This window comes from Azospirillum brasilense (assembly GCF_001315015.1).
GTDB lineage: Bacteria > Pseudomonadota > Alphaproteobacteria > Azospirillales > Azospirillaceae > Azospirillum > Azospirillum brasilense.
The window spans coordinates 569,761-626,518 of record NZ_CP012915.1 but is presented as its reverse complement, the minus strand read 5'-3'; the positions used below and the strand labels follow the sequence as shown (position 1 = coordinate 626,518).

Sequence of the window (56,758 nt, the reverse complement as noted above, 5' to 3'; positions counted from 1 at the left end):
CGTAAAGCTCCTGGAGGGGCTCGCCGCCGCGGAGAAGGCGTTCGAGTCGATCACCTGGAACCGGGTGATGCTGCACGCCCTCGCGAAGCCGGAGCCGCTGGACGACGACGTCATCAGCACCTACGAAGCCGAGGTGGCCAAGGTCGTCAACCTCATGTTCCGCAAATTGAAGACGGTCAATGCGCTGGCCGCGGAAGCCGCCAAGGATCTGGGCGTTCTGACGAAGGCTCACCCGAAGGCCACGGTGGCGAAGAAGGCCTTGGCCTTCGCCAAATCGGTGCCGGCCGTCACGGCCAAGCTCATCAAGACGTTCGAGGAGGCCATCGCCAAGGACCGCAAGGACATCAGCGCCCGATTGGCGAAGGACGAGGCCGCCTATGAAAAGCAACGGAAGGCGGACCAGAAGGCGCAGGCCAAGGACAGCCCATTCGTGAATCCCTTTGAAAAGAAGGGAATTGAAGAAATCCTGAAAAGCAACAAACTGACGCTGCTGTTGCACGCTGTCGCCGAGCAGGGGAAGACCGGCGAGAACATCGAGTTCCTTTCGATCACCCGCAAGGGCGTCGATCAGAAGAACGCTCCCAAGCTCTACAAGGTGTTCATCAACCAGAACAGCGCCAAGGGCCTGAACATCGACGACCATCTGCGAAATGATTTTCTCAACGGGATCGACAGCGGCGCCTACACGGACGCCCTGAAGAGCATCCGGACGCATGTGCTGAAAGTTGTGAACGAGGACACGCTGCCTCGCGCCAGGAAGCTCGACGAGACGGCCTTGCGCAAGCTTGGCTACAAGTGACCGTCAGGCCGCGTCTCGATCGGTGTCGGGCCGCCAGCGGGTCAGGCGCGCCGCCAGCCGGTCGAAGCCGGCGTCCAGCACCACCGCCAGGGCGGCCACGATCACCGCGCCCTGGATGACGTAGGCGGGGTTGGAGCCGTTCAGCCCGACGATGATCGGCAGGCCCAGCGTCTTCGCCCCGACCGTGGAGGCGATGGCCGCCGTGCCGAGATTGACGACCGCCGCCGTCCGCACCCCGGCCAGGATCACCGGGGCGGCCAGCGGCAGTTCCACCCGCCACAGCAGCGCGCCCGGCCCCATGCCCATGCCGCGCGCCGCCTCGCGCACCGGTTCCGGCACCGATTCCAGGCCGGCCACGGTGTTCTCCACGATGGGCAGCAGCCCATAGAGGGTCAGCGCGATCAGCGCCGGGGCCGGGCCGAAGCCGAGGACGGGGACCGAGACGGCCAGCACCGCCACCGGCGGGAAGGTCTGTCCCATCGCCGCCACCGCGTCGAGTATGCCACGGAACTCCCGTCCGAAAGGCCGGGTCACCGCAATTCCGGCCGCCCCGCCGAGCAGCACCGCGATCAGGCTCGCCCCGCCGGCCAGGGCCAAATGGTCGAGCGTCAGGGCGAGGAAGCCGTCCGCCTCGTACAATGGCCGGTCGAGCGCCGGGAAGGCGGCGGCGAACAGCGGCTTCAGCGCCGGCATCCCCAGCACCAGCGCCGCCAGGACGAGCAGCCCCAGCGCCAGCCGGTCCGTCAGTAGGCTCCGCAGGCGACTCACCGCCGGTCCGCCCCGCGCAGCAGGTCGGCGAGATGGAGCGTGCCCATCGGATGCCCCTGCCCGTCCGCCACGGGAAGCCGGTCGGTGCCGCGCGCCACCATCGCGGCCAGCGCTTGGCGCAGCGACGCCTCCGCCGGCAGGGGATCGCCCGGCGCCGTTTCGCCGGGGCGCAGCCGCTCCGTCACCGTCTCCACGGCCAGCCGCTTCAGCCCCCACTCCTCGCGCCCCACCAGATCGCGCACCCGGTCGTCGGCGGGATCGGTCAGGATGTCGAGCGGCGTGCCGCTCTGCAGCAGCCGCCCACGGTCCAACACGGCGATCCGGCTGGCCAGCGCCAGCGCCTCGTCCATGTCGTGGGTGACGAAGACAATGGTGGTCCCGGTCGCCTTGTGGATCGCCGCCATCTCCGCCTGCAAGGCCCCACGGGTGATCGGGTCGAGCGCGCTGAACGGCTCGTCCATCAGCAGGATGTGCGGCTCCGCCGCCAACGCGCGGGCGACGCCGACGCGCTGCTGCTGCCCGCCGGATAGTTCGTGCGGGTAGGCGCCGCGGTAGCGCTCCGGGTCGAGGTTCAGGAGGGCGAGCAGCTCCGTCACCCGGTCGCGCACCCGCGCCCTGGGCCAGCCGAGCAGGTCCGGCACGGCGGCGATGTTGCGCTCCACCGTCCAGTGCGGAAACAGCCCGACGCTCTGGATCACGTAGCCCATGCGGCGGCGCAGCGCCTCCGGCTTCAGGCGGGCGATGTCCTCCCCCTCCACCCGGATCGTCCCGGCGTCGGGGGCGATCAGCCGGTTCATCATCCGCAGAACCGTGGACTTGCCGGAGCCGGACGGTCCGATCAGCACGCGGAACTCACCCGCCGACACGGTCAGCGACAGGTCGTCCACGGCGGTCCAGGCGCCGAACCGCTTGGTCACTCCCTCGAAGGCGATCACGCCGCCACCCTCCCGAGTCTCGACAGCGCCAGCGCCGAGGCCAGCTTGAGCGCCGCGTCGGCGGCGACGGCCAGCAGGATCACCGGCACCGCCCCCAGCAGCACGAGGTCCAGCGCGTTGGCGAACAGACCCTGGAACATGATGGCTCCCAGCCCGCCGGCGCCGATCAGCGCCGCCACCGCGGCCAGCCCAACCGCCTGGACCAGGGTGATGCGCAGCCCGGCCAGGAACACCGGCAGGGCCAGCGGCGCCTCGACCCGCCAGAAAATCTGGCGCGGCGTCATGCCGATGCCGCGCGCCGCCTCCCGCACCGGCTCCGGCACGCCGGCCAGCCCGGCGGCCGTGTTCCGCGCGATGGGCAGCAGCGAATAGAGCGTCAGCGCGATCACCGCCGGCACCGGCCCCACCCCGCCGATTCCCAGCCCCGGAAAGGCGGCGGCCAGCGCCGACAGTGGGGCCAGCAGCAGCCCGAACAGAGCGATGGACGGGATCGTCTGCACCACGTTCAGCACCGGGAAGACCAGCCGCCCCACGGCAGCGGAGCGCTGCGCGGCGATGCCCAGCGGCACGCCGATCAGCAGGGTCGGCACCAGGGCTGCGGCGACCAGAGCGGCGTGGCGCAGCACGGCCCCGGCGAAGACGTCCCGCTGGTTGGCGTATTCCTTCATGATCGAGAGCTGGTCGAGATGCCCGGCGGCGAACTGCCCGCCGATCAGCGCCGCCGCCAGGACCCCCATGGCGACCCGCCCTGCGGGACCCAGCCCCAGCCGCCGCACCCCGTCGAGAACAGCGAGCAGAGCCGCCGCCTCCATCACCCAGAATCCCGCCCCGAACGAGGTCCGCGCCGCCGGGCTGGCCGTCGCGGCGAGCAGGACGGCGTGCTGCCCGGCCAGCCAGACCAGCCCCGCCGCCGCCAGAACGCCACCCCCGACATACAGGGCATTCACCGCCCGGCCCGGCCGCAGGAACGGCACGGCCAGCAGCAGGGCGACCGGCAGCAGCGCCGCCCCGCTCCACCCCGCGCCCGCCACCGTGCTCAGCGCGACGGCCTTTCCCGACAGCAGCCGGTTGGGCGCGAAGCCAAGGAACGGCAAAGCCAGCGCCGCCACCACGGTCATGGCGGCGAGCAGCAGGGCGACGCGGTTGTGGATCGGACGGACGCGGGTCATCCCGTCGGTTCAGGCCGTCAGTTCAGGAAGCCTTTCGACTTCAAATACGTCGTGGCAACCGCCCGCGGATCCTGCCCTTCCACGGAAATCTTGGCGTTCAGCCCGCGCAGGGTCTCGGTGTCCAGCGACTTGAAGACCGGGTCCAGCAGGTCGCGGATCTTCGGGTAAGCGTCCAGCACGCCATCGCGGATGGTCGGGGCCGGGGCGTAGACCATCTGCGCGCTCTTGGTGTCCTTCATGACCACGAGGTCCAGCGCGGCGATGGCGCCGTCCGTGCCGTAGACCATGGCGGTGTTGACGCCGGACGTGCCCTCGGCCGCCGCGCGGATGGTTGCCGCCGTGTCGCCGCCGGCCAAGACCAGGATCTGGTCGGGCTTCAGCGTGAAGCCGTAGGATTTCTGGAAGGAGGGCAGCGCCGCCGGGCTTTCCACGAACTCCGCCGAGGCGGCGAGCTTCGCCGTGCCGCCGCCACCGACCCAGCGGGAGAAATCCTCCATGGTGGCGAGGTTGTTGGGCGCCGCCACGTCGCGGCGCAGCGCGATGGCCCAGGTGTTGTTCGCCGGAGCCGGGGTCAGCCAGACGATGTTGTTCTTGTCCCGGTCGAGCTGCTTCACCGTCTCGTAGCCGGCGGCGGCGTTCTTCCAGGCCGGATCGCTGTCGAGGTTGAAGAAGAAGGCGCCGTTGCCGGTGTATTCCGGATAGACGTCGATCTCCCCGGCCAGCAGGGCGCTGCGCACGATCCGGGTGGGGCCGAGCTGGATCTTGTTCTCCACCGGGATGCCGTTGGCCTCCAGCACCTGCAGGATCATCGTGCCGAGCAGGCCGCTTTCGGCGTCCAGTTTCGATCCGACACGGACCTTGTCCGCCGCCGCAGCACTCCCCGCCGTCAGCAGCGCTCCCAGCGCCAGGGCGGCCACCGCCCGAACCACACGCCGCATCCCCCGCATCCTCCCAACCATCGTCCAATTTGTCCGTCCGCCAGCATGGGGAAGCCGGGCCGCCGCGGCAACCCACCCTTTCCGCCTGTGCGGCCCTCCATTTTGGAGAAGGGGGTCACGCCGTGACGTGGTCCTCCGCGTCGCGAGCCGCCCGCGCCTCGGCGCCGTCCACCCAACCGCCCAGCTCGCGCTCGACGAGGTCGGCCAGGAAGATGACATGGTCGGGATGGTCGTTCAGGCAAGGAATGTAGGTGAAGCGCTCGCCGCCGGCCGCCATGAAGGCGTCCTTCACCTGGAACTGGATCTCCTCCAGCGTCTCCACGCAGTCGGCGGAGAAGCCCGGCGCGATCACCGCGATCTTGGTCTTGCCGGCGCGGGCCAGTTCCTCGACCGTCTTGTCGGTGTAGGGCTTCAGCCATTCCGCCTTGCCGAAGCGCGACTGGAAGCTGTACTGCACCCGTCCCGGCTCCCAGCCCAGCCGCTCGGCCAGCAGGCGCGCGGTCTTCACGCAGAAGCAGTGGTAGGGGTCGCCGCGGTCGAGATAGACCTTGGGCAGGCCGTGGAAGCTCGCCAGCAGGACGTCCGGCGTGTGGTCCAGCGCCGCGATGTGCCGCACCACCGAGCGGGCCAGCGCCTCGATGTAGCCCGGCTCGTCGTGATAGGCGGGGACGGTGCGCACCGCCGGCTGCCAGCGCATGGTCATCAGCTGGCGGAAGGCCTGATCGTTGGCCGTGGCCGTCGTGGTCGCCGAATATTGCGGGTAGAGCGGGAACAGCAGAATGCGGTCGCAGCCCTGGTCCTTCAACCGCTGGATCGCCGGGCCGACCGCCGGCTGGCCGTAGCGCATGGCCCAGTCCACCACCACGCTGTCGCCGTGCCGCGCCGCCAGCGCCGCCGCGACGCCCTCCGCCTGGGCGCGGGTGACGGTCTTCAGCGGGCTTTCGTTGCGCTCCTCGTTCCAGATGCTTTTGTAGGCATGGCCGCTCTTGCCCGGACGCACGGTCAGGATGATGCCGTTCAGCACCGGCCACCACACCGCCTTCGGCACCTCGATCACGCGGGGATCCGACAGGAACTCCTTCAGGTAGCGGCGCATCGACCAGTAGTCGGTCGCCTCCGGCGTTCCGAGATTCATCAGAAGCACACCGACGCGGCGCGCGGGAACCGGCGGATGGTCGGCGGGCTTGGGAATGGGCTGCATGATGTCGGTCACCTCGATGTCGCGGCGGGCAGCATAATAGCCAGCCGAACCCATCGGAAGCAGCCCTTTGTCCCTATGCGGTCGATAGGGCCGGGCTATCCTCCGGCCGTTCGGACAGCGCCTTACGTCCGGTCCGCGAAAACGGATTTCAGATCGACCGCGCCGTCCGACCGCGCGTCGAGGTCGAGTTGCCGCTCCACCTCGTCGAGATGCTCCATCATCAGCCGCATCGCCGCGCCGGGCGGGCCGGACTCCAGCGCCTCGACGAAGCGCCGGTGCTCGGTGGCGGAACAGGAGTGCGAGGACCGCCGCTCGAACGCCGCGATGGCGAGGCTGGAGCGGTCGATCAGGTCGGCCAGGATTCCGGCCAGCGTCGCGTTCCCGGCGAAGTCGGCCAGCAACTGGTGGAACTGGCCCGACAGGCGGATCAGCGCCATGCGGTCGCCGGCGCGGTCGGCCTCCTCCTCCCGCGCCAGATGGGCGCGCAGCTTCGCCGACATCTCGTCCGGCAGGGGGCGGGGGGTGCGCTCGAGCGTCTCGACCACGGCGCGCTCGATCACCCGGCGAGCCTCGAACACCTCGCGCGCCTCCCGCGCGGTGGGCTTGGCGACGAAGGCGCCGCGGTTGGGGATCAGCGTCACCACGCGCCGCTGCGCCAGCAGAAGCAGAACCTTGCGCACCCGCTCGCGGCTGACGCCGAACACCTCGGCCAGGCTTTCCTCCGCCAGCTTGGTGCCGGGCGGCAGCCGGCGGTCGGCGATGGCCTCGCCGATGCTGCGGACGATGCGGGCCTCCGCCCCCTCCCCCCGCCCGCGGACGGCGCGGCGGGGGGCGCTCAGGACAGTCTTCATGATGGCACGGGCGCTGTTCAATTCGTTGCCGCGGATTGTGCACAAAACGGACCAGCGGACAAACGCGGCCGCTGCGCCCTGCCCATGCATCGGGCACAGCCCACCCATGCACAATTTCGCGCCATAGCGCTGAAATCCTGACCAATCGCCGATTTTCGCCGCCGGAAAGCCGCGGGATTCCGCCGTTTGCACGCTGGCATGGAACTTGCGGACATCCCCGACAGCCACGCCGGGCACCACGGATTGTGCACAAAATCGGAGAAGGTCATGACCGCCAGAACGACCGCAGCCGGATCGCCCGCCACCGGGTCAACCGTCGAACTGGTGAAGCTGCGCAAGTTCTACGGCTCCACCGTCGCCGTGGACGGCATCGACCTGCGCATCGCCGCCGGTGCCTATTGCTGCCTGCTCGGCCCCAGCGGCTGCGGCAAGACCTCTACGCTGCGCATGATCGCCGGGCATGAGGACATCTCCGACGGCGACCTGCTGATCGGCGACACGGTGGTGAACGGGGAGCCGCCGGCCCGCCGCGGCACCGCCATGATGTTCCAGAGCTACGCCCTGTTCCCCCACCTGGACTGCACCGACAACGTCGCCTTCAGCCTGAAGATGAAGGGTGTCGGCAAGGAGGAGCGGCGCCGCCGCGCGCGGGAGATGCTGGACCTCGTCCACATGTCCCAATACGCGGACCGGCTGCCCGCCCAGCTCTCCGGCGGCCAGCAGCAGCGCGTCGCTCTGGCCCGCGCGCTGATCACCCGCCCGGGCGTGCTCCTGCTCGACGAGCCGCTGTCGGCGCTCGACCCCTTCCTGCGCATCCGCATGCGCGAGGAGCTGAAGCGCCTGCACACCGAGCTTGGCATCACCTTCGTCCACGTCACCCACAGCCAGACCGAAGCGATGGCGCTCGCCGACCTCGTGGTGGTGATGAACCAGGGCCGGATCGAGCAGGCCGGCCCGCCGCGCGAGGTCTTCAACCAGCCGCGCACCGCCTTCGTCGCCCGCTTCATCGGCGGCCACAATGTGGTGGAGGACGCCGCCGGCCGCCGGGCCGTGCGGGCCGACCGCATCCTGCTCGGCCACCCCGAGGGCTCAGACCATCAGCTGGAAGGCACCGTCCGCGCGCTGGAGTATCACGGCGCGTCGGTCCACCTGACGCTCGACGTGCCGGGGGCCGAGGACTTCGCCGTGGTGCTGGACGAATCCCGCTTCTACGACGCCCCGCTTGCCATCGGCGACCGCGTGACCGCGGGCTGGAAGGCGCGCGACGTCCACCCCCTGGTTGCCTGATTTCCCCGACCAACACCCAAAACCGAATCCCCAAGAACCGACCGACTATACTGGAGGCACAGAGCATGACCGAGACGCGCACCGGCTCGCCCCTTTCCGCCGGGACCACCACGGGCGTCAGCCGCCGCACGCTGCTGAAGGGCACCGCCGCCGCCGCGGGCGTCGCCATCGGGTCGGGGGCGATCACCGGCTTTCCCACCATCTGGGCGCAGAACATCAAGAACGTCACGCTGCGCCAGTTCGGCACCGGCGTGTCGAACCTGAACGCCGTCGCCGACAAGGTGAAGGAGGATCTGGGTTTCACGCTTCAGATGACCGCGCTCGACAGTGATGCGGTGGCCCAGCGCGCGGTGACCCAGCCGAAGTCCTACGACATCGCCGACATCGAATACTGGATCTGCAAGAAGGTCTTCCCGGCCGGCGTGATGCAGCCGATGGACGTCTCCAAGATCAAGAATTTCGACAAGATCGTCCCGATCTTCGTCAACGGCAAGCTGACCCCGGAGAGCGCCGTCGCCCAGGGCACTGCGCCGCACACCGTCGGCTTCGTGGAGGGCAAGGACAGCATCAAGTTCGCCAAGTCGGCCACTCAGTGGATGACGCTGATCCCGACCATCTACAACGCCGACACGCTGGGCATCCGCCCCGATCTGGTCGGCCGCCCGATCAGCAGCTGGAAGGACCTGCTCGATCCGGCCTTCAAGGGCAAGGCGTCGATCCTGAACATCCCCTCCATCGGCATCATGGACGCCGCCATGGTCTGCGAGGCCATGGGCGAGGTGAAGTACGGCGACAAGGGCAACATGACCAAGGAGGAGATCGACAAGACCCTCAAGATCATGACCGACGCCAAGAAGGCCGGCCAGTTCCGCGCCTTCTGGAAGACCTTCGACGAGAGCGTCAATCTGATGTCGTCGGGCGAGGTCATCATCCAGTCGATGTGGTCGCCGGCCGTGGCCGCCGTGCGCGCCAAGGGCATCCAGTGCGTCTACCAGCCGCTGAAGGAAGGCTACCGCGCCTGGGGCGGCGGCCTCGGCATCGCCAAGCATCTGAGCGGGCTGGAGCTTGAGGCGGCCTACGAGTACATCAACTGGTACCTGTCTGGCTGGGTCGGCGCCTATCTGAACCGCCAGGGCTATTACTCCGCCGTGCTCGACACCGCGAAGGAGCACATGTCGCCGGACGAGTGGGCCTTCTGGATGGAGGGCCAGCCGGCCAAGACCGACATCCTCAGCCCCGAAGGCAAGGTGATGGAGAAGGCCGGCGCGGTGCGCGACGGCGGGTCGTTCCAGGACCGCATGGGCCGCGTCGCCTGCTGGAACGCGGTGATGGATGAGGACCGCTACATGGTCCGCAAGTGGAACGAGTTCGTCGCGGCGTAACAACAGGACTTGCGCTGCCCCCTCCCTTCCCGCGGCGCTGCCGCGGGCCCCTTCCCTCCCCCGCTTCGCGGGAGAGGGGGGTTATCCCCTCCCTCGCCGAAGGCGGGGGAGGGTTAGGGAGGGGGCGCCGCAAACTTCCATCACTCCCCCACGGCACCGGACCCCTGCGCCATGACCGTCTCCGCCGTCCCATCCGAAGCGTCCAGCGCGTCCGCGGCTCCGCGGGGCGGCGGGGTGCGCCGTTCTTTGCTGCGCCGGGTCGCCCCCTATCTCCAGGCCGGGCCGCTGGCGCTGACGCTGCTGGTCTTCCTGCTGATCCCCATCCTGACCATCGTCGCGGTCAGCTTCTGGGATTACGACAGCATCCGCATCTACCCGGACTTCGTGCTGACCAACTACGAGGAGCTGCTGACCTCCCCGGTCACCTGGAAGACCTACCTGAACACGGTGAAGTTCGCGGCGCTGACCTGGGTCATCACGCTGCTGATCGGCTTCACGGTCGCCTATTTCCTGGCCTTCCACGTCCAATCCACGACGTGGCAGATGGTGCTGTTCCTGGTCTGCACGATCCCCTTCTGGACCTCCAACATCATCCGCATGATCTCGTGGATTCCCTTCCTCGGGCGCAACGGGCTGCTGAATTCCGGGCTGATCTCCGCCGGGCTGATCGACCAGCCGCTGGAGTTCCTGCTCTTCTCCGACTTCGCGGTGGTGCTGGCCTTCGTGCACCTCTACGCACTGTTCATGGTGGTGCCGATCTTCAATTCGATGATGCGCATCGACCGCGCCCTGGTCGAGGCGGCGCGCGACGGCGGCGCCAGCGCGGCGCAGGTGGTGTGGAACGTCATCCTGCCGCTGGCCAAGCCGGGCATTGCCATCGGCTCCATCTTCGTGGTCACGCTGGTGATGGGCGACTTCATCACCGTGCGCCTGATGAGCGGCGGGCAGAGCGCCTCGATCGGGCTGATGATCGCCAACGAGATTTCGCTGCTCCAGTACCCCGCCGCCGCCGCCAACGCGGTCGTTCTGCTGGCCGTCGTCCTCATCATGGTCGTGGCGATGCTGCGCATCGTCGACATCCGCAAGGAGCTGTAAGCGATGACCGGCACCGGCACCCGGCGCGGCCTGTCCTTCTACCTGCTCGCCGCCTTCTTCGGGCTGTTCGTCCTGTTCCTCTATGGGCCGATCGCCACCATCACCATCCTGTCCTTCCAGGGACCGGAGGGCGGGCTGACCTTCCCGATGAACGGAGTCTCCGTCCACTGGTTCAAGAACCTGTTCGAGCAGCAGGCGGTCGGCGATTTCGGCGGCTCCTTCCGCCGCTCCATCGCGCTGGGGCTGACGGTGATGGTGCTGACGGTGCTGTTCTCGCTGCTCGCCGGCTTCGCCTTCCGCCGCCGCTTCCTGGGCAGCGGGGCGCTGTTCTATCTGGCGGTGGCGAGCCTGATCGTGCCGTCGATCCTGGTCAGCCTGGGCATCGGCCTGCTCTTCAACATCCTGGGGATCGAGCCGACCTGGTACGGCTCGGCGCTCGGCGCGCATCTGACCTGGACGCTGCCCTTCGGCCTGCTGATCGTCTTCGCCATCTTCAACCGCTTCAACCCGGCCTACGAGGAGGCGGCGCGCGACCTCGGCGCCACGCCCTGGCAGACGGTGCGGCATGTGGTGCTGCCGATCCTGCTGCCCAGCCTGATCGGCGTCGGGCTGTTCGGCTTCACCCTGTCCTACGACGAGTTCGCGCGCACGCTGATGACCGCGGGGTCCTTCAACACCCTGCCGCTGGAGATCTACGGCATGACCACCAACGTCACGACGCCGGTGCTCTATGCGCTGGGCACGCTGACGACGCTGTTCTCCTTCACCGTCATCGGCCTGTTCCTCGCCGGGGTGATGATTCTGCGCCGCCGCCGGTTGCGGCGGACCGGCGCGGTCGTTTGAAAAGCAAAGAGCCAACCATGCGCATCCTGGTCGTCAACCCGAACACCACCGCCTCGATGACCGCGAAGGCCGGGGACGCCGCCCGCGCCGTCGCGGCGCCGGGGACGGAGATCGTCGCCGCCAACCCGTCCATGGGCCCCGCCAGCATCGAGGGCTATTACGACGAGGCGCTGGCCGTCCCCGGCCTGCTGGAGGTCATCACCGCCCACGGGCGCACCGCACCGGGCATCGACGGCGTGGTGATCGCCTGCTTCGACGACGTCGGGCTGGACGCCGCGCGCTGCCTGTCCGCCGTCCCGGTGGTCGGCATCTGCGAGGCGGCGATGAAGACCGCCACCCTGCTCGGCGGGCGGTTCAGCGTGGTCACCACCATGCCGCGCTCCGTCCCGGCGCTGGAGCATCTGGCGGAGCGTTACGGCGTGGCTGGGCGCTGCCGGGTGCGCGCCGCCGGCGTGCCGGTGCTGGCGCTGGAGGACCCGGCCTCGGGCGCCGTGGAGCGGGTGCGCGAGACCATCCGCTACGCCATCGCGGAGGATGGGGCGGAGAGCGTCGTCCTGGGCTGCGCCGGCATGGCCGATCTGGCGCGCGCCCTGACCGCCGAAATGGGCGTGCCGGTGGTGGACGGCGTCACCGCCGCGGTGAAGCTGGTGGAGGGGCTGGCCGTGCTGGGCTTGCGCACCGGCAAGACCGGCGGTTACGCTTTCCCCCTGCCCAAACCCTACGCCGGGGACATGGCGCGCTTCGCCCCTGCCCCGCAGCCCTGACCCGGAGGGACGCCATGGAAGGCTACCGCGTGCGCGTGATGAGCCGGGCCGAGCTGGATCTGGCCGTGGACTGGGCGCGGGCGGAGGGCTGGAACCCCGGCCTGCACGACGCCGGAGCCTTCCACGCCGTGGACCCCGAAGGCTTCCTGATCGGGGAGCTGGACGGCGAGCCCGCGGCCTGCCTCTCCGTCGTCCGCTATCCCCGGAACTTCGGCTTCCTCGGCTTCTACATCGTGCGGCCCGAGATGCGCGGGCGCGGCCTCGGCTGGGAGCTCTGGCAAGCCGGGCTGGGGCATCTGGAGGGCTGCACCGTCGGGCTGGACGGGGTGGTGGCGCAGCAGGACAATTACCGCAAGTCCGGCTTCGCGCTGGCCTACCGCAACATCCGCTACGGCGGCGCGCCGCCCGCCGGAACCTCCTCCGCCGCGGCGCTGGTGGACGCGCGGACGGTGCCCTTCGACCGGCTGCTGGACTGGGACCGCGCGCTGTTCCCGGCGCCGCGCGCCGGCTTCCTGTCCAACTGGATCACGCTGCCCGGCGCCTCCGCGTTGGCCGCCGTGGTCGACGGGGCGTTGCGCGGCTTCGGGGTGATCCGCCCCTGCCACAGCGGCAGCAAGATCGGCCCCCTCTATGCCGCCGACCGCAGCGTGGCACGCGATCTGGCATTGGCGCTCGCCGCCACGGCGGGGGCCGGCCCGATTTTTCTCGACGTGCCGGAGGTCAACCGCGACGCCGTCCTGCTGGCGGAGGAGTTGGGCCTGAGCCCGCAGTTCGAAACCGCCCGCATGTATCTCGGCCCCGCCCCAATCATCGACACCGCGCGCCTGTTCGGCGTGACGACCTTCGAGCTGGGCTGACGACGGGCAGAGCGTTACCGTAACAGTCCGTTACCAAACAGGGGGCCGCCGGACACACGCCGGCAACAGGGCGCGCGCAGCATCGGGGCATCGGGATCACGATCCCGGCCTGACGAGAAGAGGGACACCCCCATGTCGCGCACCCTGATCGCCGCCATGACCACCGCGTTGACCGCCGCCACCATGCTGGTCGGCCTGGGCACCCAGGACGCCTACGCCGCCGGTTGGGGACCGGATCATCGCGAACCGCCGCGGATGGAGCGTGACCATCGCGGCCCCGATTTGCACCGCCCCCAAACCCATCGCCCCGACTCTCATCGCCCGCCGCCGCCGGTCCACCGTACGGCACGATACTGGAAACCCGGCGACCGCCTGCCCGCCGCCTACGCGTCGCGGCACTACGTCATCGCCACGCCCACCGCGTATCACCTGCACCGGCCGCCGCGCGGCCATCACTGGGTCCGCGCCGGGTCGGACGCCGTTCTGGTGGCGTCCCGCTCCGGAATCATGGTCCGGATCGTCCCCGGCCTGTTCCGCTGAGACCATCACCTTCCTTCGTGGACGTGACATGGCCGGGCGGTCTACTCTCCCCCGAGTTGCACCGCCAACTCCCACGATGCCCGCTCCTCAAGATGGACGCTCCATGACGGACCGCCGTACCGCCCGGCCCTCGCTCACCGATGCCCTGACCCTGCACAACGACGGCCGCGGCGACGAGGCGGAGCGGGCGTACCGCCAGATCCTGAAGCGCGAGCCGCGGAACCCCGACGCTTGGCACCTGCTGGGCGTGCTGCTGTCCGAGCGGGGCGATCACGACGGCGGCATCGCCAGCATCCGCACCGCCCTGTCCATCCGGGATGCCTTGGAATACCACTTGAATCTCAGTTCCTCTCTGCTCGACGCCGGCCGCACGGACGAGGCGCTGGACGCCCTGATGTCGGCGCTGCGCCTCGGTCCCGACCGGGCGGACATCCATTTCCGGCTGGGCAACCTGTTCCGCCAGCAGCGCCGGCCCAACGAAAGCGTCGCCGCCTACCGTCAGGCCATCGCGCTCCAGCCCGGCTTCGTGGAGGCGTTGAACAACCTCGGCTCCTTGTTCCTGGAGGTCGGACAGACCGACGCCGCCATCGCCGCCTTCACCGACGCCATCCAGGCGGCGCCCTCCAACGCCGAGTCCCACGGCAACCTCGGCTACGCCCTGGACCTGCAGGACCGGCTGGGTGAAGCGGCGGCGGCCTACCGCGTCGCCCTGACCTTCCGTCCCGATTTTGCCCTGGCTTGGTCCAACCTCGGCAACACCCTGAAGGGGCAAGGGCATCTGGACCAAGCCATGGCCGCCTACCGTTCGGCGCTGACGCACCGTCCGAATTTCCCGATGGCGCACAGCAACGTCCTGATGGCCCAGCATTACCTGCCGGAGTGCGGCAACGCCGACTTCCTCGCCGCCGCCCGCGACTGGGCCGGACGAAACGACGGCGGGCTCCCGGCGGCCGCTCCGGTGGTGCGGGACGATGGTCACCGCCCACTGCGCATCGGCTACGTCTCCAGCGACTTCAACAGCCATCCGGTCGGCTACTTCCTGGAAAGCGTCCTGAGGGCGCACGACCGCAAGACGGTCACCGCCTTCGGCTACGCCAACAACGGCCGGACCGACGACGTGACGGAGAGCCTTCGCGCCGCCGCCGACGGATGGCGCCCGATCGTCGGCATGGACGACGCGGCGGTGGCCGAGTTGATCCGGCGGGACGGCATCGACATCCTCGTCGATCTCTCCGGCCATACGGGAAACAACAGGCTCACCCTGTTCGCCCGGCGGCCCGCGCCCGTCCAGGCGAGCTGGCTCGGTTACTTCGGGACGACCGGCCTGTCGGCCATGGATTGGATCATCGCCGACCGCCATGTCCTGCCGCCGGGGGAAGAGCGCTTCTTCACCGAGAAGGTCTGGCGCCTGCCCGGCAGCTACCTGTGCTTCACCCCGCCGGCGGAGGATGTGCCGATCGGGCCGCTTCCCATGCTCGGCGGCGGTCCGGTCACGCTCGGCGCCTTCCACAACCGGGCCAAGATCACCCGGCCGACCGTCGCGCTGTGGGCTCAGGTCCTGACCGCACTGCCGCAAGCCCGCCTGCTGCTGAAATCGCGGGAGTTCGCCGATTACGGGGTGCGGCAGGCTCTGCGCGACCAGTTCGCCGCGCACGGCGTCGCAGCGAACCGCTTGCGCATGGAAGGAAAGACGCCACGGGCGGACTATTTCAACAGCCACAACCGCATTGACCTCGCGTTGTCCCCCACCCCATTCGGTGGCGGCACGACGACGGCTGAAAGCCTGTGGATGGGCGTGCCGGTGGTCACCCTGCGCGGCGACCGCTGGGCGGGACGGATCGGGGGCAGCTTCCTGGAAACGCTCGGCCTCGCCGACCGGCTGGTGGCGGACAGCCCGGATGACTATGTCGCCAAGACCGCCGCGCTGGTCGGCGACCCGGAGTCCCTGGCCGCGCTGCGCGCCGGCCTGCGGGAGCGCATGCGCCGGTCGCCGCTGTGCGACGCACCGGCCTTCGCCCGATCGCTGGAGGAGGCCTATCGGTCGATGTGGCGCGAACCGTAAGGGGGCCGTGGCCGTCCAAAGGAAGTCCTCCCGATACGCCCTGGCACAACGGCTCCGAACATGCGTTGAAAGGACCGACGACGCAGCGGAAGCGAGGCCGAGACGGCGATGATGAAGGATCCAAAACAGATTGCGCGGGTTGCCCTGCAATCGGCCCGCGTCAACGTCGAGGTCTACGAGGCCTGCGGCCTGATCGACACCCCGTCGGCCCACGGCCTGCGCTACAAGATCGCCGTGCAGGCCAGCGATGTGAACGGCGACGAGTGCCGCTTCCCTTCCTGCGCTTGCCCCTGGCCGGATTGCTCGCGCCAAGCGGAGGCGGGAGCGGAAGGCGATCAGCCCAGCGGGCCGACCGTCTCCACGTAACGCTCCATGGCGGCGACGCCCTCTTCGGTCAGTTCGATGAAGACGCGGCGCCCGTCCTTGTCGTCGGCGATGCGACGGACCAGCCCGCGGTCGTGCAGGTCGGTGATGCGGCGCAGCGCCGTGGTCTGCGCCACGCCGGATGCGATGCACAGCGACGACACGGAAATCCGCCGCCCCTGAAGATGGTTGATCATCAGGTCCAGCAGCATGTCCCAGCAGGGATCCTCGAACAGGCCCTTGGGGAAAAACTTCTCGCGGGCGGCGCGCTTGCGCCGGATCGCCGTCAGAATGCCCAGGCTGTCCGGCGCGCCGCCTTCGGCCGCCGCTTCGCAATCGGGGTGAACCGCGGTTGCGATTGCAGCAGGAGCGGTTGCTGGTGCCGCGGCCGCGCGATGGGCCGCGACGAAGGGCATCACGCGGGCCGCCGCAGCCTCTCCGCGCAAGGCGCGCACCGTCTCGACCAACGCCAACCCATGGCGGTAGGCCTGCTCCAGCGCGTCGTCATGGCTGCCCATCGACACCGGCGACCGATGCGGGGCCGACGAGGCGATCCCCTCCCCGCCGTTGAGGACGCGGGCGAGCGCGCGTTCGATCTGCGCCTCATCCTCCGGGTCGGTGACCACGTCGGCAGCTTCCAGCCGCAGGGCGCGCACCACATCGTCCGCCTCGGGGTTGCGGGCGAAGAGGATGCAGGCGAGGCCGCGATGGGTGCGGTGCAGCCGCTCCATCAGCGCCAGCCCGTCGAACCAGGGCGACCCACCATCCACGAACACGACGCCGACGCTGCGGTCCACGTCGAGCAGGCCCAGCGCCGAGATCACGTCGCGCGTGTCCTGCACCTGGTGACCGAGCCGCAGGGCACAGTCACGAATGCCGACGATAGCCGCGCTGTCGTTGCCGATGATCAGAATGGAAGGTGCCGCCGTGTAACTCGGTGCTGGGCAACCCGCCGCCGTTTGACCAGCCAGCGCGATACGCTCCGCCGAACGCGAAACCAGGGACCGTTGCATGCCGCTCTCACCCGCATCAGATCGCGCGCCGGTTGGCCGGCGGCGGTGTCAGGTCCGGCGCGGCGACCCGATGCGACGGAACGCTCCGCCATCTCCAGGTACCCGCTTGGAACCGTCAATCATTCGTTGGGTGATGTATAGCATTACCCCGTTCGAACGCGTATCAACGGCCGTTGATACTTTTTGAACAGAGTAACGTGCGGTTTATTATTGCATATTAATCATTATCGTCAAGATTCGTCAGATTCCAATGCATATCCGACCCCACGGACGGTAACGATCGGCGAGGCCGCGCCGTCATCCAGCCGCATCTTGCGACGCAGCCGGGTGATCAACGTATCGACCGTATGCTCGCTGATGGAGCGCGGGTCGCGGTTGCTGATCACGTCCAGCAGATATTCGCGGCTGACCGGGTTGGGCCGCATGGCCGCCAATGCCGCCAGGATATTGAACTCCCCCGTCGTCAAAGCGAGATAGGAACCGTCGGGACGGAACAGCGCACGGCGCACCAGATCCAGCCGCCAACCCCGGAAGGCAAGCGGCGCGTCGGGCGCTGGAACCGCGGCGCTTTCGGCGGGCACGGACGGACTCGCGGATGCCCCCGAGCGGCGCAGCAGATTGCGGATGCGGATCAGCAATTCCAGCAGGTCGACCGGCTTGGTCACATAGTCGCCGCCGTGGGACAGGCCGGCGATGCGGTCGGTCGGGCTGTCGCGACCGGTCACGAAGATCAGCGGAACGGTTTCCCCCAGCCTCAGCCGCTCGGCAAGGGCCAGCCCGTCGCAATCCGGCAGGTTGATGTCGAGCAGCACAAGGTCCGGCCGATCCTGCGCGATGCGCTCCGTCAGTTCCGCCCCGTTTGCGGCCCGCAGCACCCGCAACCCCTGGTGCTCCAAATAAGTGGCAATCAAATCCTGCGTTTCGGGAGAATCCTCGACCACCAGCACGGTCCGCCCGACCAGCTCCGATCCGACGCTCATGCCGCCCTGCCCACCGATGCCGCTCCCGTCGCATCAACTCTCGTCACCGTCATGTCAGTCCCGCCTCCCCCTTTTCGATGGCGCGTAGAGCGGCGTGAAGCCGGTCCCGCAGCGCCGCCGTGTCCCCTTGCATGGAAGCGGCCCCCCCGCTCCCGCTTTCGACGGCCTGCGCCGTCCGCTCCAGCGCCCGCGCCGCGGCGCTCACCTCTGGAAATCCATAGGTGCCGCCGCTGCCCTTCATGCGGTGGGCCGCGTCGACGACCCGCCGGGGCGGCGAGTCCTCATCATCGAGAACCGCCAGCACATCCCGGCAGGCTTGGGCAAAGCGATCCATCAACCGCGCGCGGTCGGCGCTGGAGAGCCCGCCCGTGACCGGTCTCCCGGTGAGCGGCGCCCCCTGAACCGCAAAGGACGGAGCGGGCGCGCACGAGCCGGACGGCGCGTGGCGGGCGAGCGCGTCCTGAAGCGCGTCGGGGTCCACCGGCTTCGCCACCACCTCGTCCACGCCGGCCTCCAGATAGTCCGCCCGGTCCTCCGGCGAGCTGTTGGCGGTCACCGCGATCACCGGCACCAGCGCCCGTTCGGCGTCGGGCAACGCGCGGATGCGCCGCGTCACCTCCACCCCATCGATGCCCGGCAACCGCATGTCGAGCAGCACGACATCCACAGTCCTGGCCGCCAGAACCGCCAAGGCCTCCTCCCCGCTCTCCACATAGACGGCGCGGTGGCCGCCGGGCGCCAGATACTCCCGAAGGATGGCTTGGTTCTCCGGCGCGTCCTCCACCACCAGGATGTCCAGGCTTCCCGGCACCGGCATGGGAGCGGCGCGGTCCGGCGACGGATCGGCCACCGGCAGTGGACGTGTCGCCAGCGAGACCGTGAAGAGGGAGCCGCCGCCCGGTCTGCCTTCCAGGCAAACGTCGCCGCCCATCAGCCGGACAAGCCCGTTCACGATGGCGAGACCCAGGCCGGCGCCGTCGCGGCGGTTGCCCTCCAGGCGGGTTCCTTCCAGCCGATGAAAGGGTTCGAAGATGATGCCCTGCGCCGCCCGCGGCACACCGGGACCGCTGTCCGCCACGGTCAGGCATAGGACGACCGTCCCGCTGGCCGCATCCGGCGGCGGCGGCCTGGCGGTCAGTGTCACCTCCACCCCGCCGCGTTCGGTGAATTTCACGGCGTTGCTCAACAGGTTCAGAACGATCTGGCGCAAGCGCAATGGATCGATCCAAAAGCGCTCCGCCCCCAGCCCGCTGACCGTCAGGGACAGGGCGAGGTCCTTCTCCTCGGCGCCCGCGCGCATCAGCGCCACCGCGTCCTCGACCAGCGCCACCACGTCGGTGGGCTGGGGGTGCAATTCCATCCGGCCCGCCTCCAGGCGCGACAGGTCGAGGATGGTGTCGAGCATGGAGACGAGGTGCCGCCCCGCTCCGTCCGCGACGCGCAGCCGCTCGTCCAACTGGTCGGTCGCCCCCTCGCGACGGATCACCCGCACCATGCCCAGAATGGCGTTCAGCGGAGTCCGGACCTCGTGGCTGAGGTTGGCGAGGAAGCGTTCCAGCGTCGCGGACTTGTCCGACAGGGCGCGGGTGCGTTCGGCGATCTGGAGTTCCAACCCCTCGTTGAGGGCGACCAGTTCCTGCGACAGCCGGCGCTCATTGAGGAAGGCCGTCTCCACCCGCCGCCCCAGCACAAGCGCGTGGCCGAACAGGAACAGCAGCGCCCCGTAGGGCACGAGGTCGATGCTCTCGAAGAAATGCGCGTACATCAGCGCGTCGTGCACCACCGATCCCAGGAAGGCGAGTGCCCCCGCCCCCAGCAGAAGCGCGCCGGAATGGCGACGCAGGGCGGCGACGGTGAGGCGCCACGCGAAGTACAGGGCCGACAGCACCAGCAGCAGGCTCGCCACGTCGCGCAACCGGGTGAATTGCGCCGGTTCGGTCACCAGCACCAGGAACATGCCCGGCACCGCGACCGCCATCATGGCACGCCCCACCCCGCGGTGCAGGCATCCGGGAAACAGCTCGCGCAGCAAGTGGAAGTAGATCGGGTAGAACATGTAGATCGGCAGATATTCCAGCCGGTAGGCCCACACCTCCGACACGCCGGGGAAGAAGACGCGCAGCAGTTCGCTGGTGCAGATCAGCCGCATGGCGCAGGCGGCCAGCAGCATGACCAGGAACAGCGGGGCCGCCGAGAGGCGCCGACGGAGGAAGGCGCCGATGAACAACGCCATCAGGGACAAGGACATCAACGCCCCGGCGTTGGTCATCAACTGCCGCTGCCACAGCCGCGACAGCCCACCGTTGGCGTCGAGATAGATCGTGCGCCCGATCCCGCCCTCGAAATGAAAGTGGTTGGAGACCTCCACCGCCAGTTCGATCACCCGCTGGCCGCCATGCAGCGTGACGAAGCGGGAGACGGAGGAGGACTGCTCCTGCGCGGCGGCCAGGGCCGGAACCCCGGCGGCGGCGACCGAGCGGCCGTCCACCCACACCCGCATGGCCGAATTGACCGGCGGCATCTTCAGCGTCAGCGGCGGCATGCCGGGCGGCAGCAGAATCTTCAGGCGGAAGGTGGCGGCGCCAAATCCGCCCATCTCCTGCCCGTCCGGGCGCTCGGCGCCGTTCCAGATCGCCGGCAGGGTAAATGGCGTCCAGATTCGTCCGTCCGGTTCCGGCAGCGGGTTCAGGCTTTCCTCACCGGCCAAACGGTCCCAGGACACCAGCCACTCGCCGTCCAGCGACACCGGTCCGTCGAGGTCCGCGTACCAGCCGCGCAGATCGAGCACGCCGCGCTCCGCCTGCGGCAGGACCGTGGCCAGGGCCGGAGTGGTGAAAAGAAGAGCGAAGAGCAAAACCGCGCCCAACCGTCGGGCGAGACGCGCAATAATGGCGGTTACGGACGGCATGACGGCAGGCGGCGGAAGCACCGGGGCACAGTTCCTTCGACAGGCGCGTGGCACAGGCCGCAGCCCGACCCGCAGGTCGAATGGCCTTCAGCCAAGCCCATCATGAGAGGTATCGCAAAACGGTTGCTGCGGAAATACCGATGCACCAAGGCATTTAAAGCCGAAACCCCATGAAACCGAAACCGGCCATGCTGCGAAGTATAATCAGCCATCGGCGCAACAACGACTCAGAAATTCACGACAAGCTTCATCAATCGTAAATCCTATAGAAAATGTGGCTTTAACCACGCAATCGAGGATGCGGCCCGTACTTGGCGCTGACGACCGAACGTGGTGATTTCAACAGAGATCGCTAATAGGCAGAACGTCCGGAACCGCCTGAACACAGGCGAACTTCCGGACGCTCCCACCCCTTTGCAGCCGATGGCACCCGACGGGCCGCGGCGCTGAATACGGTCAGGCCATGGCCTTCATCTGCTTGTCCATGCGGGCGAGCACGGCCATCACCTCCTTGCAGCGGCTCTTCACGTCCTCGTCGGTCTCCGGGATGCCGTCCTGGGAGGAGATGTTGCGCCAATCCTTCAGGAAAGCCTTCAGCTCCGGCATCTTCGGCAGCTGGGTGCCGACGCCGCGGATGTCTTCCTTCCACAGGTCCTGGTAATCGCCCACCGTCTTTGCCGTCTTCAGCTTCTTCGCCAGGGACAGCATGTATTTTTCAAGAATCTCCCGCCCCTTGGCGCGCACCTTGTCGGCCTTCTCGATGGCGTCCTTCATGCCTTCATAGTCATCGACGATCTTGTCGCCGAGCGAGGATTGGTTGAAGGCGACGAAGAGCTGATCGGCGGTCTTTGCCACCTTCTCCGCGTGGGCGGCAGAGTCCTTCGGGATCAGCTTGTTCGACTTGAACTTCTTCGCCGTCGCCTCGGCCAAGTCGCGGAGCTTCTGGAGCTGGGTGCGCAGCGGCTCGACCGAGCGCTTGTACTCCGCCCGCGCCTCGTCCAGCAGCGAGTCGAGATCGTCCAGCGTCGCGTTGCTGGGCGCGTTCACCGACACGCTCAGCTTCTTCCAGTCGATGGCGCCGTGCGCCTTGTCGACCGCCTTCATCGCATCGCCGACACCGGTCTTGCCGGCGATCTTGGCGATGGCGCCCTTCTTCTTGTCCCAGTCCTTCTGGGTCAGGATGTCCGGGATGTCGATGCGCTTCAGGGGACCACCCATGTCTCAGCTCCTCCGCTTAACCAAACATTCACCCTATCGGCCTGCATGGTAGGAGGCGGGCGCGCCCCTCGGAATCGGCGATTGCTCCTCTCCCACCACTACCGGAACCGAATGGGTCCAAAACGGCGGCTTCGCTCCCCGCCTCGCTTCAGCGGCCGCCCACCAGCTGCACCACACCCTTGCAGACGGTGGCGAACTCCTTGATGAGGTCGGTGATCTGGCGGGCGGTGTAGTCTGGCGGCACGCGCATCGGCGGCCCGTCGCCGCCCTGCCCGGCCCAGGGGGCGAGCTTCCGGCGGTAGAAGTCGGGATCGGCGCGCAGCCCGTCCAGCGCCTTCGCCGCGGCGAGTTGGGTGGCGAGATCGCGGGCCAGCGCCGGGAACAGCTCGTTGTAGGTATCCGGCGTCGGCTTGGCGCGCACCTTGGCGACCCCTGCGGCGGCGCGGGCGAGCGCGCCGTTGATGTTCGCCTCCCACCGCTTCTGCGCGCGCTCCGACGAGGCGGCGTCCTTCTCGGCCTGAGCGGCCTGCGCCTTGAGGCGGTCGGCGTCCCCGCCGATGGATTCCTCCAGGTCAGCGAGGTCCTTGGCGAGCGCCTTCATCGCCCGCTCGCAGGCCGTCGCCGCGGCCTTGTCGCCACGGCTTGCCGTATCCTCGTCCAAGGCCTTGCCGAGCGTGGCCAGATAGGCCTTGCGCGCCTTCACGGCGTCCTTCCCCGCGGCAACGAGACCCTTCACGGCCTCCTCGCCAGCCGTGACGGCACGGTGGACGGCGTCGCCGGCCTTCAGCGCCTTGACCAGCGCGGCATCGCCGTTCAGCGCGGCGGCGACCGCCTTGGCGTCCTTCGGCCGATGCTTCGCCGTTGCAGCCTCGAAGCGCTTGCGGGCCGCGGCCCAGCGCTGCTCATAGGGGACATGCGCCATCGCTGCCCGTCCGCTCCGACGCTACGCGACGGTCGGCTGGAGGCGATCCTCCAGCGAGCGGATGGCAGCCCAGTCGCGCTCGAACACGGCGCGGTCCGGATGCGCCAGATAGATTTTCGCCAGCACCTGCGTCAGATCGAGCGTCGGCACCACCTCGTCCCCGACCCGCGGCACCAGGGCGTAGCCGCGCACGCTCGCCATGCCGTCCAGAATGGAGAGGTCCGGCAAAGCCTCCACCCGGCCCGACACGAGAACCGGCAGATAGAGGACCATCGCGTCGGCCTGGAACCGGTAATGGCCGTCGAGCAGCGGCCCGACCGCCGCCGCCCCGTCGAAGGCATCGACCAGCAGATCGACCTGATCGTGCCCGGTGCCCGCCGCGATGCCGGTGGTCGAGCCGGCCGGCCCCATGGCGCGCGCCGCGATCTCCACCAGCGCCGGGCCGCGGGCGGTCATCCGCACCTCGGCATGGCCGGCGCCGTCGGTGATCTCCAGCGCGTCGAGCACCCGGCGGATGTAGGCCATCAACGCCTGCGCCACCGGTTCCTCCGGCGGCAGGAGCCGGTAATAATCGTAGACGAAGGGGGACCCGTTCAGCGCCCGCTTGGCGGACAGCAGCACGTCGCAGACATAGTGGCGCCCGCCGCGGCTGACCGTGTTGACGACGTATTCGAGCCCGTCGAGGTAGGTCTGCACCAGAACCCGCTCGTTGGCCGAACCGCAGAAGTCACGGCTGCCCAGGATGGCGTCCACGGCGGCGCGCAGCTGCGCGGGGGTGTCGCAGAAATAGACATGGTCGGTGGAAGCGCTGGCCATCGGCTTCGCCACCACGGGCCAGCCCGCCTGTGCCGCCCACTCCACCGCCTCCGCGGCACCGGTCGCCATGGTCTGGCGGGCGGTCAGCAGGCCGGCGGCGGCCAGCCGCTCGATCATCATGAACTTGTTGCGGCGCGCGGCGGTCAGCTTCGGGCTGTTGCCCGGCGTGCCCAGAACGGCGCCCAGCGCGTCGGTCAACTCCACCGCGGACTCATTGCCCGGCAGGATGAAGGCCGGGGCCAGTGGGCGCAGCGTCCTCGCCAGCGCGTCGAGGTCGCCGTCATGGAGGATGTGCGCCGCGAAGTCGTCGGGCTGGTAACTGCGCAGCAGCGACGGGGCGAGGTCCGGGCGGCTCTGCACCGCGACCACTTCGTAGCCCCGCGCGCGCAGCCGCGGCGCCAGAAGGATGCCGGTGGAATAGGGATCGACGACGACCGCCGTCTTGAGAGGAGTGCTCACGGCGTGACCTCCAGCGCGGCATCCTGGGCTACGACCTGCACCGCCTCCACCGGGCGCGCGTAGGTGACCAGCGGCACGGGGCCGTCCAGTTCCACCAAATGCCCGATCCAGCCGGCCTCGATCACCGCCCGCTGCTCGTCCAGCTCCGGAACGGCGAAGACGCGCTCGCTGCCCGGCACCCAGGCGGGCGGCGCCGCCCCCAGGTCGCGGTGCAGCAGATAGCGCAGCCGGCCGCTGGCGTGCATGACCAGCACCTGGCGCACCAGGAAGCCGCCGGACAGCAGGTTCGCCAGGCTGCGGGGGTTGGACAGGGCGACGCGCGAGAACAGGTGCGGGCGCCCGGCTCCCAGCGCGTGGAGCGTGCGCAGCGTCACCAGCAGCCGTTGCAGCCCGTTGCCGCGGAAGTCCGGGTGGACCATGCAGCTCGCCATATGGGCGGTGGCGGTGACGGCGGGGCGCGTGCCCGGCAGATCGTCCACGAAGGCCGGCATGCCCGGCTGCGGCAGGCCCAGGATGGCGCAGCCGATCAGCCGACCCTCGGCCTCCAGCCCCAGCGTCACGCCGCGCTCGCCCAGATGCAGACCGGCGAACTCCGGCGTTTCGGGGAAATAGGCGTCGATGTCCGGCAACTGCCCGAAGATGTAGCCGCGGAACGCCTCCAGCGCCGGCAGGTCGGCGGGGCCGAGGAAGCGGATGCGGTAGGGAACGCAGACCGGCTCGCCGCACCGGACGCGCAGCATGCCCGTATGGACCGTCTGTTCGGGGGATAAGAGGACCGTCATGTCAGGCGTCCTGGACGATTTCGGCGATGTTGAGCAGGCGCATCGGCGGGTAGAGGTCCAGTTGCTTGGCCGCCCCGATGCGCAGCAGCAGGGAGAAGCGGTTCAGAGTCTCCACCGGGATGGTGTCGGCGGGCTTGGCCCCGGTCAGGATCTCCACCGCCTTCAGCCCGGCAAAGCGCCCGACGTTGACGGCCGGGCTGACCAGCCCCATCAGCAGGTTGGCCCGGCGGATCGGCAACTCGGTGGAGCAGAAGGTGGCCAGCCGGTGGGCCAGCGCCTGCTCCGCCACCACGGCGTTGTTGTTGGAGGCGACCAGCGTGTCCGGACCGATGTAGACCAGCTCCGCACCGGCGCGCGCCGCGTCGGCGATCAGGTCGGGGATGGCGGCGGCCTGCGGCGCCCCGGCGGCGTCGCGCGGCAGCGCGGCGTCGTGGATCTCCACTCCCTGGCGGGCGGCCTCCTCCTTCAGGTCGCGCACGGCGACGACCATGTTGTCCTCGGCCGGGTTGTAGACCGCGGCGATCTTCTTCCAGCGCCGGTAGGACAGCATCGTCTTCATCTGCACCGCGGCCGGCGCGATGTGCCGCGTGCCGGTGACCGCGCGCCCCGGACGGTCGAGCGCGCGCACGACGCGCGAGGCTACCGGGTCGGTGACCGAGGTGAAGACCACCGGCACGTCGGTCAGGAAACGCGACGGGTCCGGATCGTCATAGCGCCCGACCGCTCCCAGCGTCAGCGGCGTGAAGACGGTCACCACCAGATCGGGCTTGGACGCCCGGATATCCGGCAGCAGCGTCGGCATGGCGGAGGCCTGCGGCACCTCGCGCACCTCCACCGTGGCGGACAGGCCACTCGACGCGATGAAGTCGCGCAGGCCCAGCACGTCGCCCACATCCTTGCGCGGGGTCAGCACGACGATGCGCGCCGGCTTGGCGGCGGTGAAGGTCCTGGCCGCCGGAGCGAAGGATGGCTGCGCAAGGGCCGGAACGCCGCTGGCCGCCAGCGTTCCAGCGGTGAGGGCTCCCGTCAGGACGGTGCGGCGGGACAGGCTCATGCGGGGGTCCTCTGCGGGAAGTCGGCGGGCGGGCGCGGGCGGAACAGGGCGCTCAGCAGCAGCTGCACGGCGACGCAGGCCGCCAGCACCGCGCCGATGCCCTTCAGCGCCCCGGCGTAGCCGTAATGGGCCAGGAACAGCCCGGCCAGGAAGGGGGCGACGACGGAGCCCAGCCGCTCGATCAGACGGAACATGCCGATCACCGTGGTCTCGCCCAGCGCCGCCCGCTCCTTGACGCAGACGTCGGCGAGCATGGCGAGCTGCGGCGCGCCGAGCATGGCGTGCGCCACCCCCAGCAGGGCGACTCCGGCCAGCGCCGTGCCGAGCGAACCCGGCATCGACAGCACCCAGGCCGCCCCGGCGGCGACCAATCCGCCCACCACCAGGAAGCCGCCGCGCTGGCCCGAGCGGTCGGACAGCTTCGCCGCCATCGGCGACACCACGATCATCAGCAGCCAGTAGAGCAGCAGCACGCGCCCGATCCAGGACTGGCTGACCCCCTGGTCGTCCAGCGCCAGCGGCAGCAGGAAGAACAGAAGCGCCGTCAGCCCCAGCTTGGCCGGAACCGCGCTGAAGACGGCGAGCCCGACGAAGCGCGGGTTGCGCAGGCACAGCACGGCATCGGCCAGACGCAGGCCGCGGCTGGATTTCCCCTGCGCCGCGCGCACCCGCGGCAGCACCTGCCACGCCATGAAGGCGGCCAGCAGCGCCAGCCCGGCGGAGATCAGGAAGGTCGTGCGGAAGCCCACCTGCCCGGCGATCACGCCGCCGATGGCCGGGCCGCAGACGCCGGCGCTGAGGATGCCGCCGGCGTACATGGCAATGGCCTGGGCGCGCTGCTTGGGGTCGGTGGCGTCGATGACGAAGCCCTGGGCGGCGATGAAGACGCTGGCGTAGCCGACGGCGGTCAGGCAGCGCGCGACGATGAGCTGGATGAGGTCGGTGGCGAGGCCGGAGCCGACCAGACCGACAAAGGACAGCAGCGCCCCGCCGAGGAAGACGGCGCGCCGCCCGCGCCGTTCCGACACGCTGCCGGCGATCGGCTGGCTGACCGCCCACAGCAGCATGAACAGGGCGATGGGCGCGCCGATGACCATCTCCATCGACAGGCCGGGCACCGGCTCGAACAGCTGCTTGATGTAGACGGACAGGAAGGTGCGGGTCAGCTCCTCCGCCAGGGAGAAGATGAAGATGGCGAAACGCAGCTCCACCACCCGCTGCATCATGCCGATCTTGGTCATGGCCTGCTCGGAGGCGGTCATGTCGGCCTTGTGCTGCACGCTGTCCAGCGCCCAGTCGACGGCGCGCGACAGCTCGCCCACCTCGTCGCGGTTGCGCGAGGCGACGCGCACGCCGAGATGCCCGTCGGCGGCCTGCTTCATCACCGCCGTCACCCGGCGCAGCGGCGCCGCGACGGAGGAGCCGACGACCAGCAGCAGGATCTCGATGTTGAGCAGGATGGCGACGATCAGCACGGAGCCGAGGTCGAACACCACCTCGTTCATGGCCGAGCGGACATAGCCGGAATCGACGCCGACATGCAGCCGCGCCGCCTCGTTGCCCTCCAGCGCCAGGACGGTGTCGAGGAATTGCGGGGACTCGCCCTCCGGCGGGGCATCGGCCACGGTCAGGCGGCTGCCGGACCGCGCCTCCTCGGTCCCGGAGAAGGCGTGGAGGCGCCCGCCGATCTCCAGCGCCAGATACTTGACGTCCGGGTTGGCGGCCAGCGCGTCGGACAGCAGCTCGTCCACCCCGACCAGCTTGTCCAGCTCGAAGCCCAGCGCCACCGCGCGGTCGATCTGCGCCACCACGTAGGACCCGACGACCTCGGCCTTGCGGGCCAGTTCCGGCTCGATCAGCGGGCGGAACAGCGTGTTGACGTGGTTGGTCTGGACAGCAAGGCTGACCAGCATCAGGACGGACACGACGCCCGTCAGCATCCAGTTCAGGCGGCGGATGAAGGACAGCTTCATGGCGTGACTCCCGCCGGGCGCGCGGCTTCCGCCGCCGGACCGGCGGGCTGGGGATGGTCCTCCTCCGCGCCGTGCTGCTGCTGTTCCAGGATGCGGTCGGCGAACTCCTTCAGGCCGGGGGCGAAGGCCACCAGCTCCGGGGTCAGGTTGGGCGGCTCGCCCATGCCCAGCTGATTGATGCTGACGGTCATCTCGCGCAGCCGCCGCTGGATCGGACGCAGCAGCAGCCAGACCGCGACCATGGTGACGAGAAGCCCGGTCACCAGATTGATGCCGCCGGACAGCAGCAGGTCCGGAATGGTGCCGCGGATGCCCGCCTGCACCTCGCCCAGTGAATAGGTCAGAGCGACGCCGCCGGCGACGCCGCCGAAGGCGTTGCGGATGCCGAGCAGAAGCGCCTGGCTGTCGCCGTCGGCGACGGCCGCCACCCGGTCGGACTTGCCGTCGCGGGCGAAGGCACCCTTCCAGCCGGCGGGAATCGTTCCTACCGGCCCACCGTGTCCCGCCCCCCGGCCCGCCGCCGCCAGCACCTCGCCCGTGTCGGTGAACAGGACCAGACCGGTGATGCGGTCGTCCCGCGCCATCGCGCGCTGGATCAGCGCGTCGAGATTGCGCAGGGCGGTGATCGACACGCCAAGGCTGACGGCGCCCTCCACCTCCCCCGCCAGCCCGCGCAAGGCGACGGTGAAGCGGGACGCCACGGTGTCCTCCACCATGCGCTCCATCTTCAGATAGGAGAGCGCCGCGGTGGAGAGCAGCGCGAAACAGAGCGCCACCTGCAACAGCAAAATGATCTTGGTCGTCAGGGTGAGGCGCATGGGTCCGGTGCCGGCAAGGGGTGCGGCCACCTTACGCGCATCGCCCGCACCGCCGTTTCCGAGACGGGTCCAGTCTGGAGAAGACCCTGGCGACATGGCTCCGCTCCGGCCCGACCCCGCCGAACACGCACCCTCGCCCACCGCACCGCAACCGAAAAGGGCAATCCGTTGAATTTGACTTATCAAACCAAGAATAGACGACGCCCCTCTTCCGCCGTCTTATGCCATTTAGCCTAATCCATCGAATTTTTGCGGAATTTTGAGACATTTATCGATCGCTCTATTTTGGACCATGATTGCATCCATGATGGTTTGCTTTGCGTGGTAATCCTTAAGCACAGCATTCCATGCACCCAACGGGGGAAGGGCTTCGATGCGGATCGAGTTGGAGCGACCCTTGGCGTGGCCGGTGCGCCCGGTCCAGACCACCACCGGCCTTCATGTTTCGGCGACGTCCATTTTGATCGCCTGCGCGGACCGCGCGCTGGGGATCGGCATGCACGACGCATTCGAACGCAACGGCCACCGCATCCATGTGACCCACGACCCCATCGCGGCACTCGACACGCTGGAGGCGGACGGCAGCATCGGCATCGTGGCGGTGGAGTTGGCTCTTCCCCATTTCGACGGGCTGGCACTGGTCGAGCGGATGCGCAAGAGCGTGCAGCGGCACCTCCAGGTCATCGTCGTCGCGCCCAACGCCACGGCGGCCGACGTCGTCCGCGCCATGCATCTGCGCGCGGCGGATTTCGTCAGCGATCCGCAGGATGGCAGCCAGCTTCACGGCGCGCTCGCCCGCGCTCTGGCCGCCCATCAGGCGGTGGCCTCCTTGCCCGCCCCGCCGCCGCCCGCCGGCAATGGCGAGTTGCAGGGTGCGCTGGAGGACGCCTACCGCCACGGCCTCGCCCTCATCGAAGCGGTCAAGGCGCTGCGGGATGGTCAGCCGGCGGCGGCCGCTCCGGTCCCGGTCCCGGTTCCCAATCCCCCCGCCTCCACCTCCGCCGCGACAGGAGAGAACCAACGGCTGGCGGTCCTGAGGACGCTCCAGCAATCCCGCGTCGCCCGCGACAAGTATTTTCCAAAGGGGCTGTTCGAGGACCCCTGCTGGGACATGCTGCTGGATCTGATGGCCAACCATCTGCGCGGGCGGCGGATTTCCGTGTCGTCGCTGTGCATGGCCTCCGGCGTGGCGCAGACCACGGCGCTGCGGCGGATCACCGAACTGCACGACCGCGGGCTGGTGCGCCGGATTGCCGACGAGAAGGACGGCCGCCGCGTCTTCATCGAACTGACCGAGCAGGGGATCGCCGCCCTGTCAGGCTATGTCGAGCACATCCAGGAACTGAACTGACTGGGCCGGACCGGACCGGACCGGCGCGAATTGGCCCGGTCCGGCGGGTTTCCCTCCCAGACTGCTTCAACCGGGACCCGTCCCGGATCGACAGCGCCCCCCGAACGCGGCCAACATCGCGGTAAAGAACGCCCTGCGCGCAGGACGGCGGAGACCCGATGGCCGACCAGAAACTGAAGGATGTGATCGTCGTCGCGACCCCCACCGAGGGGATCGGCCCGACATCCTCCCTGCCCACGCGCCCGGCGACGCCCAGCGAGGAGCCGGATCGCCAGCGCATGGCCGAACGGCTGCGCGCTCAAGGCTGGAGCTATCGCCGCATCGCGGAGGAGCTTCAGGTTTCCTATATTCTGGTGTCACGCTGGCTGGGGGGTGACGGCGCCACGCCCACCGGTTCGCGCACGCCCCCTGCCGCAGCAATCCCCTCCCCGCCGCCGGCACCCAGCGGGACGCGGACGACCAAGGCGACCAAGGCCGCGAAGGCGGCGGCCACCGCAGCGACAGCCAACGCCGATGAAGACCTTCTGGCGCTCCAGTTCCGCGCCTTCGAGCAGTATGTGCGCGAGGTCATCGACGCGATGGAAACGCGGCACGAGTCGCTTCTCCAACGCCAAGAGGAACTGATCCAGGCGCTCGACACGGAACGCACCGCCGCCCGCAAGCGGGAAGAGGAACTTCTCGCCACCCTCGACCAGGAGCGCCAGCGCTGGAGCGAGGCCGAGGATCGCTTCCGCGAGGAGCTTGAGCGCTTCAAGGCTGAGATGCGCCGCGGCCAGAGCGCGGCGAGCGCGGTCGCCGTTGCCGCCACGGCCCTCGGCGGTGGTGGCGACGACGAAGAGGAAGAATCCTCGGATTTCTCCGCCTTCAGCTTCGACGACGATGAAGACGAGGCCAAGGACGACGACGAAGCGGGCGGGAGTGACGCCAGCGCCTTCAGCTTCGATGAGGACGAGGACGAGGACGGTGGCGATCCCTTCAGCTTCGACACCGGCGACACGGAGGAGAAGAGTGAGGACGAAACGGCCGAGGCGACCGACTCGGCCGACAACTCCGACGACGGCGACCCCTTCAGCTTCGACGATGACGAAACGGAGGAAACGGCCGAGGCCCTCCCCGCCAAGACGGATGCGGAACCGGACGAGGACCCGTTCTCCTTCGACAGCGACGATGATCCGGACGAGTCCAAGGCTGAAACCGGGCCGGCCGGAACCGCAAAAGCCGACGCCGAGGACGATCCCTTTTCCTTCGACGACGAGCCGGAGCCGGAACCGGAACTGGAACCCGAACCGGAGGCCCCCCCGAAGAAGAAAGGGCTCTTCGGCTTCTGGCGCAAATGACCGCCCTGTCGAGTCCCTGAGAAGAGCGCCGACGCACACGTTTGCGTGTTGATCGCGCCCCGACAGCGGTTGTATGAATGGGCGCATGACTCAACCGCGCCGCACCCTGTCCGCCGCCGAGCGGTTCGACTGGCTCCGACTCATTCGAACCGAGAATGTCGGGCCGATCACCTTCCACCGCCTGCTGGAGCGGTTCGGCAGCGCCGGCGCCGCGCTGGAAGCGCTGCCCGACCTCGCCAGGCGCGGCGGGCGGACCAAGCCGCTGCGCATCGCGCCGAAGGCGGACATAGACCGCGAACTGGCCGCCAACGACCGCATCGGCGCCCGCCTGATCTGCTCCTGCGAGCCCGACTATCCGGAACCCATGGCGGCGCTGGACGACGCGCCCCCGGCGGTGTCGGTCCTCGGTCACCCGCATCTGCTGCAACGGCGCGCCGTGGCGTTGGTCGGGGCGCGCAACGCCTCGATGAACGGCAAGAAATTCGCCGAACGGCTGGCGCGGGAACTGGGGGAGGCCGGGCTGCTGGTCGTCTCCGGGCTGGCGCGCGGGATCGACACGGCGGCCCACGCCGGGGCGCTCGGCAGCGGAACGGCGGCGGTGGTGGCGGGCGGCGCCGACGTCGTCTACCCACCGGAGAACGAAAGACTCTACCGCGACATAGTGCAGCAGGGGGTGATCCTGGCGGAAAGCCCGGTCGGCACCACGCCGCAGGCCCGCCATTTCCCGCGCCGCAACCGGCTGATCTCCGGCCTGTCGCTGGGGGTGCTGGTGGTGGAGGCGGCGCTGCGCTCCGGCTCCCTCATCACCGCGCGCATGGCGCTGGAACAGGGACGGGAGGTGATGGCCGTTCCCGGCTCCCCGCTCGACCCGCGCTGCCAGGGCACCAACAATCTTCTGCGTCAGGGGGCGGCCTTGGTGGAAGGGGTGGATGACGTGCTGCGGGCGCTGGACAACCTGTCGCCGCCAACCCTGCGGGAGCGCCAGAGCGACCTGTTCGCCCAGGCCCGCCCCGCCGTTCCGTCCGAGGCGGACCTTGAATCGGCGCGCGCCGTCATCCTGGAAAACCTCGGTCACACGCCGGTTGCCATTGACGAACTCGTCCGCGGGTGCCAATTGTCCGCTCCGGTGGTGTTGACCGTGGTGCTGGAACTTGAGCTTGCGGGCCGTGTCCAGCGCCAGCCTGGGAATCAGGTGAACCTGATCTGATCCCGATCCGCACCGCCGGTGTATGGGATAGGCACTTTCAGGGGCGCGGACTCTTGCCGGGCAGCAACGTCGTCATCGTCGAATCGCCGGCCAAGGCGAAAACCATCAACAAATACCTTGGCTCGGACTACACCGTGGTCGCCAGCTTCGGCCATGTCCGCGACCTTCCGGCGCGCGACGGATCGGTGCGTCCGGACGAGGACTTCGCCATGGACTGGGAGTTGGGCGACCGCTCCAAGCGCCACATCGACGAGATCGCCAAGGCGGTCAAAGGGGCCGAACGCGTCTATCTCGCAACCGACCCGGATCGCGAAGGGGAAGCCATCGCCTGGCATTTGTCGGAACTGCTGCGCGAAAAGCGGCTGATCGACGATTCCAAGGTCCAGCGCATCACCTTCAACGAAATCACCAAGAGCGCCGTCCAGGCCGCTCTGGAGGCCCCGCGCGACGTCTCTCGGGAGCTGGTGGATGCCTATCTGGCCCGCCGCGCCCTCGACTATCTGGTGGGCTTCACCCTGTCGCCGGTGCTGTGGCGCAAGCTGCCGGGCTCCCGCTCGGCGGGCCGCGTGCAGTCAGTGGCGCTGCGCCTGATCTGCGAACGCGAGTCGGAGATCGAGGTCTTCAAGCCGCAGGAGTACTGGACCATCGAGGTGGGCTTCGCCACGCCGGGCGGTGCCTCCTTCACGGCCCAGCTCACCCAGCTCGACGGCAAGCGGCTCGACAAGTTCGCCCTGCCCGCTCGCGAGGCGGCGGAGGCCGCGGTGGCGCGCATCAGCCCGCAGGCCTTTTCGGTCGCGACGGTGGAGCGCAAGCAGAGCCGCCGCAACCCCTCCCCGCCCTTCACCACCTCGACCCTGCAGCAGGAGGCCTCGCGCAAGCTGGGCTTCGGCGCCACCCGCACCATGCGCACCGCGCAGCGGCTCTACGAGGGCGTGGACATCGGCGGTGAGACGGTCGGCCTGATCACCTACATGCGAACCGACGGCGTCAGCCTGTCGCAGGAGGCCATCGAGAGCGCCCGCAACCTGATCGGCTCCCATTGGGGCGAGCGCTACGTCCCGGCGCAGCCGCGCGTCTACAAGACCGCCGCCAAGAACGCCCAGGAGGCCCACGAGGCCATCCGCCCGACCGACCTGTTCCGCCGCCCGGAGGAGGTTTCGACCTACCTGGAAGGCGACGAGCTGCGGCTCTACGAGCTGATCTGGAAGCGCACGCTGGCCAGCCAGATGGAGAGCGCGGTTCTGGATCAGGTGGCGGTGGACATCGCCTCGCCGTCCAAGGACGTCGTGCTGCGCGCCACCGGCTCGGTCGTCGTGTTCGACGGCTTCCTCAAGGTCTACCAGGAGGACCGCGACGACGGCGCCGCCGACGACGACCAGGAGCGCCGCCTGCCCGCCATGGACCAGGGCGACGCCCTCGCCCGCGGCGACATCAGCCCGGAACAGCATTTCACCCAGCCGCCGCCCCGCTACACCGAGGCGAGTCTGGTGAAGAAGCTGGAGGAGCTGGGCATCGGGCGCCCGTCCACCTACGCCTCCATCCTCCAGGTGCTCCAGGACCGCAACTACGTGCGGCTGGACAAGCGGCGCTTCATCCCGGAAGACCGCGGCCGTCTGGTCACCGCCTTCCTGAAGAACTTCTTCAACCGGTATGTCGAATACAACTTCACGGCCGACCTGGAGAACAAGCTCGACGAGATCTCCGACGGGCGGATCGACTGGAAGACCGTGTTGCGCGACTTCTGGCGCGCCTTCCACGTCGCGGTGGATGGAACCAAGGACCTGACGATCACCCAGGTGCTGACCACGCTGGACGAGGAGCTGGGGCCGCACTTCTTCCCGACCAATGGCAACAGCGACACGCCGGGCCACGACCCGCGCGTCTGCCCGGTGTGCAGCCAGGGTCGGCTGGGGCTGAAGCTCGGCAAGATGGGCGCCTTCATCGGCTGCTCGCGCTATCCGGAATGCCGCTACACCCGCCCGCTCGCCGTTGCCAACGACGAGAACGGCGAGGCGCAGGAAGGCCCGCGCGAGTTGGGCAACGATCCGGAGACCAGCCTGCCGGTGACGGTGCGGCGCGGCCCGTACGGCGCCTACATCCAGCTCGGCCCGCCCCCGGTGGCCGCCGCTCCGGCCGAGGCCGTCGCGGAGGAAGCGCCGGTCGACGGCAAGAAGACCAAGGGCAAGAAGAAGGTCAAGGTCGAGGCGCCGAAGCCCAAGCGCGTTTCGCTGCCCAAGGGCATGGCCGCCGCCGACGTGGACCTCGACACGGCGCTGAAGTTGCTCGCCCTGCCGCGCAGCATCGGAAACCACCCGGAGACGGGTGAGGACATCAGCGCCGGCATCGGGCGCTTCGGCCCCTACCTGAAGCACGGCAGCGTCTACAAGTCGCTGACGCCCGACGACGACGTGCTGACCATCGGCATCAACCGCGCGGTCGACCTGCTGGCCGGCGCGGCCAAGAAGGCGTCCGCTCCCGCCAAGACGCTGGGCGACCATCCGAAGACCGGCAAGCCGGTGACCACCGGTTCGGGCCGCTTCGGTCCCTACGTCAAGCACGGCTCCGTCTACGCCTCCATCCCCAAGGGCACGGAAGCGGACAGCGTGACGCTGGAGCAGGCGCTGGAGCTTCTGGAGGCCAAGGCCGCCAAGGATGCCGCCAAGAAGGGCAAGGCCCCGAAGGAGGCCGAACCCGCCGCGGATGGCGCCGAAGCGCCCGCCAAGGCCGAGAAGGCGACGAAGGCCAAGGCGACGGCGGCGAAGAAGGAGCCGGCCAAGAAGGACGCGGTGAAGAAGGCCGCTCCGAAGAAGGCGGCGGCCAAAAAGCCCGACACTGCGAAGTCCGACGCCGCGAAATCCGACGCCGCGAAATCCGACGGGGACAGCGACGAGAAGCCCGCCGCCCGCAAACGGGCCTGACCGCGGGCAAGGGACCGGATCCCGGTGGGCGATTCGCGGTTGCCCACCGGCAGACGCGCGCGGGTCCGCTCAAGCCTGATCACAGGAAGAACGAGGGTTGGACGAGCGGCCGTGCAGCCCCATCAGGCCGTGGCGGCCGCCTTGGCCTTGGCCGCGTTGCGGCGGTGGCGCAGCTTGACGCGGATGCGCTCGACCGGGCTGAGCAGACGGGGGTGGCGGCGCTTCAGCCGCACGAACAGGCGGCGGGCGTCCGCTGAGTTGCGCAGAAGGATCACCCCGCCGGCAAGCGCCACCGGAAAGCCGAATGGCCCCGGCAACGGCGACATCAGGGCGCCCAGGCCGATCAGGCTCCACCCCGTGCCGATCAGAGCGAGTTGCCGGACGCGGGCAAGCGTGGGCCGGGTGAGCAACGAACGGGGGATGGCGGCACGACGATGCATCGGGACTCCTCCTGTGCCAGCAGCCATATGGGGGCGTCCGGACACGGGGGAAGAGGCCGGGGGATGTGACTTTTCGGGGGAGGCGACGGGCAAAAGGGGGGCGTCAGTGCAACGGCGCTGCGCTGCCGGGCGGTCCCAGGACGAACAGCGCGGCGGTGACCTCGGCCGGGGCCGGCGCCCATTCGAAGTCGCGCATCAGCTCGCTGCGCGCGGCGTCGGCGCGCTCCTCCAGAGCGTCGCAGTCGGTGCCCCCCGTCCGCCGGGCCGGCCTGCGGCAGCGCCGGTCGGCGCAGCTTTCCAGCATCAGGCGGATCATCCGCTCCCGCTTGGCGGCGTCTACGAATCCCGACTGGTCGAAATACAGTTTGGTGAAGGCGACCTCGGTCACCGTGGGGGTGGCGCCCTGCTTGCCGACCAGCACCGCCGACACCAGTTCAACGCAGCGACCGGCGTAGTCGGGAATCGGCGCCGTGCCGTCGTCGGCACGATCGTACTGGCGGCTCGGCAGTTCGACCAGCCGCCCGGTCGATTCCTTCACGAGGTAACGGCGCCACACCGGCATATCCGCCTCCCGTCTGGTTTCCCCATGGGCTGAAAAAAGGGTACACCAGACCGGACCGCGACGGAACAGCCCCTTTCCGGCTTCGGCCGGAACCGGACAGCACTCACCGGAGGAGAGGCGCGGCTCAACCTTCGGGAACGGGAAGGGTTTAGCCTGATGAAACTTCTGCGATTCGGCCCGCCGGGCCATGAGCGTCCGGGCCTTCTGGACCGCAACGGCGTGATCCGCGACCTGTCGGGCGTGGTGTCGGACATCGGCCCGGCCACGCTGACCGAGGACGGTCTGGCCCATCTCCGGACGCTCGACACCGACCGGCTGGCCCAGGTGCCAGACGGGACCCGGCTCGGCCCCTGCGTCACCGGCGTGTCCAAGGTGGTCTGCGTCGGGCTCAATTACCGCGCCCACGCCGCCGAATCCGGCCTGCCCGAGCCGGCGGAGCCGGTGCTGTTCATGAAGGCGACCACCGCCATCTGCGGCCCCAACGACCCGGTCCAGATGCCGCGCGGCGCCACCAAGCTCGACTGGGAGGTCGAACTCGGCATCGTCATCGGCCGCACCGCCCGCTACGTCGATCAGGCCGACGCCTTCGACCACATCGCCGGCTATTGCGTCCTCAACGACGTGTCGGAGCGCGCCTTCCAGACCGAGAGCACCGGCCAGTGGGTGAAGGGCAAGAGCGCCGACAGCTTCTGCCCGATCGGTCCCTGGATGGTCACCCGCGACGAGGTGCCCGACCCGCAGGCGCTGCGCCTGTGGCTGGAGGTGGACGGCCAGCCGATGCAGGACAGCACGACCGCCGACATGATCTTCGGCGTGGCCGAGATCGTATCCTACATCAGCCGCTTCATGACTCTGCTGCCGGGCGACGTCATCGCCACCGGCACGCCGCAGGGCGTGGCGATGGGCCGCGGGCCGAACCATCCTTGGCTCCAGCCCGGCCAGACCATGCGCCTGGGCGTCGAGGGGCTGGGCGAGCAGCGCCAGTCCGTCCGCGCCTTCGAAGGCTGAGCGGCGCCGGGACCGGAGGGGGAGTGTCTTTGATGAAGCGAAAAAGCCGTCTGGCCGCGTGGCTGCTCGCCGCCGGTCTCGGCACCCTGGCGGTGTCCAATTCAGCCAGAGCCGAGGACGGCGCCGCGGCGCTGGCCGGGAAGACCTGCGGCACGCTGGAGTCGCGGGTGGCGGAAATCCCCGGCTCCGGCCCGGTGTTCCTGCGCAGCTACGACAGCAGCTTCGGCGTCGGCCAGACGTCGGAGCTGCCGCTGCGCGAGGCCGCCTTCACCTACGACAACGCGCTGGCCGTCATCGCCCTGGTCGCCTGCGGCAAGACGGAGCCGGCGCTGCGCATCGGCGAGTCGCTGCTCTCCGCCGCCACGCTGGACCGGGCGCGGCGCCAGGGGAGGCTGCGCAACACCTACCGCGCCGGCGCGCAGAGCCAAAAACCGATCCCGCCCAACGGCTGGTGGGACGTCACCGCCAACCGCTGGTTCGAGGACGCCTATCAGGTCGGCTCCGCCACCGGCAACGTCGCCTGGGCGGGGCTGGCCCTGATGACCCTGGGCGAGGCGACCGGCGAGGAGCGCTTCCGCAACGGCGCCGCGGAGTTGGCGCGCTGGGTGGTGGCCAACACCGCCGACCCGCGCGGGCCGGGCGGCTTCAACGGCGGCGTCCAGGGCTTCGACGACAAGCCGCAGGCCCTGACCTGGAAGGCGACGGAGCACAACACCGACCTCGTCGCCCTGTTCGGCTGGCTGGAGCGCAGCGGCACCCCCAGGGAAGGGGGCGGCGACTGGGCCGGGCCGGAGAAGGCGGCGCGCGGTTTCCTCGACCGCATGTGGGCGGACGGCGGCGGGCATTTCCCCACCGGCACGGCGCCGGACGGGGTGACGGTCAACCGGGCCACGTCCGGTCTGGACGCCCAGCTCTGGCCGCTGCTGCTGCGCGGCGCGCCGGAATCCTGGCGGGCGGCGCTGGATTATGCGGAGAAGGCCCACGGGGTCGACGGCGGTTTCGACTTCAACGACGACCGCGACGGCATGTGGGTGGAGGGCACGGCGCAGGCCGCGCTGGTCTACCGCCTGCTGGGACGGTCCGACGAGGCGCAGCGGCTTCTGGCCGAGGTCGGCAAGGAGGTCAGCCGCGGCGGCCATGTCTGGGCGACGCGCGAGGACAGCATCACCACCGGCCTCGCCATCGGGCCGGACAGCACCACGGACGATTTCCGCTATTACCGCCGCCCCCACTTGGCGGTGACGGCCTGGACGGCGCTGGCCGCCGTGGGCTGGAACCCGTTCACGGGTGAGCGGGTGAAGTAAAAGGTGGAAAGCCCTCTCCCGCCGTGGGCGGGAGAGGGAACCCGAGACCTTACTTGCGGACCTTGTTGATCTCGCCCTGCAGCTCGTTCAGCAGGTCGGCGCCGCCGTCGGCGGCGAACTTGTCCATGGCCGGCTTGACCATCTCGCGCATGCGGCCCAGCTCGGCGTCGCTCAGCTCGTTGATCTGCATGCCCTTGTCCTTCAGGTAGGCGATGCTCTGCTTCGACGCTTCGCGGCTGTCCTTGCGCTCGAAGTCGCGCGAGGCGACCGCAGCCTCGTTGATGATCTTGCGCTCGTCGTTGGACAGGCCGTCGTACCAGCGCTTGGAGGCCAGGACGATCCACGGGCTGTAGACGTGCTTGGAAATGGTCAGGTACTTCTGGACTTCGTAGAACTTCGAGGACTGGATGGTGGTGACCGGGTTCTCCTGGCCGTCCACCGTGCCCGTCTCCATGGCGGTGAACAGCTCGGAGAAGGACAGCGGCACGGCGTTGGCGCCGAAGCCGTTGAACATGTCGATGTAGACCGGGTTCTGCATGACGCGCAGCTTGATGCCCTTCAGGTCCTCGACCTTCTCGACCGGGCGCTTGCTGTTGGTCAGGTTGCGGAAGCCGTTCTCCCAGTAGACGAGGCCGACGAGGCCCTTGTCGTTCAGCTTGGCCGCCAGCTTCTGGCCGAACGGGCCGTCGAACACGGCGTCGGCCTCCTGCTCGTTGTTGAACAGGAACGGCAGGTCGAAGACGGCGAAGTCCTTGACGATGCCGACCAGCGTGGCGGTCGAGCCGACCATCATCTCCTGCGCGCCGCCGATCAGGGCGTTCTGCATCTGGATGTCGCTGCCCAGGCTGGCGTCGGCGAAGCCCTTGACCTTCAGCTTGCCGCCGGAACGCTTGGACATCTCCTCGACGAAGAACTTCACGGCGCGGCCCTGGTTGCTGCTCTCCGACAGGCCGTAGCCGAAGCGGATCAGGCGCGGCTTGATGTCCTGGGCGGAGGCGGCGACGGGGGCGAGGATGGCGGCGGCGGGGGCGAGGATGGCGGCGGCGAGGCCGGTCGCCAGAAGAACGGAACGGAGCAGCTTCATGGATCGGTTCTTCCCTGTAGCGTGTTGTGATTAATGGCGGAACAGAGTCAGCGGGGCCGTGACGATCTCCGGAACGGCGATCAGCAGGCTCAGCAGAAGCAGATAGGTCAGCAGGAACGGCCAGATGCCGCGCGTGGCGCTTTCCAGCGAGATGCGGGCGACGCCGCACACCACGTTCAGCACCGTGCAGACCGGCGGATGGATCAGGCCCAGAGTGCCGGTCAGGACGAACATCACGCCGAAATAGGTCGGGTCGATGCCCGCCGCCGCGGCCAGCGGGGTCAGCACGGGGCCGAGCACCAGGATCGTCGGCGTCAGGTCCATCACCGTGCCGACGGCCAGCAGCAGCAGCGTGATGGCGACCATCAGAAGCTTCGGCTCGTGCAGCAGAGGGGCCAGCATCTCGTTCATCTGCTGCGGCAGGTCGGCCAGCGTCACCATGTAGGACGACACCAGCGCCGCCGCGCACAGGAACATCACCGTGCTGGTGGTGCGCGCGGCCTGGACCAGCAGCGGGACCAGGTCCTTCAGCGTCACCTGCCGGTAGACGAACAGCGCCACGACCAGCGAGTAGACGGCGGCGACCACCGCGGCCTCGGTCGGGGTGAAGATGCCGCCGCGCAGGCCGCCGATGATGATGACCGGCAGGGCCAGCGCCCAGACGCCCTCGACCAGCGCGGTGCGGCGCTTGCCCCAGCTCGCCTTGGGCTGCAGCTTCACGGTCATGCCGCGCACGACGAACATCCAGGTGATGACCAGACCGGCGCCCATCAGCAGGCCGGGCACGATGCCGGCCATGAACAGGCCGCTGATCGAGGTGTTGGTGGTCACGCCGAAGATGATGAAGGGCATGCTGGGCGGGATGATCGGGGCGATGATGCCGCCCGACGCGATCAGGCCGGCGGAGCGCGGCACCGGGTAGCCGTTGTCGCGCATCATCGGGATCAGCAGCGTGGCGAGCGCCGCCGTGTCGGCGATGGCCGAGCCGGACAGGCTGGCCAGCATCACCGACGCGCCGATGGTCACATAGCCCAGGCCGCCGCGGATGTGCCCGACGAGGCTGACCGCGAGGTTGATGATCCGCTGCGAGATGCCGCCGGCGTTCATCAGTTCGCCGGCCAGGATGAAGAAGGGCACCGCCATCAGCGGGTAGTTGTCGGCGCCGCTCAGCATGTTCTGGGCGACGAGCTGGGCGTCGAAGAAGTCGAGATGCACCATCAGCGCCACGCCCGTCAGCATCAGGGCGAAGGCGATGGGCATGCCGAGCAGCATCAGGCCGAACAGCGAGGAGAGGAAGACCGCAAGGGCCATGGAACGGGCTCCGCTTTCAGAAGGCCGGACGGAATCAATGCTCGGCGATGGCGCCGCCCTGCGGGGCGGTGGCGCCGTGGGGGTCGCCGTTGCCGGGGATGTGCGCCGCCGCGTCGCCCGACAGGATTTTCCAGAGGTTGGCGAGGATCGTCAGCGCCATGGCGATCGCCGGGAAGAAACCCGCGGCGGCGTAGAAGGCCATGGGGAAGCTGAGCACCGTGGAGCGCGTCTCCATCCCGATCAGAAGCTGGAACCAGCTCCCCTCGATGAACAGCCACAGCGCGTAGATCATCAGCAGGTGGCTGACCACCGCGCAGGCCCGGCGGACGCGGACCGGCAGGCGCGACTGGAGGATGTCCAGCCCGAGATGCTGGTGGCGGCGCAGCGCCAGGGTGGCGCCCAGGAAGACCAGCCAGACGAACATCAGGCGGGCCAGCTCTTCGGCGGCGACGATGCCGCTGTTGAAACCGTACCGCAGAACCACGTTGCCGAAGACCAGCGCCACCATCACGGCGAGCATCAGCGCCATGATCCATTCGGTGACCATCTCCAGCGCTTCCACCATGCGCTTCATGCACACTCCTCGGCCCGCCTCGCGGCGGGGCTCACCCAAGCGGAAAGGGCGGCGGCAGGAGACGGCGCGGGAAGGGGACGGCACGGAAGGGAACGGGCGGCGCGGCGCGCCGGCAGCGGGGCCGGGCGGCGGGTCGGGGGTTCCTCCCATTTGGTCTCTTGCCGGGGTCTCTTGCCGGGACCTTGAATTTTCTGTGTCGGAAAATAGAGGAGTCCCGCAACCGAGTGAAGAAGATTTTCTTCATAACGGCACCAAAACCGCCAAACGATCGGCATAGCGACGAAAATTATCTTCACAAGGCGCCCTCCCACGCATAGCTTGGGTCCCAGGGAAAGCGGCGCGACGCCCCGGCCGCGCGAGCCAGGGCACGCTATGCCGCTCGCGGCGGCGGTGGTACGGTCCCGCCGCCCAACGACGCCCGGAGCCGAGAAGGCCGGGACCAAGAACGCTTTTAGGGATGGACGGTCCGTTTCGATGCTCCAGCCGGTGAACATCCTCGATCACATCCGCGGCCGCCTGCCGGAGCTGAAGCGTTCCGAAGCCCAGGTCGCCGAGATGGTGCTGGTCGAGCCGCAAAAGGTCCTGGGGCAGAGCATCACCGTGCTGGCCCAGGCCGCGGGGGTCAGCGAGGCGACCGTCGTCCGCTTCTGCCGCAGCATCGGCTGCGCCGGCTTTCCGGATTTCAAGCTGCGGCTGGCCGAGGGACAGGCCCGCGGCACCCCCTTCGTCAGTCAGGACGTGGCGCCGGACGACGAGACTCCGACCGTCGCGCGAAAAATCTTTTCATCCGCCGCCGCCGCCCTGAACGACGCGGCCGGCGCGCTGGACATGGCCGCGGTTTCCCGCGCCGTGGAGCTGCTGGCCGATGCCTCCAGCATCCTGTGCATCGGCACCGGCGCCTCGGCGGTGGTGGCGGAGGACGCGGCGCACAAGTTCATGCGCTTCGGCATGACGGCGCAGGCCAGCGCCGACCCGATGATGGTCCGCATGCTGGCGGTCAATCTGGGGGCGCGGGGCGTCCTGCTGGCGATCTCCAACACCGGGCGCACCGTTATGGTGACGGAGCTGGCGCAGATGGCCCGTGACCTGGGCATCCCGGTCATCGCGATCACCGCCCCCGACTCGCCGCTGGCCACGGTGTCGTCGGTCGCCATCGGCCACACCCCGGTCGAGGACGCGGAGATCTACACGCCGATGGCCTCCCGCCTCGTCCATCTGGCGATCATCGACGTGCTGTCCACCGGCGTGGCGCTGAAGCTCGGCGCCGAGGCGCGGCACCATCTGGCCAAGGTCAAGGCCGTGCTGTCCGGCACCCGCTCCTCCCACGGCAAGCCCGCCCGCGGGCGCCAACGGGCGTAACCTGCCCTCTCCCCCCTTGCCATCCGGGCCGGCTTGGTCCAATTGGTGCGCCGCCGTTCCCGATTCACAGACAGTTCTTGCCCATGCCCGCCATTGCCCTCAGCGTTGCCCCGATGATGGAGCTAACGGACCGCCATTGCCGGAGCTTCCTTCGCCTGCTGTCCAAGAACACACTGCTCTACACCGAGATGGTCACCACCGGCGCCGTGCTGCACGGCGACCGCGAGCGGCTGCTCGGCTACGACGCGGCGGAGCATCCGGTAGCGCTTCAGCTCGGCGGGTCGGACCCGGCGGAGCTGGCGGCCTGCGCCCGCATCGCCGAGGAGTGGGGCTATGACGAGGTCAACCTGAACGTCGGTTGCCCGAGCGACCGCGTGCAGTCGGGCCGCTTCGGCGCCTGCCTGATGGCCGAGCCCGACCTCGTCGCCCGGCTGGTCGGCGCCATGCGCGAGGCGGTGTCGATCCCCGTCACCGTGAAGTCGCGAATCGCCATCGACGAGATGGAGGAATGGCCGACGCTGGACCATTTCGTCCGCACCGTGTCCGCCGCCGGCTGCACCCACTTCATCGTGCACGCCCGCAAGGCGTGGTTGAAGGGCCTCAGCCCCAAGGAGAACCGGGACATCCCGCCGCTGCGCTACGACCTCGTGCACCGGCTGAAGCAGGAGAATCCGCGGCTCACCATCGCGATCAACGGCGGCATCCGCACCCTGGACGAGGCGGCGGAGCATCTCGCCACGCTGGACAGCGTGATGATCGGGCGCGCCGCCTACGAGACGCCCTACATCCTGGCCGACGCCGACCGCCGCCTGTTCGGCGGGGAACCCGGCCCCGACCGCTATGCGGTGGTCGAGTCCATGGCGGCCTACGCCGAGGAGCGGATGCGCCAGGGGGCGCCGCTGTCGGCGATCACCCGGCACATGCTGGGTCTGTTCCAGGGCCTGCCCGGCGCCCGCGCGTGGCGCCGCCACATCAGCGAGAACGCCCATCTGCCCGGCGCCGGGCCGGAGGTGCTGCTGAGGGCCGCGGCGCTGGTGCCCCACCGCGAAGCGGTCACCCAGCCAGCGGGATGAGCGCGGCGAGCGTCAGGCAGACGACGATGGTCAGGCGGGTCCGCAGCGTGCCGAACCAGCGGGGATAGCGTCCGTCCGCCGCTGCGCTGCGGTCCACCGCCCAGGCGAGCAGGAAGGACAGGATCAGCGCCGGCACCGTCAGGCCGGACGGCAGCAGGGTGGCGCCCCACCCCAGCAGCGACGGCGCGACTCCCCAGGCCAGCCACGCCGGCCCGCTCGTCCCGCCGTCCCGACCCGCCCCTTCTCGTCCAGAGAGGACGCGGCCCCAATGGATGGCGCCGATGAAGGACAGGATCGACACCGCGTAGACGACCACCGCCCGAACCACGGCGGCCTGCCTGTCGCCCTCCGCCATCCAGGCCAGCGCGGTGCCGCCGACGAAGGGGACCAGCCCGCCGTAGGACAGCAGCCGGACGACCGAGGCCCGGCGGTCCTCGAAGGACAGCGCGCCCATGCGCTTACGGCTTCGCAGAGGGCTGGGCCAGCGCCTTGTCCACGGCCGCGGTCAGGGTGGCGGACTCCGGTGTGACCGAGCTGCCGAACCACTCCACCAGCCGCCCGTCGCGGCCGATCAGGATCTTGTGGAAGTTCCAGCGCGGCACGCCCTGCGGCCCGGTGGCCGCCGCCGCCCAGCGGTAAAGCGGGTGGGCCTGCGGTCCGGTGATGGACTGCTTCTCCATCAGAGGGAAATCGACGCCGTAGTTGAGTTCGCAGAAGGACGCGACCTGGGCGTTGCTGCCGGGCTCCTGCCCACCGAATTCGTTGCTCGGCACCCCCAGCACGACCAGCCCGCGGTCGCGCCGCCCGGCCCAGAGCTTTTGCAGCCCCTCATACTGGCCGGTGTAGCCGCATTGCGACGCCGTGTTGACCAGCAGCACCGCCTTGCCCCGAAAGGCATCGGGCGCGAGCGTGCCGCCGTCGATGGCCGGCAGGGGCAGCGAAGCCCAGTCAAGCGCGTCGGCCGCCACCGCCGCACCGGGTGCGGACAGCATCAGGACGGCGGACAGAATCCCGGCAGCGGATTGGGCGGCATCGCGGATCGTTGGCATCACGGACTCCCGGTTGGCGGCGCTGGTCTCTACGGCGTGGCTCTATACGGCGGTCGAGGCCTGTCGGATCATGCACGCGCATGGGTGCCATGGCCATCTTGCCGTGCGTCGGACGGCCGCACCTGCTTTAGGGTTGTCCCCCCGCCCGCCCCAGACCATAGACCGGCCGACGCCTCCCATGCGCCTTCTCATCCTGATGCTCGGCCTCGCCGGTTTCGCGAGTGCCTTTTCGCTGCGCACCACCGACCCGATGCTGACCGTCATCGCGTCGGACCTCGGCATCGGCGTGGCCGAGGCGGCCCTGCTCTCCTCCGCCTACACGCTGCCCTACGCGGCGATGCAGCTCATCCTGGGGCCGGTCGGCGACGCCATCGGCAAGACGCGGCTGATCCGGCTGTCGCTGGTCGTCCTGACCATCGGCGTGGCGCTGTCGGCGGTGGCACCCGGCTACTACACCGTTCTCGGCTCGCGGATGCTCGCCGGCGCCTTCGCCGGGGGGATCATCCCGGCCTCCATGGCGCTGATCGGCGACCGGGTGGTCTACACGGAGCGGCAATTCGCCATCAGCCGCTTCCTGCTGGCGGTGATCCTCGGCCAGATGTCCGGCTCCGCCGTGGCCGGCGCCCTGTCGGAGGTGGCGGGCTGGCGCACCGTCTTCGCCCTGGCGGCGGTGGTGACCGGCCTGATCGCGCTGACCGCCGCCCTGCTCCTGAAGGGCGAGCGGGAGGAGCGGCATCCCCTGTCGGTGGCCGACGCGCGGGCGCGCTACGCCTCCGTCCTGGCCAACCCAGTGTCAGTCTGGGTCTTCGCGACGGTGGCGGCAGAAGGGCTGCTGATCTTCGGCGTCTTCCCCTTCGTCGCCCCCATGCTGGCCCGCCACGGGGCGGAGGGCGCCTTCGAGGCCGGGGTGACGCTGGCCGCCTTCGCCATCGGCGGAGTCGTCTACAGTTTCATCGTGCGGCGCCTGCTCGCCTCGCTCGGCCAGTGGGGGATGATGGGGGCCGGCGGTCTGGTGGCCGGCGGGGCCTATCTGGCGATGCTCGCCCCGGTGCCCTGGCCGGTGGTGTCGCTGCTGTTCCTAGTCGCCGGATTCGGCTTCTACATGCTGCACAACACCATGCAGACCCAGGCGACGGAGCTGTCGGCGACCGCCCGCGGGTCGGCGCTCGCCCTCTTCGCCTCCTCCTTCTTCCTGGGCCAGGGGATCGGGCCGGTGGTCTACGGGGCGGTCGCCCATCAGGTCGGGCTGCCCGCCCTGTTCCTGTTCGGCGGCGCGCTGACCATGCTGCTCGGCGTCGGTGCCGTGCGGCTGATCCGCCGCCCAATCTGAGAGGGCCGGCCTGACTGATATGTCAATATTTCGGATATCCCCAGATTCTGTGGATAACTCTGTTGGCGAATCGAGGGGTAACCGAAGGGATCAACGATCCCTCAAGGGGTCCGGCAGAAATGCCTTATTTTTAGGCACATTAGAAAACCGCGCCAATCAAGGGTTTTTCACGTACCCTACGCCTCCTCACCCTTCTCCCAACGGCTGCCCCGCCCCGCAACGGGAGTCAAGCGAAGGATATGACCGCCTGTGAACAACTTTCCTTGACAGGGTCTACGGGCCACGGCAAAGGGCTGCTCCCGGCGCCAAGACGGCTTGCGCGCCACCGGTCCGAGAGGCACTCTGACGCCATGTTCACCGTCAGCGAAAGCGAAGCCGAAACGATCCGCCGGGCCTTCCACGACCGTGGGGAGTGGTCCGCCGTGGTGGAGTTGCGCCGGCTGTTCCCGGTCTTCGCCAACAACCCGGAGGCGCTGCGCTGCGTGCGTGCCATCGCCGGCTGGCAACCCCTGCCCGCCGCCGCGCCGCCGCCCAAGGTGACCCAACTGCGGCGCCGCAAGCCGGCGGAGTCGTTGCCCTGAGACTCACGTGGCGGTGCGTGGCCCGCGCTCGGTAAGGGTGTCGGCCAGCGGCACGACCTTGCCACCGTCAGCCACAACCTGAAGCTCCGGCACGCCGCCGGCCTGGGCGCGGCGTTCGGCCAGGAGAAGCTCCAGCATCGCCTCGACCTTCGGCATGTGGACGGTCTGCTGGTCGAAGGGCATCTCGATACCCTGCTCGCGGAACTGCTCCAGGATGCGCAGGCGCAGCTCGTTGCGCACCGGGATGATGTGATCGGTGTTGGCGACGAAGCAGCGCAGCTCGAACTCCGGCCCGCTCGGCAGGAAGTCGCGGAACATCACAACCGGCTCCGGGTTGCGCAGCACCTGGGCGTGGCCGTAGCCGATCCGCAGCAGCAGCGCGTAGACCTGCCGGGCGTCGGTGTCGTAGGTGATGCGGACCTTGATCTCGATGCGGGTGGTCTTGTCCTTCAGCGTCCAGTTGACCACCGACTTGGAGATGAATTCCGAGTTCGGGATGATGACGGAGGCGCGCTGGAAGGTCTGGATCTCCGTCGCGCGGACGCTGATGCGGCGCACGGTGCCTTCCAGCCCGTTGACGACCACCCAGTCGCCCACCTTCACCGGCCGCTCCACCAGCATGATCAGGCCGGAGATGAAGTTGCTGACGACGTTCTGCAGGCCGAAACCGATACCGACCGACAAGGCCGACGCGATCATGGCGAGGCTGGACAGGTCGAGCCCCAGCGTGCCGACCGACATCAGCACGGCCATGGTGGTGCCGAGATAGCCCACGCCCATGCGGATGGAGTTGCGAACGCCGTCGTCCATGTTGACGCGGCCGAGGATGCGCTCGTCGAGCTGGCGCTGGATGAAGCGGGTCACCGCGACGACGACGCCCAGCACCATCAGCGCCGACATGATGTCGCCCGGCGCGATGCGCACGCCGCCCACCGTGACGCCGCTGAGGAAGCCGTCGGCCAGCCCCTTCATCTCCGACAGGGTCATGCCGGTCAGCGGCAGCAGGAAGAAGGCCGCCACGGTCAGCAGCAGCCCGTCGATCACCGTCCGCCCGGCCTGCCCCAGCATCCGCCGGCCGCGGTCGGTGGCGATCACGATGTCGCGCACCTCGGCCACCTGCCCGCTGCCGCGCTCCAGCAGGACGCAGAGCAGCTCGCGCAGGACGCCGCGCGCCACCAGCAGGACGCCGCCGATGATGAGCGTGGTCAGCATCAGCTTCGAGGCGTAGATCGCACCGACCAGATAACCGGCGCCCGCGGCGACCAGCGAGGCGAGTGTCACCGCGCCGATCAGCAGCCGCAGACGCAGCCCGACGACCCGCGGACGGGCGGGCGGCGCCTCCCCGACCTCCGCCGCGGCGGGGGTGGCGGCCGGCGGCGGCAGGGTGACGTCCAGTCCGGCGGCCGGCGTCGGCTCCGGGCATCCACAATCGTCGGTCGCCTCGGCCTCCGGCGGCGGGGCGGCGAGCCAGAGATGGTCGGGGTAGAGGAACAGCAGCGACACGGCGATCAGCGCCATGGTGCCGAAGCCGGTGATCGAGCGCAGCTCCGGCGGGGTGAACATGCCCTCCGACAGGGCGATGCCGGTGCCGGCCAGCGCCAGCCCGATCATGACGAGCGGGACGCGGCGGACCAGGCGCCGCGCGCTGTCCGGGTCGAGGTTGGCGAGCTGCCAGGACGGATGGTCGGGCGCCAGGGTGGCGCGGGCGACGCCGGTCACCAGGAAATAGGCGGTCAGGCCGCCCGACACCCCGACCACCACCGCGGTCAGCGGCCCGGCGTCGGCGGCGTCGCGCAGCAGTCCGACCAGGGCGCCGCTCAGCACCAGCGTCGGCACCAGCGGCACCAGGCAACGGGCCAACGCCTCGACCGCCATCGCCACCACGCGCTGGCGGTAGCTCGGCCGCTCCTCCAGGTCGCGGTGGCCGTAGCGGCGCAGCAGGACCCGGCGCACCGGCCAGGCGACCAGGAACAGCACGGCGGCGAGCGCGCCCAAACCGTAGAGGCGGCCGCGCCACTCGTCGTCGCCCATCACGATGCCGAAGGCCCGCGCCATGCGCTCCTGCACATAGGCCGTCTGCTCGGGCAGGGCGGCCCAAGTGGCGGGCAGCAGAGGCACGGGACCGCGCCGGACGATCTGCTCGGTGAGCTGGGTCATGCGCTGGTCGGCGGCGGTGCGCAGCAGGATGTCGGCGCGCGTGACGATCAGCTCGGTCTGCTTGGTCCGCCCTTCCGCCTCGCCGATGGTCTGAGTCAGGCGCTTGCGCTCGGCGGCGATCCCCGCCTCCTCCGGCGGAGCGCCCTGGGCCGGCGGCGGACCCAACGCGTCCAGCATGCGCTGGGCGGTGTCGCGGGCCGCCGCCGCCGCCGCACCGGATTCCCGGACCTCGTGCTGGATCTTCGCCAGATCGGCACGCAGCGTCTCGTACTCGGTGTTCGCCAGATCGCCCCCGGCGATGCGGTTGGCCGCCCGCTCCAAGGCGTTCTGCCATTGCGGCAGCTTGGTCTTGAAGTCCGCCGCGGCTTCCGCCGCCGGAGCGGCGGACTGGGCCAGGACCGATGGAACGACGGCGCCCGTTACAAACGCACCGCACAGCATCAGGACTGCCAGGAGCCGGCCGATCCGGCAGCGGAAGGCGAAGGGAATCTGCATCACCGTTCGAATTCTCGTGTTGGCAAAAAAGCGGCTGCCCCGGCGAACCGGGAAAAGGGATACCTATACTCTTCGGCGTCACGGCAAAAGTATGGCGCTGCGTGTCACCAGGATGTGACAGAGAGCGACGGATTCTTGGTTCTGTTCGCTGTGGCCGAGGGCGCCGGTCCGTGTCCGCCGTTTCGTGCGCCTGCCTTCGGTTTGGGCATGGCGTGGTTGTGTGTCTTGATGATACAGGTTGCGCATCGTCGTTTCACACGCACGTCATCATCATGGCCGGCTTGACCGACATCGACCGCACCCTGCTTCGCACCGCGCTGAAGGCCGCCAAGCGCAACGACGTCCCATCCGTCGGGATGCCGACCGAGACGCTGGAGCGGCTGTTGGAGTATTTGGCGGTCCTGGAAAGCGCGCAGCCCGCCGCGCAGACCGAGGGCAACGCCGGGTCGAACTGACCCCTTCACCATTTCCTGGCCAGCAATGGCGGGACATCCGAACCCAGCATTACATACTATAGTATGCCAACCTGTTGGTGCCGATACGGCGCGACTGGTGAACGGTACGTTGTGACATTGAATTCGAGTCGCAACCGACGCTCGACTAGCCCTATCGAACGGAGTAAGACTTTAGGACCCACTCCTTTAGGCGGACGATCCTCTTGTGCCAGTTTGCCACACCGGAATGCGGTCACGCCTGTCGTGCGATCAGGCTCGTCCGCGAACACAGCCGCGGCCCCGTGGGGTTGGACGCGCGCGCCTATTTGATCCGGGTCGAGCGCCGGTTGATGCAGTTCCACTGCGGCGCTCCGCTGGGCATTCCAACGGATGCGGCACCGCCCCGCGAGGCCGCCGAATAACCGTCCGTCAATCCCGCCCGCTGGGGGCATCGGAACGGCCCCGGTCCGGTTCGCGGTCCGGTTCGCCCTCCCGGCGGCGATCTCCGTCCGACGACGCCTCGTCGCGTTCCCGCTGACGCTGCCATTGATCGAATTTCTCGGGATCGGTCACCAGATCGATAACGGACGGCTTCCGGTTGCCGTCGTCGCGCTGTGCGGGCATGAACACCTCCATCGCTGCGCCACACCTGTCCTTTTGCACATCAACAGCGCAAAAGGCCCGGCGCACCAAGCCCCGCAAGGGGAGAACCCCACAAGCACAGCCTTGCTCCTTTGGCGTCCGGTTTTTGACACAGCACACCCCCGCCTGAATCCTTAGCCTGCGACAACGATCAAGACACAGTCGGGGGCGGGATGCTGCGGTTGGGAACACGGGTGAGGTTTGCGGGCCAGGAGGCCCTCGTCGTCGCACGGACCCTTGCCGGTGAGCCGACCTACGACATCCGTCTGGCCGACGGCCGTCTCATCAAATACGCCGCCGAAAGCGACCTGGAGCCGATCGAAGGGGATGGGCCCGACTCCGCGCCCGCCTCGGCGCGGCCATCCGGCGACGGCGGCTCCAATCAGGGGGGCATGCAGTGACCCGCGACGACTTCCCCTATTCGCTCCAGCCCTACGCGATGCCCGACAACGGCGGCGACGGCGCGCAGCCGTCCGACGCCTGGACTCTGGTCCTGTTCCGCGCCGCCGACGAGGCGGAACGCCTGTGGTTTCGCGACCATGGGTTCGCCATGGAGGGCCGCCGCTGGGTTCGCCACGCCCCTGTCCCGGACAGCCGTGCCGAGACGCCGGCGTCCGGCGACGCGCCCGAGGACGAGGACGAGGACGTTGGCGACCGTGAGTCCGATGACAAGGCGCCGGGCACCGACGGCCCTGCGCCGGATGTCGCCGCCTGATCTTCCGTTCCGGCGTCCGCGGCCTTTTCCAGTGCCGGCGCCCCTGTTCGCGGACACGCAAGCCCCATGCCCGACAGCCTCGACTTCGACCGGAACGACCTTGGTCCAAACGAACCCGGGCAGAACCATCTGAGCCCAGGCGATCTGAACCGGCCCGCCCCCTCCCCATCCGCGCCGCCGTCCACCGTTCCGCAGACCGCCCTCATCCGCCGGCTGCGCCGTGCGGCGTCCGGCAACGTCCCGGCGCCGGAAGGCGTAACGCTTCGCCAGGCCCAGCAGCGCGAGGTGATGGTCGGCGCCCATCTGACCCTGAGCATTGACTGGGCGACCGAGGTCGAGGTCCGGCTGGGCGCCGAGATGGTGCGCTTCGCCATCTACTGCCGCAACGCCGCCGAGTTGAACGCGACTCTGGCCCGCGACCTCGACGCCGAGGCCGCCTCGCTGGAGACGGCCCACCGCTTCGCCACGCTGCTCGGCCCGCTGGACGAGCGGGTCGAGGCGATGGCCGCGGCAGAGGAGCCGCTGCCGCCCCTTCCCTCGCTGCGCGGTCCCTATTACCTGCATGAGGTGTGCACCGGCTGTGACGGCGGCGGTGTGCGCGCCTGCGGCGGCGACGGCTGCCGCGGCGGCAAGATCCGTTGCACCCACAGCGCGACGGCCGAGGCGCCGGAGTGTCCCGACTGCGGCGGACGCGGCCAGCACCGTTGCCCGGTCTGCGCCGGCGAGGGGGTGGTCGCCTGCGAAACCTGCAGCGGGGTCGGGCAGTTCACCCACATCCACCACCCCCGCCTGACCGCCCACCCCTCCTACAGCCTGACCGCCCCGCCGGACGCCCCGGCGGCGGTGCGGATGACGCTGGAGGAGGCCGGCTTCTCCGGTTTCGCCGCGCTCGCCAACCCCGCGCCCGCCACGGTGCGCCATTCCGGTACGCAGCTTCTCTATCAGCGCAGCGGCACGCTGACAGTGGTCGCGCTGTCCTGGGACTGCGACGGCGTGCCGTTCGAGGTGGAAACCGTCGGGTCGGACGGCGACTCCGCGCCCCTCCCCCCCTTCCTCGACACCGTGCTGGCCCCGGTGCTGGCGCGCATCGCGGCGCTGCCGCCCGCCGACGCCTTCGCCCTGGCCGGCGCCTACCGGCTGACCCGCTCCGTCGCCGAAGCGGTGATGGACGGCCGGGAGCCGGACGCCGCGGCGATCGTCGCCGATCATGAGGCCTGCGTCAGCCCCGGCTTCGTCCGGGAGACCGCCGCCGTTCTGGCGGAGCGCTTCGCCGAAACCAGCCGCACCGCCGTGGCGCGGAGCTGGATCGTCGCGGCGGGGTTGCTCGCCCTGGTCCTGCTGCTGGTGGCCGGGGTGGACGCTCCGGCTCTGCTGACCGGCGCGACGCCGGAACAGCCCGCCCCGGCGGCGCTGCGGCTCGGCTGGGACATCGGGCTTCCCATCGCCGCCGGGCTGGGCCTGTGGGCGCTGGTTCGCGGGGTGGTGCGCGGGGCGCTGGCCGCCGCCTTCGGCGGACCGGTCCGAGCGCCGGATCAGGGATCGTGGCCGCTCGTCCTGCTGTCCGCCGCGGCGGTGATCCATCTCGGCCTGTTGACGTTGTGGAACGGTGGGCCGGGATTCAGCCGACTGAACCATCGGCTGGACGTGGAAGCGATCACCCAGGGCCGTGCGCCGATGCCCGCCCCGCGCGTGCTGACTCCGGAAGAGCGGGTCATGGCCGCCCAGCGCGCGCTGGCCCGGCTGGGGCGCTACGATGGGGCGATCGACGGCAAGATGGGTGAAGGCACCCGGACGGGACTCGCCAGCCTGACCGGACTGGTCGACACGCCACCGGGCGTGGCGCCCGAAGACCCGCTGGAATTGGCGGTGGCCATCGCCGCCGACCGGGTGGCGGTCAACGTCCAAACTCCGGAGCTTCTGGTCGGGACGGGCTGGAGCAACGCCACCCGTCTGCGCATGAAGCACGACGACCAGCCAATGGTCGCCGGGGCCTTCCTTGGAGCGCTGGCCGCATCGGGCACGGAGCGGGCGGCAACGGGTCAGGAGTGGGTTTCAGGAGATGGCTTGCGATCCGGGTTGATCACCGTGACGGGCCGCATCGCCGACACGAAGGATCGTGGGCGCCTGTGCTTCGCGCTGACCCACGTCGTGACCACGCCGGCCGGCCGGGATGCCGGCGCGCCGCTGCGCACCTGCCGGACCGCCGGAAACTGGACCCTGGAGGAATGAGGCCTGGAGGAATGGGAAGGGAGATGGGGGAAGGGCCCGTTGCTCGTGGGCATGAAAAAGGGGCCTGGAAAGGCCCCGATTTTCGTATTCGTCCGGCAATCCGCCGAAGGAAAGATGGTGCGGTCGAGAAGACTCGAACTTCCACAGCATTTCTGCCACAGCGACCTCAACGCTGCGCGTCTACCAATTCCGCCACGACCGCGACTTCATCATTCGAATGGACTGGGCATGAAGGCTCAACCCATTGAATTCTTTTACATTCCTAAGCCGGACGTTACGCGGCGCCGCGTCGGAATGCAACAACTTTCTCATGTTGAGAGCAACCCGACGACAGGCCGCATCGGCCCGCACGCGCACCCTTCCGAGCGCGCCGCGCCCTGTTATCGCATTCCCAGGGGATAAGCAAGCGGCTTGCGTCCGCAGCCCGCTCGCGGCGCCACCGGAAGAAGCGCAACGGGCTCAGGCGTCCAGATGACGGCGCACCGCATCGGCGGCCTGCAGCACGGCGCGGTGGGCCTGATCGACCAGACGGGTCATGGTGGCGAAGGAGTGGGGAAGCCCGTCATGGACGGCGAGGCGATGGGAAACGCCCGCTTCGGCCAACCGCTCTGCCAGACGCAGGGAGTCGTCGCGCAGGCAGTCAAGATCCGCTGCCAGCAGAAGCAGAGGCGGCAGCCCGCGGAGGTCGGCCAGCAATGGGGTGGCGCGGGGATCGTCGGGGGTGGCGGCGGCGCCGAGATACTGTTGCCAGTACCAGCGCATCCGTGCCGTCGTCAGCCCGTACCGCCCGTCACCAAACCGGCGGTGCGATACGGTGTCGAAGTCATGCGCGAACATGCCGTAGAACAGCAGCCCGAAGGACACGCGCGGCTCTCCCGGCGCGCGGGCGGCAAGGGCGAGACCAAGAGCGAGGTTGGCCCCGGCGGAATCGCCGCCCACCGCGATCCGGCCCGGGTCGATCCCATGCACCGCCCCGGCGGCGGCAATCCAGCGCAGGGCCGCCAGCGCTTCCTCATGCTGGTGCGGGAAGCGGCGCTCCGGTGCCAGACTGTAACGCACTGCGCAGACCACGACGCCGCTGTGCAGGGCGAGCATCCTCAGCAGCCGATCGTGGGTGTCCACGCTGTTCACGACGAAGCCGCCGCCGTGGAAATAGACCAGGACGGGCAACCTCGCGGCCCCATGGTCGGCCGGTCGGTAGAGGCGCAACGCCAAAGGGCCGGAGGGACCGGCCGCAGCCACCTCCGTCACATCGACGGCAAGCGGCACGGGGCCGTTCAGAAAGGCGTGATAACGCTCCGCCGCCGCACGGGCGTCGGCGAGTGGAAGGCTCAAGGGATCGGCGGGAGCGGCGCCGAGACGGGCGGCCGCCTCGTTCATCGCGATGACCTGACGGTCCAGGCGCTCCGTCGTGGGCCGCAAGATCGTATCCGGCATGACGTCCTCCTTCTCAACCGGCGCGGCGGCGAACAGCCACGCAGACCGGGAGCAGTGCAGGCAACCGGAGAAGCCTCCGACTGCCAGGCGGAAATCGACACTGAACGCTATGATAGACACCATAAATCTATCATGCAAATGGGTTTATTAAATCTATTATAACGTATATTTTTTGTGTTTTATACGGAGAGACGTTTCCTCACGCCCCGGCGGACGAGGGCCAACGCAGCGTCGGCGCATTGGCTTCGCAGTTCGGGCACCGCGGTCATCTCCCAGAATGGTGCACGGCTGACCGGCCCGAGTGCGAACAGGCGGTCGGACACCGCCCCTCCCTCCCCGACCAACGCCCCCTCCTCCGTCACGTCGAGGCCGAGGCGTAAGGGATCGGGACGGGCCAGACCCTGCTGAAGCAAGGCGTGCATCAACGGATGGCGGATGCGCCCGAAGTCGCACTCGGTGCCGGTCGCGTTGACGATGGCGCCCACCGTGCGTGTCCAGAGCGTGTCTTCGGCGCCCCGCGCGCGGACCGTCGCCTCCACCCCGTCGGAGGTCGGGGTCAACGACTGGAGGCGGCCGGCGCGGATGGTCAGTTGTCCGCTTTCGCGTAGAGCGTCGATGCGTGCGGCCACCTCCGGCGCCATACGGTGGCGGTGCACCTCCCAGTAGGGCCGGGCGTGGCGCAGGAAGCGCTGCCGCTCCTCCAGCGGCAGATGCTTCCAGATCAGCGGGTGGAAGGGCCGCAGGGAGTCGAAGGCGGCGCGCCAGTCCAGTCCCTCCTCCCGTGCGCGGCGGACGTCCGCCTTCAGGGCGATCAGCACATCCAGCACCGTGCCGGGCATCGTCTGGGGATGGACGAAGCTCTTGAAGGGCCGCGTCTCCAGGTGGGTGGTGGGCAGAAGCCCGCGGCGCGACAGCGCCAGGGTCGGACCGCGGTGGCCCTGGTTCTCCAGGGACAGCACCACGTCGACCATCGTCAGCCCGGTGCCGAGGATCAGCACCGGCGTGTCCGGATCGATGGCGGCGACGGCCTCGCGGTTCCAGGGATCGCCGATGAAACGCTCCGACGCGAAGACCTCCGGTGCCGCAATGCGCGGCGGCGAAGGCGGAAAATGCCCGACACAGAGCACCGCCCGATCCACCGCGAGGCTTTCCCCGCTGGTGAGCCGAAGACGAACGCCGCCGTCGGCGGAGCCGTCCACTGCCGCATCGACCACCTCCGCCCGCACCGTGTCGAGCGTCACATGGGCGGGAGCCTCCGCCTGGGCCTCGCGCAGCACGTCCTGGATGTATGCGCCGTAGAGCCGGCGCGACACGAAGGCGTGGCCGCTGGGCGGCACGTCGCCGCCGAGGTCCTTCGCCCACAG

The 56,758-nt window shown here is 69.3% G+C and carries 51 protein-coding genes and 1 tRNA gene (2 of these 52 running past the window's edge); 24 read left to right on the top strand and 28 right to left on the bottom strand.

Annotated elements, in window-relative coordinates:
- A protein-coding gene (locus tag AMK58_RS16590; RefSeq protein WP_035676362.1) for a hypothetical protein crosses the window boundary here: on the top strand, positions 1-799 show its 3' portion. 83 nt of this gene lie to the left of the window's left edge; the window shows 799 of its 882 coding nt (coding positions 84-882); its start codon lies beyond the left edge, outside the window; the stop codon is at positions 797-799.
- 3 nt (positions 800-802) lie between these two features.
- On the opposite strand, the gene AMK58_RS16585 is transcribed toward AMK58_RS16590, so the two are convergent.
- The 6 genes from AMK58_RS16585 to AMK58_RS16560 form a co-directional block, all read right to left on the bottom strand.
- Positions 803-1,567, bottom strand: a complete 765-nt coding sequence (locus tag AMK58_RS16585; RefSeq protein ID WP_059399200.1) for an ABC transporter permease — start codon at positions 1,565-1,567, stop codon at positions 803-805.
- Positions 1,564-2,502, bottom strand: a complete 939-nt coding sequence (locus AMK58_RS16580; RefSeq protein WP_059399199.1) for an ABC transporter ATP-binding protein — start codon at positions 2,500-2,502, stop codon at positions 1,564-1,566. The genes AMK58_RS16585 and AMK58_RS16580 overlap by 4 nt, the downstream gene beginning before the upstream one ends.
- Positions 2,499-3,671 (bottom strand): ABC transporter permease, encoded by a 1,173-nt coding sequence (locus AMK58_RS16575; protein ID WP_059399198.1) that lies wholly within the window; start codon positions 3,669-3,671, stop codon positions 2,499-2,501. Before AMK58_RS16575 ends, AMK58_RS16580 begins: the two co-directional genes overlap by 4 nt.
- 17 nt (positions 3,672-3,688) lie before the next feature.
- Positions 3,689-4,609: a glycine betaine ABC transporter substrate-binding protein OsmF gene (osmF, locus tag AMK58_RS16570; RefSeq protein WP_035676363.1), complete on the bottom strand. Its 921-nt coding sequence runs from the start codon at positions 4,607-4,609 to the stop codon at positions 3,689-3,691.
- 115 nt (positions 4,610-4,724) lie between these two features.
- On the bottom strand, positions 4,725-5,864 hold the full coding sequence (gene hemH / locus AMK58_RS16565) for a ferrochelatase (protein ID WP_035676364.1): 1,140 nt from the start codon (positions 5,862-5,864) through the stop codon (positions 4,725-4,727).
- Positions 5,865-5,932: 68 nt separating this feature from the next.
- Positions 5,933-6,661 carry a GntR family transcriptional regulator gene (locus tag AMK58_RS16560; RefSeq protein WP_236778278.1) on the bottom strand — a complete coding sequence of 243 codons (729 nt, stop codon included), beginning with the start codon at positions 6,659-6,661 and terminating at the stop codon, positions 5,933-5,935.
- Positions 6,662-6,928: 267 nt separating this feature from the next.
- On the opposite strand from AMK58_RS16560, the gene AMK58_RS16555 reads away from it, so the two are divergent.
- From AMK58_RS16555 to AMK58_RS16515, 9 genes are all read left to right on the top strand, one after another.
- A complete protein-coding gene (locus AMK58_RS16555; RefSeq protein ID WP_051140415.1) occupies positions 6,929-7,948 on the top strand; it encodes an ABC transporter ATP-binding protein in 1,020 nt (339 codons plus the stop codon).
- 65 nt (positions 7,949-8,013) lie between these two features.
- A complete protein-coding gene (locus AMK58_RS16550; RefSeq protein WP_035676366.1) occupies positions 8,014-9,330 on the top strand; it encodes an ABC transporter substrate-binding protein in 1,317 nt (438 codons plus the stop codon).
- A 171-nt stretch (positions 9,331-9,501) separates the two neighbouring features.
- On the top strand, positions 9,502-10,425 hold the full coding sequence (locus tag AMK58_RS16545; RefSeq protein WP_035676368.1) for an ABC transporter permease: 924 nt from the start codon (positions 9,502-9,504) through the stop codon (positions 10,423-10,425).
- Positions 10,426-10,428: 3 nt separating this feature from the next.
- Entirely contained in the window at positions 10,429-11,268 is an 840-nt protein-coding gene (locus tag AMK58_RS16540; RefSeq protein ID WP_035676370.1) for an ABC transporter permease, read from the top strand.
- Positions 11,269-11,285: 17 nt separating this feature from the next.
- Positions 11,286-12,032, top strand: a complete 747-nt coding sequence (locus AMK58_RS16535) for an aspartate/glutamate racemase family protein (protein WP_035676372.1) — start codon at positions 11,286-11,288, stop codon at positions 12,030-12,032.
- A gap of 14 nt (positions 12,033-12,046) precedes the next feature.
- Positions 12,047-12,889, top strand: coding sequence for a GNAT family N-acetyltransferase (locus AMK58_RS16530; RefSeq protein ID WP_035676374.1), 843 nt, complete (start codon positions 12,047-12,049; stop codon positions 12,887-12,889).
- A gap of 132 nt (positions 12,890-13,021) precedes the next feature.
- Complete coding sequence (locus tag AMK58_RS16525; RefSeq protein WP_051140409.1) at positions 13,022-13,429, top strand: RcnB family protein; 408 nt, start codon at positions 13,022-13,024, stop codon at positions 13,427-13,429.
- A 103-nt stretch (positions 13,430-13,532) separates the two neighbouring features.
- Positions 13,533-15,491: an O-linked N-acetylglucosamine transferase, SPINDLY family protein gene (locus AMK58_RS16520; protein WP_035676376.1), complete on the top strand. Its 1,959-nt coding sequence runs from the start codon at positions 13,533-13,535 to the stop codon at positions 15,489-15,491.
- A 108-nt stretch (positions 15,492-15,599) separates the two neighbouring features.
- Positions 15,600-15,857 (top strand): hypothetical protein, encoded by a 258-nt coding sequence (locus AMK58_RS16515; protein WP_035676379.1) that lies wholly within the window; start codon positions 15,600-15,602, stop codon positions 15,855-15,857.
- Here the strand turns inward: AMK58_RS16515 and AMK58_RS16510 are convergent.
- The 10 genes from AMK58_RS16510 to AMK58_RS16465 all read right to left on the bottom strand — a co-directional run bounded on the left by AMK58_RS16510 (position 15,827) and on the right by AMK58_RS16465 (position 28,827).
- A complete protein-coding gene (locus AMK58_RS16510) occupies positions 15,827-16,867 on the bottom strand; it encodes a response regulator (RefSeq protein ID WP_051140410.1) in 1,041 nt (346 codons plus the stop codon). The genes AMK58_RS16515 and AMK58_RS16510 overlap by 31 nt on opposite strands.
- Positions 16,868-17,097: 230 nt before the next feature.
- The gene (locus AMK58_RS16505; RefSeq protein ID WP_236778277.1) at positions 17,098-17,814 is read right to left on the bottom strand and encodes a response regulator transcription factor; all 717 of its coding nucleotides are present in this window, start codon (positions 17,812-17,814) and stop codon (positions 17,098-17,100) included.
- 82 nt (positions 17,815-17,896) lie between these two features.
- A complete protein-coding gene (locus tag AMK58_RS16500) occupies positions 17,897-20,701 on the bottom strand; it encodes a response regulator (RefSeq protein ID WP_035676382.1) in 2,805 nt (934 codons plus the stop codon).
- A 510-nt stretch (positions 20,702-21,211) separates the two neighbouring features.
- Entirely contained in the window at positions 21,212-21,973 is a 762-nt protein-coding gene (locus AMK58_RS16495; RefSeq protein ID WP_035676384.1) for a hypothetical protein, read from the bottom strand.
- Between the two features lie 148 nt (positions 21,974-22,121).
- Positions 22,122-22,895, bottom strand: coding sequence for a hypothetical protein (locus AMK58_RS16490; RefSeq protein WP_035676385.1), 774 nt, complete (start codon positions 22,893-22,895; stop codon positions 22,122-22,124).
- 21 nt (positions 22,896-22,916) lie between these two features.
- Complete coding sequence (locus tag AMK58_RS30575; protein ID WP_051140411.1) at positions 22,917-24,170, bottom strand: ATP-grasp domain-containing protein; 1,254 nt, start codon at positions 24,168-24,170, stop codon at positions 22,917-22,919.
- A complete protein-coding gene (locus AMK58_RS30570; RefSeq protein ID WP_051140412.1) occupies positions 24,167-24,952 on the bottom strand; it encodes a GNAT family N-acetyltransferase in 786 nt (261 codons plus the stop codon). The genes AMK58_RS30575 and AMK58_RS30570 overlap by 4 nt, the downstream gene beginning before the upstream one ends.
- A gap of 1 nt (position 24,953) precedes the next feature.
- On the bottom strand, positions 24,954-26,006 hold the full coding sequence (locus AMK58_RS16475) for an ABC transporter substrate binding protein (protein WP_035676387.1): 1,053 nt from the start codon (positions 26,004-26,006) through the stop codon (positions 24,954-24,956).
- Positions 26,003-27,979: an MFS transporter gene (locus tag AMK58_RS16470; protein WP_035676389.1), complete on the bottom strand. Its 1,977-nt coding sequence runs from the start codon at positions 27,977-27,979 to the stop codon at positions 26,003-26,005. Before AMK58_RS16470 ends, AMK58_RS16475 begins: the two co-directional genes overlap by 4 nt.
- Positions 27,976-28,827, bottom strand: coding sequence for a hypothetical protein (locus AMK58_RS16465; protein WP_236778276.1), 852 nt, complete (start codon positions 28,825-28,827; stop codon positions 27,976-27,978). Before AMK58_RS16465 ends, AMK58_RS16470 begins: the two co-directional genes overlap by 4 nt.
- 343 nt (positions 28,828-29,170) lie before the next feature.
- Between AMK58_RS16465 and AMK58_RS16460 the strand changes: the two genes are divergently transcribed.
- The 4 genes from AMK58_RS16460 to topA all read left to right on the top strand — a co-directional run bounded on the left by AMK58_RS16460 (position 29,171) and on the right by topA (position 35,610).
- Positions 29,171-30,148, top strand: a complete 978-nt coding sequence (locus tag AMK58_RS16460) for a response regulator (RefSeq protein ID WP_035676392.1) — start codon at positions 29,171-29,173, stop codon at positions 30,146-30,148.
- Between the two features lie 158 nt (positions 30,149-30,306).
- Complete coding sequence (locus AMK58_RS16455) at positions 30,307-31,485, top strand: helix-turn-helix domain-containing protein (RefSeq protein WP_035676393.1); 1,179 nt, start codon at positions 30,307-30,309, stop codon at positions 31,483-31,485.
- 85 nt (positions 31,486-31,570) lie between these two features.
- Positions 31,571-32,692: a DNA-processing protein DprA gene (gene dprA, locus AMK58_RS16450; protein ID WP_035676394.1), complete on the top strand. Its 1,122-nt coding sequence runs from the start codon at positions 31,571-31,573 to the stop codon at positions 32,690-32,692.
- A 53-nt stretch (positions 32,693-32,745) separates the two neighbouring features.
- Positions 32,746-35,610 (top strand): type I DNA topoisomerase, encoded by a 2,865-nt coding sequence (topA, locus tag AMK58_RS16445; RefSeq protein WP_059399196.1) that lies wholly within the window; start codon positions 32,746-32,748, stop codon positions 35,608-35,610.
- Positions 35,611-35,732: 122 nt separating this feature from the next.
- Here the strand turns inward: topA and AMK58_RS16440 are convergent, their stop codons facing one another.
- Together AMK58_RS16440 and AMK58_RS16435 are read right to left on the bottom strand one after the other, a co-directional pair.
- Positions 35,733-36,050 (bottom strand): hypothetical protein, encoded by a 318-nt coding sequence (locus tag AMK58_RS16440; protein WP_051140413.1) that lies wholly within the window; start codon positions 36,048-36,050, stop codon positions 35,733-35,735.
- 103 nt (positions 36,051-36,153) lie between these two features.
- Entirely contained in the window at positions 36,154-36,612 is a 459-nt protein-coding gene (locus tag AMK58_RS16435; RefSeq protein ID WP_035676398.1) for a hypothetical protein, read from the bottom strand.
- Between the two features lie 156 nt (positions 36,613-36,768).
- On the opposite strand from AMK58_RS16435, the gene AMK58_RS16430 reads away from it, so the two are divergent.
- On the top strand, positions 36,769-37,620 hold the full coding sequence (locus AMK58_RS16430) for a fumarylacetoacetate hydrolase family protein (protein ID WP_059399195.1): 852 nt from the start codon (positions 36,769-36,771) through the stop codon (positions 37,618-37,620).
- A 32-nt stretch (positions 37,621-37,652) separates the two neighbouring features.
- Positions 37,653-38,924, top strand: coding sequence for a PH domain-containing protein (locus AMK58_RS16425; protein ID WP_035676430.1), 1,272 nt, complete (start codon positions 37,653-37,655; stop codon positions 38,922-38,924).
- A 49-nt stretch (positions 38,925-38,973) separates the two neighbouring features.
- Here AMK58_RS16425 and AMK58_RS16420 read toward each other — a convergent pair whose 3' ends face one another.
- From AMK58_RS16420 to AMK58_RS16410, 3 genes are read right to left on the bottom strand one after another with little or no spacing between them, the layout of a single operon-like run.
- Positions 38,974-40,008 carry a TRAP transporter substrate-binding protein gene (locus AMK58_RS16420; RefSeq protein ID WP_059399194.1) on the bottom strand — a complete coding sequence of 345 codons (1,035 nt, stop codon included), beginning with the start codon at positions 40,006-40,008 and terminating at the stop codon, positions 38,974-38,976.
- Between the two features lie 30 nt (positions 40,009-40,038).
- A complete protein-coding gene (locus tag AMK58_RS16415) occupies positions 40,039-41,319 on the bottom strand; it encodes a TRAP transporter large permease (protein ID WP_035676435.1) in 1,281 nt (426 codons plus the stop codon).
- 34 nt (positions 41,320-41,353) lie between these two features.
- Positions 41,354-41,893, bottom strand: coding sequence for a TRAP transporter small permease (locus tag AMK58_RS16410; protein WP_035676437.1), 540 nt, complete (start codon positions 41,891-41,893; stop codon positions 41,354-41,356).
- Positions 41,894-42,367: 474 nt separating this feature from the next.
- Here AMK58_RS16410 and hexR point away from each other — a divergent pair, with 474 nt between their 5' ends.
- Together hexR and dusA are read left to right on the top strand one after the other, a co-directional pair.
- On the top strand, positions 42,368-43,252 hold the full coding sequence (gene hexR, locus AMK58_RS16405) for a transcriptional regulator HexR (RefSeq protein ID WP_035676439.1): 885 nt from the start codon (positions 42,368-42,370) through the stop codon (positions 43,250-43,252).
- Between the two features lie 83 nt (positions 43,253-43,335).
- Positions 43,336-44,325: a tRNA dihydrouridine(20/20a) synthase DusA gene (gene dusA, locus AMK58_RS16400; protein ID WP_035676440.1), complete on the top strand. Its 990-nt coding sequence runs from the start codon at positions 43,336-43,338 to the stop codon at positions 44,323-44,325.
- On the opposite strand, the gene AMK58_RS16395 is transcribed toward dusA, so the two are convergent.
- Both AMK58_RS16395 and AMK58_RS16390 read right to left on the bottom strand, forming a co-directional pair.
- Positions 44,306-44,779: a DUF3429 domain-containing protein gene (locus AMK58_RS16395; RefSeq protein WP_059399193.1), complete on the bottom strand. Its 474-nt coding sequence runs from the start codon at positions 44,777-44,779 to the stop codon at positions 44,306-44,308. The two genes, dusA and AMK58_RS16395, sit on opposite strands and share 20 nt — an antisense overlap.
- 4 nt (positions 44,780-44,783) lie before the next feature.
- The gene (locus tag AMK58_RS16390; protein WP_035676441.1) at positions 44,784-45,374 is read right to left on the bottom strand and encodes a glutathione peroxidase; all 591 of its coding nucleotides are present in this window, start codon (positions 45,372-45,374) and stop codon (positions 44,784-44,786) included.
- Positions 45,375-45,552: 178 nt separating this feature from the next.
- On the opposite strand from AMK58_RS16390, the gene AMK58_RS16385 reads away from it, so the two are divergent.
- Complete coding sequence (locus AMK58_RS16385; RefSeq protein WP_035676443.1) at positions 45,553-46,704, top strand: MFS transporter; 1,152 nt, start codon at positions 45,553-45,555, stop codon at positions 46,702-46,704.
- 350 nt (positions 46,705-47,054) lie between these two features.
- Complete coding sequence (locus tag AMK58_RS16380; RefSeq protein WP_035676445.1) at positions 47,055-47,285, top strand: hypothetical protein; 231 nt, start codon at positions 47,055-47,057, stop codon at positions 47,283-47,285.
- Positions 47,286-47,288: 3 nt separating this feature from the next.
- Here AMK58_RS16380 and AMK58_RS16375 read toward each other — a convergent pair whose 3' ends face one another.
- A complete protein-coding gene (locus AMK58_RS16375) occupies positions 47,289-49,937 on the bottom strand; it encodes a DUF3772 domain-containing protein (RefSeq protein ID WP_059399192.1) in 2,649 nt (882 codons plus the stop codon).
- Positions 49,938-50,209: 272 nt separating this feature from the next.
- Between AMK58_RS16375 and AMK58_RS16370 the strand changes: the two genes are divergently transcribed.
- Positions 50,210-50,392 (top strand): hypothetical protein, encoded by a 183-nt coding sequence (locus tag AMK58_RS16370; protein WP_035676452.1) that lies wholly within the window; start codon positions 50,210-50,212, stop codon positions 50,390-50,392.
- Positions 50,393-50,800: 408 nt separating this feature from the next.
- Here the strand turns inward: AMK58_RS16370 and AMK58_RS16365 are convergent, their stop codons facing one another.
- The gene (locus AMK58_RS16365) at positions 50,801-50,995 is read right to left on the bottom strand and encodes a hypothetical protein (RefSeq protein ID WP_236778275.1); all 195 of its coding nucleotides are present in this window, start codon (positions 50,993-50,995) and stop codon (positions 50,801-50,803) included.
- A gap of 212 nt (positions 50,996-51,207) precedes the next feature.
- On the opposite strand from AMK58_RS16365, the gene AMK58_RS16360 reads away from it, so the two are divergent.
- From AMK58_RS16360 to AMK58_RS31420, 3 genes are all read left to right on the top strand, one after another.
- The gene (locus AMK58_RS16360; RefSeq protein WP_059399191.1) at positions 51,208-51,414 is read left to right on the top strand and encodes a hypothetical protein; all 207 of its coding nucleotides are present in this window, start codon (positions 51,208-51,210) and stop codon (positions 51,412-51,414) included.
- Complete coding sequence (locus tag AMK58_RS16355; protein WP_035676457.1) at positions 51,411-51,728, top strand: hypothetical protein; 318 nt, start codon at positions 51,411-51,413, stop codon at positions 51,726-51,728. Before AMK58_RS16360 ends, AMK58_RS16355 begins: the two co-directional genes overlap by 4 nt.
- A 66-nt stretch (positions 51,729-51,794) precedes the next feature.
- Positions 51,795-53,957: a hypothetical protein gene (locus AMK58_RS31420; protein ID WP_035676459.1), complete on the top strand. Its 2,163-nt coding sequence runs from the start codon at positions 51,795-51,797 to the stop codon at positions 53,955-53,957.
- A gap of 115 nt (positions 53,958-54,072) precedes the next feature.
- Here the strand turns inward: AMK58_RS31420 and AMK58_RS16345 are convergent.
- The 3 genes from AMK58_RS16345 to AMK58_RS16335 form a co-directional block, all read right to left on the bottom strand.
- Positions 54,073-54,159, bottom strand: a tRNA-Leu gene (locus AMK58_RS16345).
- A 257-nt stretch (positions 54,160-54,416) separates the two neighbouring features.
- A complete protein-coding gene (locus AMK58_RS16340) occupies positions 54,417-55,394 on the bottom strand; it encodes an alpha/beta hydrolase (protein WP_035676461.1) in 978 nt (325 codons plus the stop codon).
- Between the two features lie 179 nt (positions 55,395-55,573).
- Positions 55,574-56,758 carry the 3' portion of an FAD/NAD(P)-binding protein gene (locus tag AMK58_RS16335; RefSeq protein ID WP_035676463.1) on the bottom strand. The gene runs 240 nt beyond the window's last position, so only the last 1,185 of its 1,425 coding nucleotides appear in the window; the start codon falls outside the window, past its right edge — the gene reads right to left on this strand; its stop codon occupies positions 55,574-55,576.

Bases quoted from the DNA above. Each gene is read 5' to 3' on its own strand.
- AMK58_RS16490 (WP_035676385.1), bottom strand. From the start codon at position 22,895: ATGGCGCATGTCCCCTATGAGCAGCGCTGGGCCGCGGCCCGCAAGCGC.
- AMK58_RS16440 (WP_051140413.1), bottom strand. From the start codon at position 36,050: ATGCATCGTCGTGCCGCCATCCCCCGTTCGTTGCTCACCCGGCCCACG.
- AMK58_RS16525 (WP_051140409.1), top strand. From the start codon at position 13,022: ATGTCGCGCACCCTGATCGCCGCCATGACCACCGCGTTGACCGCCGCC.
- AMK58_RS31420 (WP_035676459.1), top strand. From the start codon at position 51,795: ATGCCCGACAGCCTCGACTTCGACCGGAACGACCTTGGTCCAAACGAA.
- osmF (WP_035676363.1), bottom strand. From the start codon at position 4,609: ATGCGGCGTGTGGTTCGGGCGGTGGCCGCCCTGGCGCTGGGAGCGCTG.
- AMK58_RS16515 (WP_035676379.1), top strand. From the start codon at position 15,600: ATGATGAAGGATCCAAAACAGATTGCGCGGGTTGCCCTGCAATCGGCC.
- AMK58_RS16535 (WP_035676372.1), top strand. From the start codon at position 11,286: ATGCGCATCCTGGTCGTCAACCCGAACACCACCGCCTCGATGACCGCG.
- AMK58_RS16560 (WP_236778278.1), bottom strand. From the start codon at position 6,661: ATGAAGACTGTCCTGAGCGCCCCCCGCCGCGCCGTCCGCGGGCGGGGG.
- AMK58_RS16380 (WP_035676445.1), top strand. From the start codon at position 47,055: ATGTTCACCGTCAGCGAAAGCGAAGCCGAAACGATCCGCCGGGCCTTC.
- AMK58_RS16475 (WP_035676387.1), bottom strand. From the start codon at position 26,006: ATGAGCCTGTCCCGCCGCACCGTCCTGACGGGAGCCCTCACCGCTGGA.
- AMK58_RS16435 (WP_035676398.1), bottom strand. From the start codon at position 36,612: ATGCCGGTGTGGCGCCGTTACCTCGTGAAGGAATCGACCGGGCGGCTG.
- AMK58_RS16390 (WP_035676441.1), bottom strand. From the start codon at position 45,374: ATGCCAACGATCCGCGATGCCGCCCAATCCGCTGCCGGGATTCTGTCC.
- hemH (WP_035676364.1), bottom strand. From the start codon at position 5,864: ATGGGTTCGGCTGGCTATTATGCTGCCCGCCGCGACATCGAGGTGACC.
- AMK58_RS16495 (WP_035676384.1), bottom strand. From the start codon at position 21,973: ATGGGTGGTCCCCTGAAGCGCATCGACATCCCGGACATCCTGACCCAG.
- AMK58_RS16455 (WP_035676393.1), top strand. From the start codon at position 30,307: ATGGCCGACCAGAAACTGAAGGATGTGATCGTCGTCGCGACCCCCACC.
- dprA (WP_035676394.1), top strand. From the start codon at position 31,571: ATGACTCAACCGCGCCGCACCCTGTCCGCCGCCGAGCGGTTCGACTGG.
- AMK58_RS16550 (WP_035676366.1), top strand. From the start codon at position 8,014: ATGACCGAGACGCGCACCGGCTCGCCCCTTTCCGCCGGGACCACCACG.
- AMK58_RS16420 (WP_059399194.1), bottom strand. From the start codon at position 40,008: ATGAAGCTGCTCCGTTCCGTTCTTCTGGCGACCGGCCTCGCCGCCGCC.
- AMK58_RS16510 (WP_051140410.1), bottom strand. From the start codon at position 16,867: ATGCAACGGTCCCTGGTTTCGCGTTCGGCGGAGCGTATCGCGCTGGCT.
- AMK58_RS16545 (WP_035676368.1), top strand. From the start codon at position 9,502: ATGACCGTCTCCGCCGTCCCATCCGAAGCGTCCAGCGCGTCCGCGGCT.
- hexR (WP_035676439.1), top strand. From the start codon at position 42,368: ATGCTCCAGCCGGTGAACATCCTCGATCACATCCGCGGCCGCCTGCCG.
- AMK58_RS16365 (WP_236778275.1), bottom strand. From the start codon at position 50,995: ATGCCCGCACAGCGCGACGACGGCAACCGGAAGCCGTCCGTTATCGAT.
- AMK58_RS16415 (WP_035676435.1), bottom strand. From the start codon at position 41,319: ATGGCCCTTGCGGTCTTCCTCTCCTCGCTGTTCGGCCTGATGCTGCTC.
- AMK58_RS16460 (WP_035676392.1), top strand. From the start codon at position 29,171: ATGCGGATCGAGTTGGAGCGACCCTTGGCGTGGCCGGTGCGCCCGGTC.
- AMK58_RS16425 (WP_035676430.1), top strand. From the start codon at position 37,653: ATGAAGCGAAAAAGCCGTCTGGCCGCGTGGCTGCTCGCCGCCGGTCTC.
- AMK58_RS16555 (WP_051140415.1), top strand. From the start codon at position 6,929: ATGACCGCCAGAACGACCGCAGCCGGATCGCCCGCCACCGGGTCAACC.
- AMK58_RS16375 (WP_059399192.1), bottom strand. From the start codon at position 49,937: ATGCAGATTCCCTTCGCCTTCCGCTGCCGGATCGGCCGGCTCCTGGCA.
- AMK58_RS16385 (WP_035676443.1), top strand. From the start codon at position 45,553: ATGCGCCTTCTCATCCTGATGCTCGGCCTCGCCGGTTTCGCGAGTGCC.
- AMK58_RS16410 (WP_035676437.1), bottom strand. From the start codon at position 41,893: ATGAAGCGCATGGTGGAAGCGCTGGAGATGGTCACCGAATGGATCATG.
- AMK58_RS16395 (WP_059399193.1), bottom strand. From the start codon at position 44,779: ATGGGCGCGCTGTCCTTCGAGGACCGCCGGGCCTCGGTCGTCCGGCTG.
- AMK58_RS16430 (WP_059399195.1), top strand. From the start codon at position 36,769: ATGAAACTTCTGCGATTCGGCCCGCCGGGCCATGAGCGTCCGGGCCTT.
- AMK58_RS16530 (WP_035676374.1), top strand. From the start codon at position 12,047: ATGGAAGGCTACCGCGTGCGCGTGATGAGCCGGGCCGAGCTGGATCTG.
- AMK58_RS16520 (WP_035676376.1), top strand. From the start codon at position 13,533: ATGACGGACCGCCGTACCGCCCGGCCCTCGCTCACCGATGCCCTGACC.
- AMK58_RS16575 (WP_059399198.1), bottom strand. From the start codon at position 3,671: ATGACCCGCGTCCGTCCGATCCACAACCGCGTCGCCCTGCTGCTCGCC.
- AMK58_RS16470 (WP_035676389.1), bottom strand. From the start codon at position 27,979: ATGAAGCTGTCCTTCATCCGCCGCCTGAACTGGATGCTGACGGGCGTC.
- AMK58_RS16370 (WP_035676452.1), top strand. From the start codon at position 50,210: ATGGCCGGCTTGACCGACATCGACCGCACCCTGCTTCGCACCGCGCTG.
- AMK58_RS16540 (WP_035676370.1), top strand. From the start codon at position 10,429: ATGACCGGCACCGGCACCCGGCGCGGCCTGTCCTTCTACCTGCTCGCC.
- AMK58_RS16340 (WP_035676461.1), bottom strand. From the start codon at position 55,394: ATGCCGGATACGATCTTGCGGCCCACGACGGAGCGCCTGGACCGTCAG.
- dusA (WP_035676440.1), top strand. From the start codon at position 43,336: ATGCCCGCCATTGCCCTCAGCGTTGCCCCGATGATGGAGCTAACGGAC.
- AMK58_RS30570 (WP_051140412.1), bottom strand. From the start codon at position 24,952: ATGACGGTCCTCTTATCCCCCGAACAGACGGTCCATACGGGCATGCTG.